At 52.1% G+C, this 57,671-nt stretch carries 55 protein-coding genes and 1 pseudogene (2 of these 56 cut by a window edge); 14 read left to right on the top strand and 42 right to left on the bottom strand.

Annotation, left to right across the window (positions count from 1 at the left end; translation table 11 throughout):
* The 6 genes from FKP33_RS12600 to FKP33_RS12625 form a co-directional block, all read right to left on the bottom strand.
* Window positions 1-133: the 5' portion of an ABC transporter permease gene (locus FKP33_RS12600; RefSeq protein ID WP_054797203.1), read on the bottom strand. The gene continues 998 nt to the left of window position 1, outside the view; 133 of the gene's 1,131 nt are visible here — the first part of the coding sequence; it begins with the start codon at window positions 131-133; its stop codon lies beyond the left edge, outside the window.
* Window positions 130-1,686, bottom strand: coding sequence for an ABC transporter ATP-binding protein (locus tag FKP33_RS12605; RefSeq protein WP_141335298.1), 1,557 nt, complete (start codon window positions 1,684-1,686; stop codon window positions 130-132). The genes FKP33_RS12600 and FKP33_RS12605 overlap by 4 nt, the downstream gene beginning before the upstream one ends.
* A 90-nt stretch (window positions 1,687-1,776) precedes the next feature.
* Window positions 1,777-2,922 (bottom strand): BMP family ABC transporter substrate-binding protein, encoded by a 1,146-nt coding sequence (locus FKP33_RS12610; RefSeq protein ID WP_141335299.1) that lies wholly within the window; start codon window positions 2,920-2,922, stop codon window positions 1,777-1,779.
* A gap of 422 nt (window positions 2,923-3,344) precedes the next feature.
* Window positions 3,345-3,947 (bottom strand): nucleotidyltransferase family protein, encoded by a 603-nt coding sequence (locus FKP33_RS12615; protein ID WP_141335300.1) that lies wholly within the window; start codon window positions 3,945-3,947, stop codon window positions 3,345-3,347.
* Window positions 3,886-5,061, bottom strand: a complete 1,176-nt coding sequence (locus FKP33_RS12620) for an XdhC family protein (RefSeq protein ID WP_141335302.1) — start codon at window positions 5,059-5,061, stop codon at window positions 3,886-3,888. Before FKP33_RS12620 ends, FKP33_RS12615 begins: the two co-directional genes overlap by 62 nt.
* A gap of 30 nt (window positions 5,062-5,091) precedes the next feature.
* Window positions 5,092-6,684 (bottom strand): PucR family transcriptional regulator, encoded by a 1,593-nt coding sequence (locus FKP33_RS12625; protein ID WP_141335304.1) that lies wholly within the window; start codon window positions 6,682-6,684, stop codon window positions 5,092-5,094.
* A 600-nt stretch (window positions 6,685-7,284) separates the two neighbouring features.
* Between FKP33_RS12625 and add the strand changes: the two genes are divergently transcribed.
* Window positions 7,285-8,334, top strand: coding sequence for an adenosine deaminase (add, locus tag FKP33_RS12630; protein ID WP_141335306.1), 1,050 nt, complete (start codon window positions 7,285-7,287; stop codon window positions 8,332-8,334).
* Window positions 8,335-8,522: 188 nt separating this feature from the next.
* The gene (locus FKP33_RS12635) at window positions 8,523-8,864 is read left to right on the top strand and encodes a hypothetical protein (RefSeq protein WP_127607889.1); all 342 of its coding nucleotides are present in this window, start codon (window positions 8,523-8,525) and stop codon (window positions 8,862-8,864) included.
* Window positions 8,865-8,973: 109 nt separating this feature from the next.
* Here the strand turns inward: FKP33_RS12635 and FKP33_RS12640 are convergent, their stop codons facing one another.
* Complete coding sequence (locus FKP33_RS12640) at window positions 8,974-10,440, bottom strand: aminotransferase-like domain-containing protein (protein WP_141335308.1); 1,467 nt, start codon at window positions 10,438-10,440, stop codon at window positions 8,974-8,976.
* A gap of 120 nt (window positions 10,441-10,560) precedes the next feature.
* Here FKP33_RS12640 and FKP33_RS12645 point away from each other — a divergent pair, with 120 nt between their 5' ends.
* Complete coding sequence (locus FKP33_RS12645) at window positions 10,561-11,466, top strand: DMT family transporter (protein ID WP_141335310.1); 906 nt, start codon at window positions 10,561-10,563, stop codon at window positions 11,464-11,466.
* A gap of 99 nt (window positions 11,467-11,565) precedes the next feature.
* Here FKP33_RS12645 and gnd read toward each other — a convergent pair whose 3' ends face one another.
* The 5 genes from gnd to FKP33_RS12670 form a co-directional block, all read right to left on the bottom strand.
* Window positions 11,566-12,471, bottom strand: coding sequence for a phosphogluconate dehydrogenase (NAD(+)-dependent, decarboxylating) (gnd, locus tag FKP33_RS12650; RefSeq protein WP_141335312.1), 906 nt, complete (start codon window positions 12,469-12,471; stop codon window positions 11,566-11,568).
* Between the two features lie 43 nt (window positions 12,472-12,514).
* On the bottom strand, window positions 12,515-14,029 hold the full coding sequence (gene zwf, locus FKP33_RS12655) for a glucose-6-phosphate dehydrogenase (protein WP_141335314.1): 1,515 nt from the start codon (window positions 14,027-14,029) through the stop codon (window positions 12,515-12,517).
* 147 nt (window positions 14,030-14,176) lie between these two features.
* Window positions 14,177-14,731, bottom strand: coding sequence for a 6-phospho-3-hexuloisomerase (gene hxlB / locus FKP33_RS12660; protein WP_127607885.1), 555 nt, complete (start codon window positions 14,729-14,731; stop codon window positions 14,177-14,179).
* A 3-nt stretch (window positions 14,732-14,734) separates the two neighbouring features.
* A complete protein-coding gene (gene hxlA / locus FKP33_RS12665; protein ID WP_127607884.1) occupies window positions 14,735-15,367 on the bottom strand; it encodes a 3-hexulose-6-phosphate synthase in 633 nt (210 codons plus the stop codon).
* An 82-nt stretch (window positions 15,368-15,449) separates the two neighbouring features.
* Window positions 15,450-16,010, bottom strand: a complete 561-nt coding sequence (locus FKP33_RS12670; protein WP_141335316.1) for a DJ-1/PfpI family protein — start codon at window positions 16,008-16,010, stop codon at window positions 15,450-15,452.
* Window positions 16,011-16,141: 131 nt separating this feature from the next.
* Between FKP33_RS12670 and FKP33_RS12675 the strand changes: the two genes are divergently transcribed.
* From FKP33_RS12675 to FKP33_RS12705, 9 genes and pseudogenes are all read left to right on the top strand, one after another.
* Complete coding sequence (locus FKP33_RS12675; RefSeq protein WP_141335318.1) at window positions 16,142-16,540, top strand: winged helix-turn-helix transcriptional regulator; 399 nt, start codon at window positions 16,142-16,144, stop codon at window positions 16,538-16,540.
* A gap of 49 nt (window positions 16,541-16,589) precedes the next feature.
* On the top strand, window positions 16,590-17,021 hold the full coding sequence (locus FKP33_RS12680) for an Rrf2 family transcriptional regulator (protein ID WP_127607882.1): 432 nt from the start codon (window positions 16,590-16,592) through the stop codon (window positions 17,019-17,021).
* A gap of 129 nt (window positions 17,022-17,150) precedes the next feature.
* A complete protein-coding gene (locus tag FKP33_RS12685; RefSeq protein ID WP_127607881.1) occupies window positions 17,151-18,014 on the top strand; it encodes an SDR family oxidoreductase in 864 nt (287 codons plus the stop codon).
* 226 nt (window positions 18,015-18,240) lie between these two features.
* Window positions 18,241-18,387 (top strand): hypothetical protein, encoded by a 147-nt coding sequence (locus FKP33_RS27170; RefSeq protein WP_181410135.1) that lies wholly within the window; start codon window positions 18,241-18,243, stop codon window positions 18,385-18,387.
* Window positions 18,365-18,592: pseudogene (locus FKP33_RS12690) on the top strand (spore germination protein); the annotation flags it as partial. The gene FKP33_RS27170 and the pseudogene FKP33_RS12690, both read left to right, overlap by 23 nt.
* A gap of 26 nt (window positions 18,593-18,618) precedes the next feature.
* Window positions 18,619-18,972, top strand: a complete 354-nt coding sequence (locus tag FKP33_RS27700; RefSeq protein ID WP_258313441.1) for a GerAB/ArcD/ProY family transporter — start codon at window positions 18,619-18,621, stop codon at window positions 18,970-18,972.
* Complete coding sequence (locus tag FKP33_RS27705) at window positions 18,884-19,291, top strand: spore germination protein (protein WP_258313442.1); 408 nt, start codon at window positions 18,884-18,886, stop codon at window positions 19,289-19,291. Before FKP33_RS27700 ends, FKP33_RS27705 begins: the two co-directional genes overlap by 89 nt.
* Before the next feature lie 35 nt (window positions 19,292-19,326).
* Window positions 19,327-20,259, top strand: coding sequence for a polysaccharide deacetylase family protein (locus tag FKP33_RS12700; protein ID WP_236596014.1), 933 nt, complete (start codon window positions 19,327-19,329; stop codon window positions 20,257-20,259).
* 89 nt (window positions 20,260-20,348) lie between these two features.
* Window positions 20,349-20,777 (top strand): cell wall hydrolase, encoded by a 429-nt coding sequence (locus tag FKP33_RS12705; RefSeq protein ID WP_141335323.1) that lies wholly within the window; start codon window positions 20,349-20,351, stop codon window positions 20,775-20,777.
* A 68-nt stretch (window positions 20,778-20,845) separates the two neighbouring features.
* Here the strand turns inward: FKP33_RS12705 and FKP33_RS12710 are convergent, their stop codons facing one another.
* Both FKP33_RS12710 and FKP33_RS12715 read right to left on the bottom strand, forming a co-directional pair.
* Entirely contained in the window at window positions 20,846-21,325 is a 480-nt protein-coding gene (locus FKP33_RS12710) for a YhcN/YlaJ family sporulation lipoprotein (RefSeq protein ID WP_164751813.1), read from the bottom strand.
* A gap of 17 nt (window positions 21,326-21,342) precedes the next feature.
* Window positions 21,343-22,146, bottom strand: a complete 804-nt coding sequence (locus FKP33_RS12715; RefSeq protein ID WP_127607923.1) for a divergent polysaccharide deacetylase family protein — start codon at window positions 22,144-22,146, stop codon at window positions 21,343-21,345.
* A 144-nt stretch (window positions 22,147-22,290) separates the two neighbouring features.
* On the opposite strand from FKP33_RS12715, the gene FKP33_RS12720 reads away from it, so the two are divergent.
* A complete protein-coding gene (locus FKP33_RS12720; protein ID WP_141335325.1) occupies window positions 22,291-23,037 on the top strand; it encodes a polysaccharide deacetylase family protein in 747 nt (248 codons plus the stop codon).
* Window positions 23,038-23,109: 72 nt separating this feature from the next.
* On the opposite strand, the gene FKP33_RS12725 is transcribed toward FKP33_RS12720, so the two are convergent.
* The 19 genes from FKP33_RS12725 to FKP33_RS12815 form a co-directional block, all read right to left on the bottom strand.
* Entirely contained in the window at window positions 23,110-23,778 is a 669-nt protein-coding gene (locus FKP33_RS12725; RefSeq protein ID WP_141335327.1) for an alpha/beta fold hydrolase, read from the bottom strand.
* 8 nt (window positions 23,779-23,786) lie between these two features.
* Window positions 23,787-23,984 (bottom strand): alpha/beta fold hydrolase, encoded by a 198-nt coding sequence (locus FKP33_RS12730; RefSeq protein WP_141335329.1) that lies wholly within the window; start codon window positions 23,982-23,984, stop codon window positions 23,787-23,789.
* Between the two features lie 102 nt (window positions 23,985-24,086).
* Window positions 24,087-25,085, bottom strand: a complete 999-nt coding sequence (locus FKP33_RS12735; RefSeq protein WP_141335331.1) for an ABC transporter permease — start codon at window positions 25,083-25,085, stop codon at window positions 24,087-24,089.
* Window positions 25,086-25,146: 61 nt separating this feature from the next.
* Window positions 25,147-26,622 carry a sugar ABC transporter ATP-binding protein gene (locus FKP33_RS12740; protein ID WP_141335334.1) on the bottom strand — a complete coding sequence of 492 codons (1,476 nt, stop codon included), beginning with the start codon at window positions 26,620-26,622 and terminating at the stop codon, window positions 25,147-25,149.
* A 205-nt stretch (window positions 26,623-26,827) separates the two neighbouring features.
* Window positions 26,828-28,945, bottom strand: a complete 2,118-nt coding sequence (locus tag FKP33_RS12745; RefSeq protein WP_141335335.1) for a (Fe-S)-binding protein — start codon at window positions 28,943-28,945, stop codon at window positions 26,828-26,830.
* A gap of 15 nt (window positions 28,946-28,960) precedes the next feature.
* Window positions 28,961-29,632: a GntR family transcriptional regulator gene (locus tag FKP33_RS12750; RefSeq protein ID WP_127607871.1), complete on the bottom strand. Its 672-nt coding sequence runs from the start codon at window positions 29,630-29,632 to the stop codon at window positions 28,961-28,963.
* Window positions 29,633-29,755: 123 nt separating this feature from the next.
* On the bottom strand, window positions 29,756-30,730 hold the full coding sequence (locus tag FKP33_RS12755; protein WP_127607870.1) for an electron transfer flavoprotein subunit alpha/FixB family protein: 975 nt from the start codon (window positions 30,728-30,730) through the stop codon (window positions 29,756-29,758).
* A gap of 15 nt (window positions 30,731-30,745) precedes the next feature.
* Window positions 30,746-31,504 (bottom strand): electron transfer flavoprotein subunit beta/FixA family protein, encoded by a 759-nt coding sequence (locus tag FKP33_RS12760; RefSeq protein ID WP_054797183.1) that lies wholly within the window; start codon window positions 31,502-31,504, stop codon window positions 30,746-30,748.
* A gap of 38 nt (window positions 31,505-31,542) precedes the next feature.
* Window positions 31,543-32,313 carry an enoyl-CoA hydratase/isomerase family protein gene (locus tag FKP33_RS12765; protein WP_181410136.1) on the bottom strand — a complete coding sequence of 257 codons (771 nt, stop codon included), beginning with the start codon at window positions 32,311-32,313 and terminating at the stop codon, window positions 31,543-31,545.
* A 7-nt stretch (window positions 32,314-32,320) separates the two neighbouring features.
* A complete protein-coding gene (locus FKP33_RS12770) occupies window positions 32,321-34,060 on the bottom strand; it encodes an FAD-binding protein (protein WP_127607867.1) in 1,740 nt (579 codons plus the stop codon).
* 42 nt (window positions 34,061-34,102) lie between these two features.
* Window positions 34,103-35,662, bottom strand: a complete 1,560-nt coding sequence (locus FKP33_RS12775) for an acyl CoA:acetate/3-ketoacid CoA transferase (RefSeq protein ID WP_141335339.1) — start codon at window positions 35,660-35,662, stop codon at window positions 34,103-34,105.
* 23 nt (window positions 35,663-35,685) lie between these two features.
* On the bottom strand, window positions 35,686-36,321 hold the full coding sequence (locus FKP33_RS12780) for a 4-carboxy-4-hydroxy-2-oxoadipate aldolase/oxaloacetate decarboxylase (RefSeq protein WP_127607865.1): 636 nt from the start codon (window positions 36,319-36,321) through the stop codon (window positions 35,686-35,688).
* Window positions 36,322-36,353: 32 nt separating this feature from the next.
* Window positions 36,354-37,499, bottom strand: a complete 1,146-nt coding sequence (locus FKP33_RS12785) for an acyl-CoA dehydrogenase family protein (protein WP_127607864.1) — start codon at window positions 37,497-37,499, stop codon at window positions 36,354-36,356.
* Between the two features lie 54 nt (window positions 37,500-37,553).
* Window positions 37,554-39,014 carry an aldehyde dehydrogenase family protein gene (locus FKP33_RS12790; RefSeq protein WP_141335341.1) on the bottom strand — a complete coding sequence of 487 codons (1,461 nt, stop codon included), beginning with the start codon at window positions 39,012-39,014 and terminating at the stop codon, window positions 37,554-37,556.
* A gap of 13 nt (window positions 39,015-39,027) precedes the next feature.
* Entirely contained in the window at window positions 39,028-40,197 is a 1,170-nt protein-coding gene (locus FKP33_RS12795; protein ID WP_127607862.1) for an iron-containing alcohol dehydrogenase, read from the bottom strand.
* Between the two features lie 114 nt (window positions 40,198-40,311).
* Window positions 40,312-41,019: an ABC transporter ATP-binding protein gene (locus FKP33_RS12800; RefSeq protein WP_127607861.1), complete on the bottom strand. Its 708-nt coding sequence runs from the start codon at window positions 41,017-41,019 to the stop codon at window positions 40,312-40,314.
* Window positions 41,006-42,868: a branched-chain amino acid ABC transporter ATP-binding protein/permease gene (locus FKP33_RS12805; RefSeq protein WP_141335343.1), complete on the bottom strand. Its 1,863-nt coding sequence runs from the start codon at window positions 42,866-42,868 to the stop codon at window positions 41,006-41,008. Before FKP33_RS12805 ends, FKP33_RS12800 begins: the two co-directional genes overlap by 14 nt.
* Before the next feature lie 36 nt (window positions 42,869-42,904).
* The gene (locus FKP33_RS12810) at window positions 42,905-43,795 is read right to left on the bottom strand and encodes a branched-chain amino acid ABC transporter permease (protein ID WP_127607859.1); all 891 of its coding nucleotides are present in this window, start codon (window positions 43,793-43,795) and stop codon (window positions 42,905-42,907) included.
* 77 nt (window positions 43,796-43,872) lie between these two features.
* Window positions 43,873-45,048, bottom strand: coding sequence for an ABC transporter substrate-binding protein (locus FKP33_RS12815; RefSeq protein ID WP_181410137.1), 1,176 nt, complete (start codon window positions 45,046-45,048; stop codon window positions 43,873-43,875).
* Window positions 45,049-45,452: 404 nt separating this feature from the next.
* On the opposite strand from FKP33_RS12815, the gene katA reads away from it, so the two are divergent.
* Window positions 45,453-46,910, top strand: a complete 1,458-nt coding sequence (gene katA, locus FKP33_RS12820; RefSeq protein ID WP_141335346.1) for a catalase KatA — start codon at window positions 45,453-45,455, stop codon at window positions 46,908-46,910.
* 65 nt (window positions 46,911-46,975) lie between these two features.
* Here the strand turns inward: katA and FKP33_RS12825 are convergent, their stop codons facing one another.
* The 9 genes from FKP33_RS12825 to FKP33_RS12865 form a co-directional block, all read right to left on the bottom strand.
* Complete coding sequence (locus FKP33_RS12825; RefSeq protein WP_141335348.1) at window positions 46,976-48,136, bottom strand: Gfo/Idh/MocA family protein; 1,161 nt, start codon at window positions 48,134-48,136, stop codon at window positions 46,976-46,978.
* A gap of 39 nt (window positions 48,137-48,175) precedes the next feature.
* Window positions 48,176-50,125: an oxidoreductase gene (locus FKP33_RS12830; protein ID WP_141335350.1), complete on the bottom strand. Its 1,950-nt coding sequence runs from the start codon at window positions 50,123-50,125 to the stop codon at window positions 48,176-48,178.
* Between the two features lie 59 nt (window positions 50,126-50,184).
* Window positions 50,185-51,162: an ABC transporter permease gene (locus FKP33_RS12835; RefSeq protein ID WP_054797166.1), complete on the bottom strand. Its 978-nt coding sequence runs from the start codon at window positions 51,160-51,162 to the stop codon at window positions 50,185-50,187.
* Window positions 51,163-51,189: 27 nt separating this feature from the next.
* Entirely contained in the window at window positions 51,190-52,689 is a 1,500-nt protein-coding gene (locus FKP33_RS12840) for a sugar ABC transporter ATP-binding protein (protein WP_141335352.1), read from the bottom strand.
* A gap of 68 nt (window positions 52,690-52,757) precedes the next feature.
* Window positions 52,758-53,888, bottom strand: coding sequence for a substrate-binding domain-containing protein (locus FKP33_RS12845; protein WP_127607852.1), 1,131 nt, complete (start codon window positions 53,886-53,888; stop codon window positions 52,758-52,760).
* A 115-nt stretch (window positions 53,889-54,003) separates the two neighbouring features.
* Window positions 54,004-55,500 carry a sugar ABC transporter ATP-binding protein gene (locus FKP33_RS12850; protein ID WP_164751810.1) on the bottom strand — a complete coding sequence of 499 codons (1,497 nt, stop codon included), beginning with the start codon at window positions 55,498-55,500 and terminating at the stop codon, window positions 54,004-54,006.
* A gap of 57 nt (window positions 55,501-55,557) precedes the next feature.
* Window positions 55,558-56,373, bottom strand: coding sequence for a helix-turn-helix domain-containing protein (locus tag FKP33_RS12855; RefSeq protein ID WP_141335354.1), 816 nt, complete (start codon window positions 56,371-56,373; stop codon window positions 55,558-55,560).
* Between the two features lie 177 nt (window positions 56,374-56,550).
* Window positions 56,551-57,249 carry an ECF transporter S component gene (locus tag FKP33_RS12860; RefSeq protein WP_141335356.1) on the bottom strand — a complete coding sequence of 233 codons (699 nt, stop codon included), beginning with the start codon at window positions 57,247-57,249 and terminating at the stop codon, window positions 56,551-56,553.
* A 1-nt stretch (window position 57,250) separates the two neighbouring features.
* On the bottom strand, window positions 57,251-57,671 hold the 3' portion of the coding sequence (locus FKP33_RS12865; RefSeq protein WP_258313443.1) for an ABC transporter ATP-binding protein. Its footprint extends 1,232 nt past the window's final position; the window shows 421 of its 1,653 coding nt (coding positions 1,233-1,653); its start codon lies beyond the right edge, outside the window; its stop codon occupies window positions 57,251-57,253.

A 57,671-nucleotide genomic window follows, 5' to 3' on the forward strand; every position in this document is an offset into this window, starting at 1 on the left:
ACACGATCGGCATCCACCATACGCCAGATGGAGCGGAGTTCAGCTCCAGGCGAAATTTAGGCTTGTCGGCGCCCCCGGCTTCCGCCGTCTGCGCCTTTGCTCCCCAAGCTCCGGCGGAGGGTTCGGTACTCATATGGCTTCACCTCGCGATTCCGGTAAGCCGGCCATGGCGGAGCCGATATCGCCCCGGTCCAACGTCCCGGCTCGAAATTCGGCTTGAATCGTGCCGTTAAACAGCACGAGCACACGATCCGACAGCTTGATTACTTCGTCCAAATCCTCGGATATGAGCAGGATGCCCGTTCCGCCTTCGGCGAGCTCCCGAAGCATGCGATGCACCCCGTTAGCAGCCCCGACATCGAGACCCTGCGTCGGATGCACGGCAACGAGCAGCTTCGGCTTCTGCTCCGCTTCGCGGGCGAGCACAAGCTTCTGCTGGTTGCCTCCGGACAGCTGGCGCACCGGCGCGTCCAGACCGGGCGTCTTGACGTCGAACTTCCGCACCAGCTCCTCGGCCCACCTGCGGTTTCCCCCTTTTCGCAAGAAGCCGAGACGCGAACGGGCCGGGGTACGATACGACTTGAATAATAAATTATCCGTGACGCCGAGCGATCCAGCTAAGCCGCTTTTCATCCGGTTCTCCGGAATATGGGCGACACCCAGCTCAATCAGCCTGCGCACGCTGGGCGTCTGCAGCTCCCGGCCGTCGTATACGACCGTACCCGACTGCCAGGGGCGCAGTCCCGTCAACGCTTCCGCCAGCTCCTTCTGCCCGTTGCCGGCAACCCCGGCGACGCCGACGATCTCGCCCTTGCCTACCTGCAGCGTAACGCCCTGCAGCGCCTGGCGACCATGATCCGCGTTCACCTGCAGCCGCTCCACGGCGAGAATCGCGCCAAGCGCCTCCCGCTGATCACGGATCGGCGACGGATCGGCATGATTCGCTGTTGCCGCCTCGATCGACCGCCCGACCATCAGCTGCGCCAGCTCCTGTTCCGACGTATCCGCCTTGGCGACAGATGCGATCATCTTTCCTTTGCGCATCATGGACATCACATCGGCAACCGCCATGACCTCCCTCAGCTTGTGGGTCGTAATCATGACCGTCTTGCCTTCCTGCTTCATCGACCTCAGCGTGCGGAACAGCTCTTCCGCTTCTCCCGGCGTCAACACGGAGGTCGGCTCGTCGAGGATGACGATGTCCGCCCCGCGGTATAACGTCTTCATAATTTCCACGCGCTGCTGCTCGCCGACGGACAGCTGCCAGACCGGCCGGTCCATCGGAACGCTCAGGCCGAATTTACGAGCCAGCTCTTCCAGCTCCCGCTGCTTGCTCCGCATCCAGCCTTTGCCTCGCCAAACGCTGCCGCGCTGGCCCAGTACAATATTCTCCGCTCCGGTCATCGCCGCCACCAGCCGAAAATGCTGGTGGACCATGCCGATCCCGAGCTTCATCGCGTCCTTCGGACCGCGAATGTGGACCGGCTTCCCGCCGATGCGAATCTCGCCTTCGTCCGCGCGGTACACGCCGGATAATATCGACATGATCGTGCTCTTGCCGGCCCCGTTCTCGCCGAGCAGCGCATGAATCTCGCCCCGCCGAACGGACAGGTCGACGCCGTCGCTTGCGGTTACCGGGCCGAACCGCTTTAGGATACCGGTCATTTCAAACGCATATTCCGTCATTCGAGTCAGCCTCTCTTCTTCACCCGGGGCCTTCGGCTAGCACAAATCCCTTCGCGGTTACGAAGGGATTTGCATCATGGGAAGCCCGTTTTATTTCGGGATCGTGCCTTCAACCCCTTTGACAAACCAGTTCGTGCTTAAAATATCCGCATCCGCCAGCGTCTTGCCTTCTTCCACCTTCACACTGCCCGCCGCATCGTAGATCGGCCCTTTGAATACGTCAAGCTCGCCGCTCATCACCTTGGCCTTGGCATCCTCGACCAGCTTCTTCACGTCGTCCGGCACGTTCTTGCCGAGCGGCGCCAAATCGACGATGCCGTCCTTCATGCTGCCCCAATATTGGCCGGGCTTCCATTTGCCCTCCATGACTTCCTTGACCACTTGCGTGTAGTAAGGGCCCCACTTCCATACCGGGGACGTGATGTACGCTTCCGGTGCGAACCGCGACATATCGGAATCGTTGCCGATGCCGAACGCCCCGCGCTCTTGAGCCGCCTGCAGGCTGGCCGGAGAGTCCTGATAAGCGGCGATGACGTCGGCGCCTTTGTCCAGCAAGCTGACGGCGGCTTGCCGCTCCGTCGCCGGATCGTACCAGGTGTTGCTCCACACGACGTTGACTTTCGCGTCCGGATTGACGCTTTGCGCACCCAGCGTGAACGCGTTGATGTTATAAATGACTTCCGGAATCGGGAACGCGCCGACGTAACCGATCACGTTCTTTTTCGTCATTTTACCGGCGGAGATGCCTGCCAAATAGCTGGCCTGATAATTGCGTCCGAAATAGGTGCCCATATTGTCGGCCGTTTTGTAGCCGGATGCGTGCATGAAGACAACCTTCGGAAACTTCTTGGCGACATTCAGCGTGTATTCCATGTAACCGAAGCTTGTTGTAAAAATGAGGTCGTGGTTTTGCGCCAGCTCCGTGATCACCCGCTCGGCATCGGCGCTTTCCGGTACGTTCTCGACGAAATCAGCCTTGATGCCCAGCTCCTTCTCCATCTGCAAACGCCCTTGGTCGTGCTCGTACGTCCAACCGCCGTCACCTGGAGGTCCGATGTAGACGAATGCGACGCGCGGTGCCTTTGTCTCTGTCGGCTTCGCCGCCGTATCCGCAGGCTTCGGATCAGTCGTCCCTGTCGCAGCCGGTTTCGCACTTTCTTGCGAACAACCGGCCACCCCCACAATCATGGCCAAAATCAACATCAATGCCGCCGTCCATACCTGAGTCAGTCTCATTGCGCTCTCCTCCGCATACATGATTTAGATCATTTCGTTTACTTGGGCACCATCGTTGTCTTTGAAGTAATTTCACTATAAGTCAGCGGCATATATACGTCAATTAATATGACATTATTTTGTTTTTTGTGCTAAAAAGATGAGCTGTTTTTGTGAAATAATCACCTTTATCGGTATATACATAACATATAGTTAACACTACACGGAGCTTTCTCGTATATTCGCCGTCCTATGTAGTCCTCCCTGCGCCCAAACCCGCTCAGCCGGACCCGTCTCGCGCAAATAGCGGAGCTTTCATTCGAAAATAACGGAACCACGATGCGCGATTCGCCTAAACCTCGCAGCTCGGTCCCTCCAGCATAACGATGCCCCTTACAGTTCCGCTATTTACTTCCACCTCTCCTTCCAGCCCCTTCACCGACTTATCCGCCGAGCACGTAACGTTCAATGAAAAGCTCCACTTCAAGCGGCGTGTCCAAATCCGTGAACCACGCCGCTTCCCCCTCCAGCAGTTTCCCCCGCAGCCGCGAGCCCGTCAGCAGCTTGCGCGCCCCCTCGTCCCCTGCCAAACGGCGCAGCGTGTCAAATACGGACGCTGCGAACAGCACCGGCGGCCGCGCCTCTCCCCGATCCGCCCAGGCTGCGAATTCAAGCGACGGATCGGCCCTGTATGCCGCCAACAGCCGGTCGATCATGTCCGCGCGCAGCAGCGGCTGATCCGCCAGCAGGACAACAACCGCATCATACGGACCGTTGTCGGCCGCAGCCGACAAGCCCGCTCGAATCGAGAGCGCCATTCCGAGCTCCGCCTCGGGCGCGGGAATGAGGAAGCAGCGTTCACCCGCGGCCTCCCCCTCTGCAAAAGGATACCAGTCCGGCCGCTCCCCTGAACGCGTAACAACGAAGATATCATCCAACCCGGATTGAGCCGCCTCCCGCAGCGCCATACCGCCAAGCGGACCCTTATCCCCGAGCGGGATGGACAGCTTGGGGACTCCCATTCGCCGGCTTTGACCGGCTGCCAAATACAGCCCCGCCGCCTTCAAGCGCACTTCCCCTTTCCCCGCGTATATCTGCCCGCCTGCGCACGGCAATCAACTCCGCCACGACGCTGACGGCGATCTCCTGCGGCCCGACCGCCCCGATGGCCAGCCCGATAGGCCAGTGCAGCCATGGCGGCGAGTTCATTCCTTCCAGCAACCGCCGGGTCCGCGCCTTCGAGCCGAGCACTCCGACGTAACGGGCAGCCCGCGGCCACAACGCCTGCAAGCATTGACGGTCGCGGCCCGGATGATGGCTCATCACCACAACGTAATCCGATTCGCTTACGCCGAGCCGCTCGACCGCCTCCACCGGCGAGCCGACGAACGTCCCACAGCCGGGAAAATGCCCCGGGCAGCAAAGCGATTCCCGCCAATCGGCCACGACGACGCGAAACCCGGACGCAGCAGCCAGCGCAGCGAGCGGCTCGGCATCCGCACCCGCGCCGAATATAAGCAAACGCGGCTTCGGTTCGCACAGCAAGCGGAAGCCATCGTCTTCCCAGCCTGTCGCCGCCTCCCCGGAACTTACCGCTTCCACTTCGTACTCCAGGCTCGCATCCAGCACTCCCGGCATTCCCCACATTTCCGGCCCCCTCGACTCTCCCGGCAGCCCCGGCATTCCCGATTCCTCGTGCCTGCCAAGCCCTTCCGGCGCGCCCGCCGCACCAGTGCCGCTCATGAATGCAGACCGGGCGGCCTTCGATTGCCGCCGCCGCACCAAGCAGCACGCTTCGCCGAGCCGCAATCGCGACAGCAGCTCGGTCAGCGCGTCGGCGAGCCTTCCTTCCACCGATTCCAGCAGCACCGTGATTTTTCCGCCGCAGCCGACCGTTTCTCCCCATGCCCAATCGTCGGCATCCCTCATGTCGTACTCAACCGTTTGCGGGGGACCGCCGGCCGCAATGTCCGGCACCCGTTCCATGACGTCGGCCTCCAGGCAGCCCGGACTGATCGCCCCGACACGGCGACCGTCGGCATAAAGCAGCATCGAAGCGCCCTCCTTGCGGTAGGCATGACCCTCCACTCCGATGACTGTGGCCAGTACAGCATTCCCGCGCGTTTCGTCCCATGCGTCCAGCACCTCGTGGAACTCCATACCACCACCCCCTTTCAACTTATAAGACCGTTACTCCGAATCCCGCTCATCAAGCATGCGCCGGAACATAAACGCCAGCTTCAGCCTCAGCAAATCGTTCATTTTTTTGAAATCGGCCCCGAGGATTTCACCGATCTTCTCCAGCCGGTAGGCCACCGTGTTGCGATGCACGAACAAATGCTTCGCCGCCTCGTTCACCTGGCCGTCATGCTCCAGGAACGCTTCCAGCGTCCGCAGCATTTCGTGTGCGTAATCCGGGTCTTTGGCCAACAGCTCCGCCAGCACCTCTTGCCCGTACGTACGCATCTCGTTCGTCGGCACGTGGCGGAATACATAGGCCAGCTCCACCGATTCGAAGCGCACGACCTTGTCGGCGACGCCAAGCCGCTCCGCCAGCTCGAACGCCTCCGAGCACTCCATGTAAGCTTGCCGGAGAACAGCAGGCTTCGTTTTCTTATTGCTTACGGACATTCGAATTTGCGGCAAAATCCCTTTGTCCAACATACAGCCGAGCGCGCGGTTCATGATGTCCGGCAGCTTGCCGGAGCCTGCCCATTCGTCGCCCCGAAAAATCGAGAATACCCCGTTCCCCACCACGAAATGCACAACCTCCAGCTCGCGAAAAGCCGGGTTGTACTCCAGCTCCTCCCGAACGGCCTTGATGACCTCCCGGTGCGCCCCGTCCACCCCTGACATCACCTTCGTCAGCACACATTGATAGGAACCGCCCAGCACGCGAATACCCAGATCCTCCATCTGCGCCGTAAGCATCCCGACCGGCACGTCTTGACTCAAATAGCGGGCAAACATCCCGCCCAAATCGCGATTCAGCGAACGCTCCAGCTCATCGCGATAAATGCAGCTCAAGTGATGCGCGAGAATTTCCGCCGTTTGCACGAACAGCCCCTCTTCTTCCTTCATAAGCGCCACCTCATGCCGGCCGAAGACCGCGTACCCGATACATTCCCGTTTGTACTCGACGGGAACGCGGTACATTTCGCCTCCTCCCGCCCGCAAGCGCCTGACCCCTTCGCGCCAAGGCCAACCTTCCAGCAGCTGCTTATCCCCGTACGACGTCGCATTGTAAATCAAATGGCCGCGCGAGCTCACCACGGCGAACGGCGTCTCTACAATCGCCTGCACTTGTTCAAAAAACATCGAATCCGACTGCGCGCCCAGCGCAAATTGCATCAGCTTCTTTTGCTTCTCCAGCAATCTTTGAAGCGATCGCGTATTTCGCTCCAGCTCCGCATGAAACAACCCGTTCATCTGATCGGAAAAAGTAAACTGATACGGCAGCTCGATCAGCGGAAATCCGAGCCGGTCCGCCTCCTCCACAATCGACTGGGGCACATTCGTCCAAAAACGGCCGAGCTTGATGCCCAGCCCCGCAGAGCCTCTCGCATGGAGCTTGCGCAGCAAATCGATCGCTTCTTCAGGCCGGTCCTTCATCACGTAAGCCGTCGTGAACAGCATCTCTCCGTCTTTGATCCATTCCGTAATATCCGGCGCATCCATCACATTGACCGATTTCACGATGCGTGCGGCCCCATCCCTCCCGGCGATCAAACGCCCTTCCGACAGCGGGTATACCGATAACGCCTGTTCGACCGTCATATTCATAGAACCCACCCTCCGCGCCAAAAAAAACGCAAAATATAACATTATATGTTATATTAAAATTTGTTTATGTAATAATATATAACACTAAATACAATTTTATGTAAACCGTCAAATCGATAAATTTTCATAAATTGGGCTGCCGAAGTTGCCTCCTTTACACCCGCCCCTAATCTCTGACCCTCCAATAAATCCAGTAAAACCTAGTATTTCAGCATTTCGCAATCCAATGATCCGAACCGTCCCCTAACGAGAGAACGCTGGAAACACCCGAAATTGAACGGCTGCGTTCAACAATTTGCAATTAATTATGTTATGTTTGTGTAATATATTAATTGAAAAACCCTTATTTTATGTTTTTGTTGTTATTATTATTGACATAAATCATGACCGTACGTATAGTAATAAGAAAAGCTTCTGGTCGGAGCACTTTCGAGGAAGATGCGTTCGTGTTTTGGCGGCAGCTTTTCTTGCGAAACCGTTTCTTGCGATACGGATCATCTCCAGCTTCCGTCCGTTAACTGAAGATCGTCGTTCCTATGCCGATAGACATTCCCGTTGAATGTCTATTTCCTTCTATAAATCGAAAGGAGAACAAGCGTTATGGATACCGTCATCACCAAGGAATTGATACGAAAGCTGCCGAAGGTCGACCTTCATCTGCACTTGGACGGCTGCGTCAAACCGGAAACGGCGCTCGAGCTGGCCAGTACGCTGGGCATTCCGCTGCCTGCCTCCGAGAAGGAGCTGCTGCTGCCTTATATGCAGGTGACCGACGATTGCGGAAGCTTGAAGGAATATTTAAGCAAGTTCGACTTTACGACGCCGTTTCTGCAAACGGGAGACGCCTTAAAGCGCGTCGCCCGCGAGGCGGTCGAGCAAGCCGCCGAGCACAGCTGCGGTTATATCGAGGTTCGCTTCGCGCCGCAGCTTCACCGGAAGAAGGGCTTATCCGTCGACGAAACGATGTACTGGGTGACCGAAGGGCTCAAACAGGGAGAAGCGCGCTGCGGCGTCAAAGCGCGCGCCATCGCGATCTGCATGCGCAACCATTCGCAGCAGGCCAATCGCGAGGTCGTGGAAGCCGCGGCCCGCTTCCTCGGCCAAGGCGTCGTCGCCGTCGACCTTGCGGGCGATGAAGCTTCGTTCCCGGCGGAGTTATTCCGCGATACGTTCGCGTTAGCCCGCAAACACGGCATTCCGATTACGATCCATGCCGGCGAAGCGGCGGGACCGGCCAACATTTATGAGGCCGTTACCCGGCTTGGCGCCGTTCGGATCGGGCACGGCGTGCGTCTGCAGGAAAACCCGGAAGTATTGGAGATTGTCAGAGAGCGGAACGTCCCATTGGAGCTTTGTCCGGTCAGCAACATCCAGACGAAGGCCGTATCCGGTTGGGAGGCGTATCCGATCAAGCAGTACTTCGAGCAGGGGTTGACGCTGACCGTCAATACGGATAATCCGACCGTATCCGGCACGACGATTACGCAAGAGTACCAAACGATCGCAGAGAAGTTTCATTTTACGCTGCACGAGCTGGCCGCGATCGTTATGAACGGCGTGGATGCGGCCTTCCTGGAGCCTCGCGAGAAACGGATCTTGAAGGCCGATTTCAAGCGCAAGCTGGGCGAGCTGCAGATTAACGTCCTCTAGGAAGTGCGCAAAGAAGCGCCTGCCGGAACACAAACCCGTCCAAGACGGAGTCGTGCCCCGATAGGCGCTTTTTGCGGCGATCCTGAACAGGCGTCACGCCTCCGCGCAAAGTTTGCCATTTGAGTCTAATACGCTTGTCTCCTGCATAGTCATGAAGTATAAATCGAGGCAAAAGCGAGGTAATCCCCATGGACTTTAATAAACTGGCGCGTTATTGCGAACTGAAGGATCAGCACAAAAAAATAGAAGACGAGCTCGAATCGATTCGCAGAGACATCCTCTCGATGTACCCGGAAAGCGCGGAGCTGCACGTCAACGACTACACGGTAAAAGTCATTTATCAAGAGAAAAAGCAATTCGTCGACCACCTGTTATTCGACGCGCTGCCGGATCCGCAGCTATGGAAGAACGTATCAAAACCGGATCAAGCGAAAATTTCCGCCTTGCTTAAAGCGAACATTATTACCGAGGAAATGATTGAAGGAACCTACAGCGTGATCCGGACACCGTACCTCTACGTCAACAAGTAACTGTCCCCCCAGACAAACAGACGCTGCGCCTCGGGCGCAGCGTCTGTTTGTCTTCTTCTCGCTTGAGCTTCAGCCAGCCGCCCCATGTCGGCTTGCCGGCACTTAACCGCTATGCTTTTCCGCCTGCTTTAGACCGTCCACCGCCACGATTGATGCTCCATGAGTCCATCGAACCTGCAAGAGCAATCAGCTTCCGCATCCCTTCCCTCAGCTGCGGCTCGTTCGCATAGGAGTAGCTGACGCGCGCCCAGGAGGTCAGCTCCCGCTTCGGATCGCAGATGATACCGGGGACAAAGGAAATCGACTGCCGCATGCTTGCGGCCAGCAGCTTCTCGGCCGATAGGCCGCCAGACAGGCGCACCCACAAATTCAATCCGCCCTGCGGGCTGATCCATTGCCAATCGGTAGCCGCAAGCTCCTCCTCCACGATCTCTTTACGGATTTGGAGAGCGATACGAAGCTTCTTGAGATGCTGCTGCAGCCGGTCCGATGTAAAATAATGCAAAAACATCTTCTGGTTCAACAGCGGAGAGCCGTTGTCCGATAACGACTTGGCGGTCAGCAGCGGCTTCATGAGCGGCGGTCTGCTCATAACAGCGGCAACCCGAAGCCCGGGGGAGACATATTTGCTAAACCCGCGGATGTAGATCACGCAGCCTTCCGTGTCATAAGTGAACAACGGCGGCGGCGGCTCCCGGTCGAAATAAATGTCGTAGCACGTATCGTCATCCACCAGCAAGCACCGGTATCGTTCCGCCAGCTCCACCAGTTTTTTGCGCTGTTCGACCGGAACCGTATAACCCGTCGGATTGTGGAACGTCGGGTTCATATAGAACAGACGAGGCTTATACCGGCGCATGCACCCCTCCACCTGCTCGAGATTATAACCGTCCGGGTGAATGTCCACAGGAATGATCTGCGCCCCCTGCTGGCGGAAAATATCATAGGCCACGCTATACGTCGGCCGCTCCAGCAATATCGTATCCATCGGTTTCACCAGGATACGGGCAATCAGATTAATCGCCTGCTGCGCTCCAGATGTAATGAGGATCTCATCCGGTGTCAGATGAAACAGGTGTCGCTTCGTGAAATACCGGCACAACGCCTCCCGCAGCTCCTCATCCCCCTGTACCGGGGAGTAGGTGGCCAGCACCTTCGGATACAGATCGAACACCCTCTTTACATAATCCGTCAAATACATATTCGGAAGGAGGTTCGGATCAATGATCGCCTCGGACAATTGGTAAGCGACCGGGATGCGATGAATTTCAGACAAATGATTCACCGTCTCATAAGCGGGCACCAGCGCGTCCACGGCCTCCGGCATCTGAGAACCACTTGGCTGTAAGAAGTAACCCGACTTGTCCTTGACATATACTTTTCCCTGCTCCACCAACAGCCGGTAAGCGCGAAATACGGTCAGCCGGTGAACCTGAAGCTCTTGGGCAAGCTGCCGGATGGACGGCAGCTTCTCATGCTCCTTCCAGTCGCCGCGCCGGATCCGGTTCTCGATGTGATCGTACACCTGCTCGAATAACCGGTACGATTGACCGGTTGAATAAGATTGTCTCGGCATCCATGCCACATCCTTTGGTTCAACTTCTCCTATTGTACCTCATTCCTGGCCCATCTGTTCTATTCCATTTCATCTGTTCTACGCTTCCTCCTGTACGATGGATCAAAAGGAGGAACCGCGATGATCCTGTTCGGTTATTTGTTCATGTGCGCCATCTTCGGCACAACGTTTCTAGTTATTAAGGCGGGAATCGATGCGGGAGCCGCTCCCTTCTTCTCGGCCGGCATCCGCTTCTTGGCTGCGGGCCTGATTCTGTTTCTGTATATGCTGGGGAAGCGCCGAACCCGGCTGTCGCTGCTGTGGCGTAAAGAAACGCTGCTTACCGGCACGGGCCTTACATTCGGCACGTTCTCAACGCTGTACTGGGCCGAGCAATATGTCGCATCCGGTCTGGCCGCCGTGCTCTCGGCGACAGGACCGATCATGATGCTGCTGCTCCAAGCGCTCCTGCACCGCCAGAAGCCAACCGCCGCATCCGCTGCCGGCTGTGCGATCGGCTTTGCCGGCGTCGTCCTGCTGCTGCTGCCCGGCTTATCGCTGGGGATGAGCATGCTGTGGGTGCTGGGCTGTGTACTGATTTTACTGGGCGAGCTGAGCTATTCGTCGGGAGCCTTGTACACCAAACAAGTGATCACCCGATTTCCCGATACGTCGCCGATCGCGCTCAATGCTGCACAGATGATGCACGGCGGCGCGTTGCTCCTGATCTTGTCCCTGCTCACGGAGCGGATCGATCTCGCGCCCTACGCCACGCTTTCCGGCGCAGGCTCACTCGTGTACTTGACCGTCATCGGCTCCATGGTCGGGCACAGCTTGTTCTATTGGCTCGTCTCCAGGACGAACCCGGTGTTCCCGTCAACGTGGCTGTATGTTTCACCGTTGATTGCCATGACGCTTGGCAGCCTGTTGTATAACGAAGCCTTATCCTGGCTTACCGCGGCAGGGGGCATCCTCATCATATTCGGCATCGTTCTGGTGAACGCCGACGGGCTGCAGAAATTGCATGCTGCTATGACGCGTACATGATTTTTCGGAGGTTTGAACTCATAAAAAAATCACGGGTTACGACATCGTAACCCGTGATTTTTTTATTCCGCTTTTCGATAAAATCCTTCAAAACGCGTCCTACACCGTAACGGTGCTTTTCTCCATGGCATGCCCGCCAAATTCGTTCCGCAGAGCGGCCACGACTTTGCCTGTGAACGTATCGTGATCCAGGGAACGGTAGCGCATCAGCAGAGACATGGCAATGACCGGCGTCGCTGTCTGAAGATCCATAGCTTCCTCCACCGTCCATTTGCCTTCGCCGGAGGAATGCATCACACCTTTGATCTCATCCAGCTTGGCATCTTTGGAAAAAGCGCGTTCCGTCAAATCCATCAGCCAGGAACGGATGACGGAGCCGTGATTCCAGACCCGGGCCACCTGCTCATAGTCGAAATCAAACCCGCTTTTCTCCAACACCTCGAAGCCTTCACCGATAGCGGCCATCATGCCGTATTCGATTCCGTTATGAACCATCTTCAGGTAGTGGCCGCTCCCGGCTTTACCCGCATACAAATAGCCTTGGTCCACGGCGGTGTCGCGGAAGATGGGCTCCACTACACGCCATGCTTCCGGGTCCCCGCCAACCATGTAGCAGGCCCCGTGCCGGGCGCCCTCCATACCTCCGGAAGTTCCGGCATCCATAAAGTGAATCCCTTTTTCTTTCAACTGATTGTATCGGCGAATCGATTCCTTGTAGTGCGAATTCCCCGCTTCGATGACAATATCGCCTTGGGACAGGAGCGGCGTTATTTGACCGATGACGGTATCCACCGCCGAATGGGGCACCATAATCCATACAATCCGCGGAACCGGCAAAGCTTGAACAAGCTCTTGCAGCCCGGATGCGCCCTGTGCCCCGTAGCTTTTCATTTCGGCCACCGCGTCCGTATTTAAATCAAAAGCAACCACTTCGTGCTTGTGATCCATTAAATTTTTGCCTAAATTTAAACCCATCTTACCTAAACCGACTAATCCGATTTTCATATGACGCTATCCTCCTGATGTCAAGATTCGGGTCGTTCTCCTGTTATGGCGCTGAAGCTGTGACGTGCAGCGTCATTTCCCTGACATCCACCGCTTCTTCATCCGGCCACCAGCGAAACCCTTGCTCCTCCAATAAACGGTGGGCCGCCGCCGGACCGTACGAACCCGATGGATACAAGTGTAGAGGCAGCTGGTTTTCGGCAAAAGCCTCGAGAACGGGCTGCACCCACTCCCAGGCCAGCTCCACTTCCTCCCAATGGGCGAAGAACGTCGCATCGCCTCTCAGCGCGTCGAATATTAAAAGCTCGTAAGCTTCCGGCATCTGACTGGCATCCATCGAGAAGTCCATCATGACAGGTTCCATCTGTCCGTTGTGCAGCAGATTTTTACTATTCAACTGCAGCGTTATCTTTTCATCCGGATTGATATGAATCGTCAACAGGTTCGGAACGGCCTGGTTGGCATTCCCGTACGGTTCCTTGAACCGGTCTTTAAATTCAACGGTGATGCGTGTCGACTTTTCCTTCATTCTTTTGCCGGTCCGAATGTAAATCGGAACCTCATTCCAAAAAAAGTCGTCAATCCAAAGCCGCGCGGCAACAAACGTATCGGTCATCGAGAAAGCGTCAACCCCAGGCTCTTCACGATAGGCGGCGACGGCTTGGCCTTGAATGTCTCCAGCGCCATATTGACCCCGGACGACATGGTTTGCCGCATCCTTTTTGGATAGGCGGCGCAACGATTTCAATAAATGAATCTTTTGCTGGCGAACATTTTTCTCCGTGATTCGGGCAGGCAGATGCATAGCCGTCATCATCAGCAGCTGCAGCATATGGTTCTGAAACATATCCCGGATCGCCCCGGCAGTTTCGTAGTAGCCGGCTCTCTCTTCGACGCCGACCGTTTCGCTCGCTGTAATTTGGATATTGGCAATATATTGATTGCTCCATAACGCTTTAAGCAGCGGATTGGCAGCCACCAGCGTTTCGAGATTTTGCACCATAGGCTTTCCAAGATAGTGATCGATCCGGAAAATTTCATCTTCTTCAAAAGATTGGCTTAGTTTATGATTTAATTCGCGGGCCGATTGTAAGTCGTGCCCGAAAGGTTTTTCAATAATAAGACGCTTCCAGCCTTTGGTCTCGCCTAAACCGCTCTCCTTGATACGGGAAGCAATTACGTCAAAAAATTCGGGGGCGACAGACAAGTAAAACATCCGATTTTCAGGAATGTTTAACTGCTCTTCCCGCTCTTGAACGAGCTTGAGCAGCCCCACGTATCCTTCCTTGTTCGTAACATCCAAAGCATAATAACGGATGCAGTCCAGAAATTCCTCCAGCCGCTCCTGCGCTTCAGGCTTGCGTCTGGAAAAGGTGCGTAAAGATTGCTCGACATAATGTTGAAATTCGGCATCCGTAAACGTTTTTCGTCCCAAGCCGATAACCGAAAAAGATTGGGGTAATTTTTGCTCCAAAAATAAGTTGTACAGCGCCGGGAATATTTTTCTTTTCGCCAAGTCCCCGGTCGATCCAAACAAAACAAAAGTAATTGGATCCATGATTCTTTCCCCCCTTTAATTCCGATTCCTGACGGATCTATATTAAGAAAAGCTCCTGATCGGAGCCTTTCGAGGAAAATGCTGATGTCTGATAAATAGTCCTCACCGAACAGCGAGGACTATTTTCAGTTGTGTACGAGTTTTCAGCTACTCCAAATTGGCATGTCGGCCAAACATCGTCCGGGAATCAAGTCCTTGCTTTTCCATCATCTTCAATATGACGGCGTCGCAAACGAGTAAGAGGGATTGTTCAAATAATGCCCCCATCGGCTGTATGGTTTGATAGGCGCTGCCCTCCTGCTCTTTCGGCGAGCCGGGCATTTTCACCGTAATATCCGATAGCTTGCCAAGCGTGGATTCCGGGGAAATGGTAATCACGGCGACCGATCCCCCCAGACTTTTGGCTTTCTCGGCTACCGGTATTAAAGTTCGCGTCTCTCCTGAACCGGATCCGATGATTAAGGTGTCGCCCTTCTCCAAATTAGGGGTTACGGTTTCGCCGACTACATAAGCTTCAATGCCCATTTGCATCATGCGCATGGCGAAAGCCCGTACCATCAGCCCGGATCTGCCCGCGCCGGCCACAAACACCTTCTTGGATTGAAGGATACGATCGACCAAATCTTCAACTTCCCGATCAGCGACGAAGTCGGCCGTACGATTTAATTCTTTTATGATTTCAGCTAAATAAGAAGTACTCATAAATTAACCTTGTTTGATCAATTTTTGCATTTCGGCTGCGACAGCTTGTTTATCTTCCGCACCGGTAATACCGCCGCCGACGATAACAAGATCCGGTTTTGCTTTAATGACTTCCGGCAGCGTTTCTAATTTAATGCCGCCTGCAACTGCCACTTTTGCATTTTTCACGACGCTTTTGATCGTGTTCAGATCCTCAAAGGAGTTTTTGCCGACTGCCTGAAGATCGTAACCGGTGTGGACGCAAATGTAATCTACGCCAAAGGCATCGAGTTCTTTCGCGCGTCCAGCGATATCTTTAACGCCGATCATGTCGACCAGAATTTTTTTGTTTTGTTTTTTAGCCTCTTCCACGGCACCTTTGATCGTCATATCTTCGGCAACACCGAGAATGGTGACGATATCGGCGCCGGCTTCGGATGCTTTCATAACTTCGTATCCGGCCGCGTCCATGACTTTCAGGTCAGCCAATACTTTCAAATTAGGGAATGCCTCTTTAATTTCCTTTACGGCTCTAAGGCCTTCGTTAATGACGACCGGCGTACCGATTTCTACGATATCTACATACGCCTCAACTTCTTTCACCAGTTTCTTTGCTCCGGGGATGTCTACGAGATCCAACGCTAATTGCAATTCCATGTTTAATTCGCTCCTCTTCATGAATGGTTTTGGTGTTTGTTTTTAATAGTTTGTTTATTTGGTATAATAGTGTATCTACAGCTTAATTTACTGCATGGACTTGCTTAACAAATTCTTTCATGAGCTGTGGAAGGTCGTTCCAAGCATGCCCCGAGACCAGGTTACGGTCGACGTGGCAGCGAGTCTCAACATATTTGGCGCCCGCCGCTTCAACCTCCGGACGGCAAGCATAGTAAGCAGTCATTTCGCGGCCCTTAATATGGTCTGCAATTACCGTTAAAGCTACACTGGCATGGCATAGGATCATTATGGGTTTATTTTTTTCGAAGAAATGGCCGGCAAGTCTGGCAAAATCCGGATGAAGGCGAATATGCTCCGGCGCACGTCCCCCCGGAATGATTAACGCATCAAATTGCTCAGGGTTAATATTTTCGAAAGAAGCATGTGACTCGATGTTATAGCCTTGTTTTTCCGTGAAGGTTTGCCATCCTTCAAAATCATGGACGACGGTATGCAGCACCTTCTGTTCTGTAGGGGAAGCGATCACCGCTTCAAAGCCTTCTTCCAGACAGCGGTAATAGGGATAGTATACTTCTAACGCTTCGACAGCATCCCCTGTCAAAATCAATACCTTCTTAGACACTCGTATCACCTCTCCTTGCAACGTAGTTGTTTACAAGCTAGATTGTATACGCTGTGAAGAAATTATAAAAGAATGCACTTTTTTGTGCGCTGGTTACAAAAAAGTAACTTATGAGAAGTTAGGAGAATAAAATGTCCGATCTGCGCGAGGAAATATTGGATAAAATCAAGAATGGGGATTTCAATTGCGAGAAAGAATTGACGCTGGCTATTATTGGAGGAAAGTGGAAGCTGGTGCTCCTTTGGCATCTGGGAAGAGAGGGAGCGCAGCGCTTCAGCGAGCTTCAGAGGTTATTGCCTAAAATTACGCATAAAATGTTAACGAGCCAGCTGAAGGAATTAATCGATGACGGCATTGTCCATCGCGAGGTATTTCCTGAAGTGCCTCCGAGAGTGGAATATTCCATGACGGAGCTTGGCATGACGCTGCTGCCCATTATAGAAATGATGTATGAATGGGGTAAAAAGAGGATATCAGATATAAGACAGGCTTCTGCGCAAAGATCAGCTGCAGAAGATATATCCCCTTGACTTCATTTTTTGTTGTAACTATAATGATTACACCCGAGAGGTGAACGACATGAAGCAAATTAGCAGCCGCTTTTCCATCGCTGTTCACATCTTGTCTCTTATAGCTATAAGTCCATCGCCATGTACATCGGATTTCATAGCGGCCAGCGTAAATACGAACCCGGTCGTGATCCGCAGAATTATCAGCAGCCTCAAAAAAGCCGGATTCGTGCATGTCAAGGCCGGTGCCGGCGGAGCTTACCTGCGCAAAGAGCTGGATGAAATAACGCTGCTGGACGTTTATCGGGCGGTTGAAGTCGTCGAGAAAGGTGAGCTTTTTAATTTCCATGGACACCCTAACCCTGCTTGTCCGGTTGGGGCTAACATCGAATCCGTTCTTCGAACGAACATGCTTGAAGCTCAGTCTGCCATGGAGCGTCAACTAGCTCAAGTAACGCTGAATCAACTGGTGACTGAACTAAGCAAGAAAACCGCTCTTTAATGAGCTGATTTGTTCATGTGGTCTGTAGCTGGTTCTATGTTCTTCTAATTTTTTTCGCATGCGTTGTAACAGAATCAGTTACAATGTTGCCATTCTCGAAAAATTGATCAGAAGAAGGGAAGAAATCTCATGTCCATTTTTGTTACCGGCGCTACAGGCGAACTCGGAGGCCTTGTCATCGAACATCTGCTCAAAAAAGTTCCTGCAGCTCAAATCACAGCCGTCGTCCGCAATGTGGAGAAAGCTTCTTCGCTCGCCGGGCTCGGAATTGAAGTTCGTTATGGCGATTACACGAAACCGGAATCCCTTCAACAAGCTTTCGCCGGCGCCTCCAAGCTGCTCTTTATTTCAAGCCCTGACTCCGACGATACGCTGCGCGTCGTTCAACATGCGAATGTCGTCAAAGCGGCGCGGGATGCCGGCGTTCGACATATTGCCTATACCGGATATGCCTTTGGGGAGGAATCGATCGTCCCTCTAGCCCAGGTCCATCTGGCTACGGAGCATGCGATCCGTACCACCGGCATTCCCTATACGTTCCTTCGCAACTCTCTGTACACCGAAGTATTTATAAATCCGGGACTTGGCGCATCCGTAGAGCATGGAGCCATTGTGACGAATACAGGTCGCGGAACCGTTAATTCCGTGACCCGCAGCGATCTGGCCTTGGCTGCAGCGACCGTTCTTGCAGGTGAAGGACATGAGAACAAGACGTATAATCTTGTTTCCAATCAAACCTGGAGCTTTGACGATTTGGCTCAAATCGTTTCTGAGGTTACCGGTAAAAAAATCGTTCACCAGTCCGTTTCCTTCGAAGAAGAAAAAAATATACTCTTGAACGCCGGCTTGCCTGAGCCTATTGCCGTACTTATGGCGGGTATTTATCATGCGGTTTCCGTGGGCGAGACATCTAAAACATCGGATGATCTGGTCAAGCTGATCGGAACCTTGACGCCTTTGAAGGATACGGTCAAACAAGCCTTGCAGAAATAAGAACTAGTGGAATATTCGAATAATCCCATCCATAGCAAGAGGGCCATTCCTGATAAGGAGTGGCCCTTCGGCTTTTCATTGAATAGAAATTTAACCTTCTATAGATGCTAATGGGTGAGGTGACCCACTTATCGACCGGAAACTTCTTCAAAACAAAATATTACATAGTGTACAGGAGCATTCCCTACATACGGGCAGTTTGCAGCAGCTGGATGGCATTAAAACCTTGATTCCCATCGAAGATATTGTGATTACGGACCAGGTGGAAGTGATCGAAGCCAAGTTACTTAAAGGGTATGCCGCTTTGCAGCTGAAAGCGACTGATCACCAATGCGCGCTTTTTAACCTCCTTTCCGTTATCGTTATCGACTGAACGCCTGGATAGGACGGTTTGGGCTTTGATCAACGGACAAGTAGCCGTTCTAAGCAACGGATCTCCTTATGCGATCACAGCACCGGCCACGCTGCTGGATTTTTTCGTATCGCCTGAAGATTATTATTTGCCTTGGGTGATTGCCTCTTTTTTCAACTCAAATTTTCCGTTCATCCCAAGATTCGGATTATTCAAACTGGCGTTGGAGAGTAAGACAGAAGGAGGAACAAGGTGAGTACGATTAACGAACGTTTTTTAATATCTCCTTTCTTCGTCTTATTTTTGATTTACACCAATTTAGTTGGTGTGGGGATTATAAATTTCCAAAGGGATATTATAGAAGGGGCCGGTTATGATGCATGGATTTCCGTTATCTTATGCGGATTAAGCATCCATATTATAGTTTGGATGATGTACCGTATTCTGGACAAAGCCAATCAGGATGTGATCGATATCAACCCCTATTGCGGTTTTATTCGTTACCTTGCTATACCTTTTGGTCGTCATTATTACATTTGCTTTCTTTTCAGAAGGTTACCTCCAGCATATCATTTGGCCAACATTAACTTTGCTGAAAATTGCTGAAATGCCTTTAATCGAAAGATTCGAATATATTGTGGTTTCCATCTGGTTTCTTGTCGTCCTGCCCAATATATGCATCAAATTATGGGCCGCCTGCCGGGCAGTGAAAAGAATCTCCCCTATCAAGCAGCACACAAGCCTGATCGTTTTTCTAATTCTGTTCTTCGTATTGTCCAACGTCTTGGACGAGCGCAGACTTATCAGGCAATTTGCCGATTTATACGACAATTTCAGTTTTTATTTTGTATACGCCTATATCCCGCTGCTCTTTTTGATTGTTCAGTTTAAGCCCCAAAAAGATACCGGTGAACAAAATCAATGAAATCATGGAGACAAAGGAAAGGAGTTATGAACGAAATGTTTCAGTTCAAACGTTGTTATGCCCTGGCGCTTTGCGCACTGCCTCTCATCACCGGATTCTCTGCGCCGCCTCTCGGTCTGGATGCCGTGATGACCCGAATTATCGAGGAAGCTCCGAAGAAGCGAATTCCTCCCGTTGACGCGAGGGTCGATCGCGTGTGGGGCGCCATACCGGGTTATAATGGCCTTGAGGTCGATACGGAACGAACCTACGAGCTCAATAAGAACAAGCCTGCCGGCAGCCCGATTCAATATGTATATAACGAAACCTCGCCGAGTGTGAATCTGGATAATTTGGGAGCGGAGCCGATCTATAGCGGCAACCCTCAAAAACCGATGGCCGCTTTTATGATCAATGTAGCCTGGGGCGAAGAATTCATTCCCAAAATTCTCGACACCTTGGACAAGCATAAAGTGAAAGCGACCTTTTTCTTTGACGGTTCCTGGCTGAAAAAAAATGTGGCCACCGCACAAAAGATAGGAAGCCGCGGCCATGAGCTGTCCAATCACGCGTATTCCCACAAAAATATGAGCCAATTAAGCAAAAGTCAGGCTCTCCTGGAAATTTCAAAAACCGAGCAGCTGCTTCAAACGCACTTGCAGGTTAAGAACCGCTGGTTCGCTCCCCCTTCCGGTGATTTCGATAAGCAAACCGTAGAAATCGCGTTAAGCTTGAAGCTGAACACCGTGTTATGGACTTTGGATACGGTGGACTGGCAAAATCCGAGTCCGCAATCCCTCATTCATAAGATTGGGACTAAAGCCGGGAACGGGTCATTGATTCTGATGCATCCCACCCGTTCATCCAGCCTGGCGCTTGACGGGATGATCCAGGCTTTGCAGCACAAAGGATTGCATATAGGGACCGTAAGCGACGTCCTGTCGCCAAAGCGAATTCCAGCTCGTGAACCCGGCTTGCTGACACCCTGATGGGTGAACGTCACATAAATTCCGCGTTTGAATAGTATGTATTGTCAAAAACCGTTACCCCCATATCTCCAAAATAAAGAGGTGAAATCATGGCGGTTGTTAAAGCCAGAGAACAGGATATTACACTCTTGGCCAGATTGCTTCGGGCTGAAGCGGAAGGCGAAGGCGAAAAGGGCATGCTGCTTGTCGGGAACGTAGGAATTAACCGGGTCCGGGCCAATTGCTCCGACTTTAAAGACATTCGTACGATTCCGCAAATGGTATTTCAGCCACACGCTTTCGAAGCGACATTGTATGGATATTTCTACCAAAAGGCACGTGATCGGGAAAAACGTCTGGCCAAAAGATCGGTCGATGGCGAGAGACATTGGCCGGCGAAATTCAGTTTGTGGTATTTCAGACCTCCCGGTGATTGTCCTCCGACTTGGTATAACCAGCCTTTGGTAGGACGGTATAAAAAACATTGCTTCTATGAACCCACCGCCGAAGAGTGCGAAAACATTTATAATACTTATTAAACAAGGACAAATAAAAGGAGCCGCGCCGGCTCCTTTTATTTGTTTCTTTTATATTTTACCTTTTTAATTTAACGGGCCGTTGGAAAAAGACGCTGGATCATCGCACTGAATTCTTCAACAAAACCGGCTACCGGTCTTCCTTGCCCTATATCTTGAACGTACCGGTTAACCCGGTCTACAAATTCGGGATTCGTGGACACATAAACGTGCTGGATATTCGGATCGGTTGAACGAACCTCATTGGCGATTTGTTCTTCCAGCTGTTGCGGGATTTCCGTTTGAGGCGTGTCCACGACCGCCGCTACATAAGCATTGCGTCTGGTAACCAGCACATTGGCTTGCTTGACGCCATTCAATCGGACAATCTTGTCAGCCGCATTTTTAGCGATTTCGACACGGTTTTCAGCATTCGTTAACGGTGCGTTTTGAGCTGGCTGCGGAGCCGCCTGCTGCCTTACCTGATTCGTTGTTTTATTCGTGCAGCCAGCGGCGAACACGGACAATGAGAGGGCCAGCAGAGCTATACCTTTACCTGTTTGGATGAACATTCGAAACTCGCTCCTTTTTAATTGGGATGGAATTGCAATGGATTTTCTTGAATGCCTTGGCCTTCGATCAGCTTGGAAATACCTACGAATTCGATATCACGCGCTTGAGCCTGCACTTGTTTAATAACTTCGGCCGTCCCCTTTCCCCCTGCTCCAACATGTCCGATTGCGACACACTTTTCGTGTTCCGTTAAATGCTGCTGCAATAATCGGAGCTGCTTCATCACATGTTTTTTATTTTTTATATCATCTAAAAAAATGTGGTTTTCTATGCAAGGAACACCGATCTGTCGAGCCACTTTCGAGACAATACTCCGATAATTGGTATGACTGTCCAGAAAGAATAGTCCTCTTTCATGGCAAACCGTCAACACGATGTTCATCACACGCTCGTCAACGGTCGCTTTCGATCCCATATGATTATTGATTCCAATCGCGTGCGGAACATCGTCGATGGCCGCATTTACCCGTTTACGGATTTCCTCATCGCTTAAATCGCAAGTAATTGCGCCTGGGCCGAGCCAGCTCCGATTCCCTTTCAACGGCTCCATCGGCAAATGAACAATAACATCGTGTCCCTTACGATGAGCCGCTTCCGCATCACTCTTGGTTGACGGTAGAAACGGCATAATCGCAACCGTAATCGGATAAGGCAAATTGAGCATTTCTTCCGTCCCCGTCATGTTGTTCCCCAAATCATCGATCACAATGACCGCCTTTGGGAGCCCCCCTTGCTCCAGCAGCTGTTCAGCGAACAGAATTTGAGGCAGCCCAAATATGGCGCTGGCGCAAATCGTCAGGATGATAAGTTGTTTGTTCATTTGCTTCACTTGGCCCACTTCCCTATTAGTTTGTCAGCATTCATTTTCTACATAAATAAAGAAAACAATGACAGGATAATAATGTGAACATAGGATGCCAACAAGATGGTTATTATAGGGATGTTACATTGAAGGAGGAATAAGATGCGCATCATCTGCCGTTCACTGGTTGCAACTGCTTTACTCTCCGCCACATTGCTGAACCATGGTCAGGCCGCGCCGCAAAACAAAAATCGGGAATATTATGAAGCCCGGGGGGATATTGTGTGGGAAGTACCCAGCGACGAAAAAATAATAGCTCTAACCTTTGACGATGGTCCCGATCCTGCGGATACCCCGGCAATTTTAGACCTTCTGAAACAATATGAGGCGAAAGCAACCTTCTTTGTAGTCGGAAAGCGCGTTGAAATGTACCCCGAGCTGGCAAAGAGGGAAATCGTCGAAGGCCATGAAATTGCGAACCATACCTACAGTCACAGTTATTTCAGAAAAAGGATGGGCGGGGAAAAAATTCAAAATGAAATACTAAAGGCCGAACAAGCCATCTTCACGACAACGGGGGAGAAACCGCATCTGTTCCGACCTCCTGGAGGCTATTACAGCGAAAATGTAGTGGATGCTTCGAAAAAAAACGGTTATCTGGTCGTCATGTGGTCATGGCATCAGGACACCGAGGACTGGAACAAGCCGGGCGTAAATAAAATCGTCAACAAAGTTTTGAAAAACGCGCGTAACGGCGACATTGTTCTATTCCACGATTATGTCGAAGGAAAAAGCCAAACGCTGGAAGCCTTGAAGCAAGTGCTTCCCGAATTGAAGGAACGCGGCTACCGATTCGTTACGGTATCCGAGCTGCTGACCTTTCGAAAATCTACAACCGTAGAAAAATAGCCTGTCGCGGCGAACGGTTTAAGGCTGTTGACCATGCTCAACAGCCTTAAAGTGATGTATGCAAGTATCTTTTTATGCTTGTTGATTAGGCTCTTCTTGAATCGTCCCAGGCTCAAATACAGGGATAGGAACGTGCGTCTCCTGGAGGTCGCGAAGGATGCGACGACCCGTTGTTGCAAACGGCTGCGCCTCGATCCACTGTCGAATCAGCCTGTTAGTCGGGCCTGCCCATTTGGTTGGCAGCTGGTGTTTCGCTTTAGGGATGAAATGCAGCGTGCTGTTCGGCAATTGCCGGTGGAGCATTTTCGCATATTTGTGAAAGCCGGAATCTTTCTTACCGTAGAGCAGCAGGGTCGGCAGGGGAATCTCCTTCAGCCGCTGCGTGCAGCTATAAGTCAATCCGCTTTTGTAATATTGCTTGTGATTGCGGATGTCTCCTCTTAGGGCAGCACTATAGAGCTTCTTAAAGTTTTCCGGTGAGCTCGCATTGCCCCAGGTGATGGCTGCGGTCAGAACTCGTTTGGCATGAAGGCCCGATGTATAAATCGCAGCCCAGAACCTGCTTCTCAGCATAAGATCGCTGACCTCCGACATAGCGCTTATAAGGATTCCCCCGTGGAACAGGCCCGGATAAGCTAGCATGGCCGCAAGCGCCACCGAGCCGCCGGTCGAATAGCCGCAAATGCAAGCCTTCTTCACCTCGAGCGTGTCCATTAACCCGCGAATATCGCCGGCTATCAACGGAATGGTCAGCGCTGCTTGGAATAGGGGCTCCTGCCATGACCACGAACATCGACGGTTATAATTTGATAAGTATCGGACAGCTGTTCCAACTGATCGTCGAAGTTGTTGCCCTCCAGCAAGGGAGGATGAACGAAAATGATCGGCAACCCCGATCCCTTAACACGGTAATACAACGTAGTTCCGTTGACTTCTGCATATGGCATGGGTCTCTTTTCGCCTTTCTTCTGCTAGCACTTAATAGGAATCAACCGTATTTTTCCCCAATCCGTTTATTGGCTATGCGCGCAGCCTGCGATCCCCCTTCGTTATTTGGAGTAACCGTCCTGCAAATATTTCCTTCGGTACACATCGAGTAACGCCGCGATAAGAATAACTAAGCCTTTCACCACTTGATCCCATGCCGGCGGTACATTCAACAAATTCACCGCGTTGGAAACAAGGGAAATCAGGAGAACGCCCAGCAGGGTGCCCACTATATGGCCTTGTCCGCCAAATAAACTGGTGCCGCCAATGACGACAGCCGCAATGACGGTCTGTTCCAGGCCCAATCCGGCGTTCGGACCCGCCGATTCCAGCCGGGCTGCAAGCAGAAGGCCTGCGATGGACGCCGTCGCTCCCGACAGCACATAGGCGCCCGTGATGACGCCCTTGGTCCGGACTCCTGCCAGTCTCGCTGCTAATTCATTCCCGCCGCTGGCACGGAGGGATCGTCCGTATATCGTGTGTGAAAGAAGGATATGGGCGATCATCGCCAACAACCCGACGATGAGAAGCAGTACGGGAATCCCCTCTATTTCCCCATTGGCCCAATAAATAATGCTGTCCGGAATTTTCGTTACTTTAGCTCCATCCGAATAAATAAGGACGATCCCGCGCGCAACTCCCATTGTGGCCAAAGTCACGATAAGCGGAGGGATTCCCACTCGGGTGACCATAATCCCGTTAACCAAGCCGAAAAGGATGCCGATCAGCAATGAAGCTGCAACTCCCACGAGGACAGGAGCTTGATGGTCGACAATCAGGTCAAGACCGATCATAGACGAAACCGCCAATACCGCTCCAACCGAAAGGTCGATTCCTCCCGTCATCATAACAAAGGTTAATCCCATAGCAAGCACAGCAAGAATCGTCGATTGAAGAAGCAGGTTGACCCAATTCGTCGCCGTAAAAAAGACGGGCGAAAGCATGGTGAGAACTGCACAAAAAATGAGGATCACGGCAAGCAGTCCCAGACTTCCCAAGTAACGAAAAAGGCTTCGTTTCGATACACGCATGTTGGCAAACGGAGAAATGATTTCTGGCATAGATCCTTGTTTCTGTCCCTGTTGCAAATCGTAACACCTCTTCACGCTATTATTGATGAAACTATTGCATCAGATTTAAAATCTTTTCTTCCGTCGCTTCATGACGAGGCAGCTCGCCCGCTACTTTTCCATGATGCATGACCAAGATGCGCGTACATAGACCCAGGAGCTCCTGCAGATCCGAAGAAATTAAGACAACCCCCTTGCCTTTCTTGACCAGTTCATGAATCAGTACATACAACTCGGCCTTCGAGCCCATATCCATACCGCGTGTCGGTTCATCCAACAGGTAGATCTCGCTGTCGGCTGCAAGCCATCTGCCCAACATGACCTTCTGCTGATTCCCGCCGCTTAAATACTTTACTTCCTGGTCAACATGATGAATTTTGATGTCCAGCTCCATCACTTTATCGATCGCCAGGTCCCGCTCATCGTCCTTGTACATAAAGTGACGGCGGGAAAGCCTGTTCCAGCTCGAAATGGATAAATTACTGGATACGCTCATGTCCATCAGCAGTCCTGACTCGATCCGGTTTTCGTGCACATAGCCAAAATGCTTCTTCACCGCTTGGTGAGGATTAGCTGCATCGAACTCTATATTTTTACAGTAAATTACGCCGAAATCTTTCTTGGTTTCTCCGAAGATGGTACTGGCCAATTCCGTTTGTCCGGATCCTGCCAGACCGGTCAAGCCTAATATTTCACCTTCGTGCAGCTTGAAACTTACATGATGGAACCAGGGTTCCTTCGATAAACGCTCAATCCGCAGCAATTCTTTACCCAATACTTCGTTAACGGGCGGAAATAAAGTGTGAAGCTCGCGTCCCAGCATGAGCCGGACCATATCCCGCTCCGATAGTCCGTTCACCTCACATGTAATCACATGCCGGCCGTCGCGCAACACGGTGATCCGGTCGCACAGATCAGCAATTTCCTTGAGCCGGTGGGTGATATATAGGATCGCAATCCCTTGTTCCTTTAAGCTCTTGATCAGCCGGAACAGATGCGAGCGTTCATGATCGTTCAAATAATCGCCGGGTTCATCCATAATCAATATTTTCGGTTTATGCGCGACTGCCTGGGCGATCGCTACAAGATACCGGTCTGCCGGGGAAAGATACCGGACAAGCGCAGCCGGATGAAGATGGCTCCCGAGCGATTTCAACAGCTCCCTGGATTTCTTTTTCATGTTCATGTAATTGGAGAAAATACCTAAGAAAGAAGGCTGCGCCCCGATAAATATGTTCTCGGCGATCGTCATATCCGGAATCAGACAAGGTTCCTGATACACAATAGAAATTCCCAGCTTCTTGGCGTGATAAGGCGACTTTATATGCACCTTCCGATTGTCCACATAGATTTCGCCAGAGGTTAGTTCATGTACGCCTGCGACTATGTTGACGAGCGTTGATTTACCGGCCCCATTCTCTCCGACAAGCGCATGGACTTCTCCGGCTCTCAATTCCAAATTGATCTCATGGAGCACCTGAACGCCATAGAACATTTTGCTAATATTTCTCAGTTTAAGAAGCGACATCCGTCCACCTCGATTGTTCCACCGAAACTTTAGTCTAAGTGTAAACGAGGCATACCGAAAAATAATACAACCGATCTTGCTGAATCATTATAGTTTATTGCTGACATGTTGATTGGAAGGCGGGTTCTCCGAATGGCGGCTGCTTCGTGTGAACGAATAAAAGGCCACCCTCTAAACGAAGATGACCTGATCAAATATCGCTGGTTTACAGAACGGATTCCGCTAAAATTTCAGCGATATCCTTCGTTTTGACTTGTTCGTCCACATTCTTCAGTTTAGCCCCATCGCTCATCATGGTAAGGCAGTAGGGACATGCGCTGCTGATCAGGGTAGGATGGACGGCGATGGCCTGTTCGACACGGGCGACGTTCACACGTTTGCCCGCCGTCTCCTCCATCCACATCATCCCTCCCCCGGCGCCGCAGCACATCCCGTTCTCCTTCGCCCGCTCCATCTCCACCAGCTCGACGCCGGGTATCGAGCGCAGAATGTTCCGCGGCTGGTCGTAAACGTCGTTGTAGCGCCCCAAATAACAAGAATCATGGTACGTAATCCGCTCTTTGATTTCGCGTTTAGGAATTAACTTCTTCTCTGTGACCAACTGATCGAGCAATTCCGTATGATGATACACTTCCGCCTCCAGGCCGAATTCCGGGTATTCGTTTTTCAACGTGTTGAAGGTGTGCGGGCAGGCGGTCACGATTTGTTGGACCTTGTACTTTTTAAACAGCTCGATGTTCTCTCTGCACAGCTCCTGGAACAAAAATTCATTGCCCAGTCTTCGCGCCGTATCCCCTGAATTTTTCTCCTCTTCTCCGAGCACGGCAAAATTGACGCCCGCTTCGTTCAACAGCTTCACAAGAGAACGCGTCACCTTGTTGTTTCTCGCATCATAGGAACCCATCGAGCCAATAAACAATAAATACTCAAACCCGGGGTTCTCTTTCACCGTCGGCACGTGCAGGTCCCCCGCTTCTTCTTTCCACTGAAAACGGTCCTTCTTGCTGAATCCCCATGGATTGCCTTGTCTCTCAATGTTTTGAAGCGCACGCTGTCCGCCCGCAGGAATGCTGCCCTGCATAAGAACAAGCTGCCGGCGCAAATCAATAATTTTATCGACATGCTCGTTGCCGACAGGACATTGGTCTTCGCAATTTCGGCAAGTGGTGCACTCCCAGATTTCTTCTTCGCTCATGACATCGCCGATTAACTGGACGTCTTCAATGTTCTTACCGGTTACGGCCCAGCCCGTTTTTTGCAGCTGCATGGTGGGTCCGATATTGGTTACGTCCTGCTCCGGGAATGTGCCGGGCCGATTCGCATGATCGAAAGCATGCGCTCCCTCATAGCCGAACACAAAGCCGGGCACCCACGGCGATTTGGACGTCAAGCTGTGGCCCTTCTCCATTAAATGATCCCGCATCTTGACGATCATATGCATAGGGGACAGCGACTTTCCGGTATTGGAAGCCGGACAAACGTTGGTGCATCTCCCGCATTCCACGCAGGCGTAAAAATCCAGCATTTGCGTTTGCGTGAAATCTTCTATTTTCGCAACGCCGAACGATTCGGCATTCTCATCTTCCAAATCAACCGTTTTCAATTTTCCGGGCGGCTCGCTTCGCTTCAGCCATAAATTGACCGGCGCCGCTATAATATGAAAATGCTTCGACTGCGGGACATAAACCGCAAATGCCAACAGGATCAATAGATGAATCCACCAACACGTAAAAAACAAGTTGACGGACGACTGCAAGGATAAGCCTCCGAATAGGAGGGCAATAGCGGATGAGACGGGCGCATGCCATGCGAAATCATGCTGCAGCATGATACGTTCAAAGGAAAGCGTAAACAAAACGGAGAGCATCAGAAAGAAGATGAAAAACAAAACAATACCAGGCTTCCACCCTTGTTTAAGACGTTTAACCTTCTCGATATACCTTCGGTATCCTGCGTAGCCGGCCGCCCCCAGGATGAGGAGAACGGTAATTTCCTGTACCAACGAGAACGCGGAATATCCCGGGATCGGCAGCGGCTTGCCCGCTAGTCCTTTATAAATCAAATCGATGGCGCCTGCCTGCAAAATGATGAACCCATAAAAAATAACGATATGCATCCATCCGCTTTTCCGATCCTTCAACAGCTTCTTCTGGCCGAAAACTTCGCCCAGAAAATTTATCAGGCGTTCTTTGGAATATAACGGAGCGGATGCAGGCTTACCCAAACGAATATAGAGGTAACGTGTGTAAAGAACCTTCATCAATAAATAAAGCGCGAGCCCCGTTACCCCTAAAAACACCAAAAACGGAATGGCAGCCCCCATAATAACCTCTCCTATTTATTGAGCATCATCTTCATGTTTGGCCGGACCCAGGAATTGATGTCTCACATAATTCAAATGGGTAATGAATGTAGCGCACGCTTCTTCTTTGTTTTTGTTCTTAAAGGCATCGAGGATCGGTTTATGCATGTAGGCAAGCTCCAGCAAATCGCTGAAATAAAACTGGTTGGTGAAATACCAGACGCGATTCATCTTATTGGTCACATCCTGCCAAACCTGATAGACGAAGGAATGATCGGCGATTTTATAAATAACGCTGTGAAAAGCAACATCGCTGATTCTCATTTTTTCAATATCGTCGGTTTGGCCGGCGGTCACCATCTCGTTATAGATGGCCTCCAGTTCAGCGATATCCGCGTCCGTAATACGTTCGATAGCCCTGCTGATGGCAAACGTTTCGAGCACTTCGCGGAAGCTGTACATTTCCTCCACGTCTTTCTTCGAGAAGTTCGAAACATACGTTCCTTTGTTGCCGTGCGTTACGACTAACTCATCCTTGCGCAGCAGCGCTAAAGCTTCACGCACCGTGCTTTGACTGACGCCGTACGTTCTTGCGAGCTCCAGCTCGACGATGCGGTCCCCGGACTTCAGCTCCGCCCTGATAATCGAGTCTTTAATCGCCTCGTAGACCTGCTCGGAAAGCGATTTGTATACAACGGTTTTTTTCATAGTGGTCACTTCCTTATATAAACCTTTTGTCCTCTAGCTGAATACGGATTCATAATAACAACAATATCCGGTTCCTTCAATAGGATACACACCGCCCGGGTTTCATTTCCGTGCTCCCGGTTCCTAAATGGCCAGTTTTTTTCTGAATTCCTCCGTTAGCAAAGGCACGATCTCGAACAAGTCGCCTACAACGCCGTAGTCCGCGATTTGGAAGATCGGAGCTTCCGGGTCCTTATTAATCGCAATAATCGTTTTGGCGTTCGATATGCCGGCAACGTGCTGGATCGCTCCGGAAATCCCGCATGCGATATACAGATCGGGAGTCACGACCTTGCCCGTCTGACCGATTTGCAGGCCGTAATCGCAATACCCTTCGTCGCAAGCGCCTCTGGAAGCCCCTACCGCTCCGCCGATCACGGCGGCCAGTTCCTGCAAAGGCTGAAATCCGTCCTTGCTCTTGATCCCCCGTCCCCCGGAAACGACGATTTTGGCTTCCGCCAAATCGATCGCGCCCGTCGATTTAAGCACAATGTCGCGGATCACGGTTCTCAGGTCTACGCTGCCCGCCTCGCACGGAATCACTTCCGGTGTCGCCCGCTCCCGTAATGGTTCGGCCTTGAAGTTGTTCGGCCGGATGGTCACAAACATCGTGTCCGAGGTGAACCGTTTCTTCTCGAAAGCTTTACCCGCATATATCGGCCGTACATAAACCGGCTCGTCGCCTTCGAACTCCACATGCGTGCAGTCCGTGACCAAGCCATAGCCGAAACGGGAAGCAATCCTCGGCGCGACATCCTTCATATTCGCCGTATGTCCCGCGATAATAACATCCGGATTCGTTTCTTGAATCGCTTGGACGAAGGCCTGATAGTAGATGTCCGAATGATACGCATCGAACAGGGCGTCCGGGAACAGCAGGACTTGATCGGCGCCATGCTCGCCCAAGGCTTCTACATGCGGGGACGCCTGGCTTCCGAACACCGCCGCGATCAAGGTGCCGCTGCCGGCCATTTTTTTGCCGATGGACACCCCCTCCAAAGATACTTGACGAAGTGCGGCGCCTTTCATTTCTGTAATAACGAGAACTTTTCGATTCATCGTACGTCCTCCCCCCTAAAAAATCGATGTTTTCTCAAACAGAATGTCGACAAGCTCACCTGCCGCATGCGGCAAATCGTTATTGTCGATAAACCGGCATGCCTGCCTTTTCGGAGGCAAGTACCGGTCCACCGTTACGGTCTTGGCCGTTCTGTCCAGTCCCGGCAATTGATCGGCCTGGATCGTCGTAATCGGTTTCTTCTTCGCCTTCATGATGTTAGGCAGAGAAGGATACCTCGGCTCGTTAAGCCCCTGCTGGCAGGTGACGAGCAGCGGCAGCTTTCCTTCGATTTTATATATATCGCCCTCCACATCCCGCTCCAATTCGGCCCGGCCCTGCTCGATGTTGAATTGAATAACCGAGGTGACGTGAGGGAGCTTCAGCTCCTCGGCCAGGCGAACGCCTACTTGTCCCGCTCCGTTATCGATCGATTGATTGCCCGTAAGAAGAAGATCGATGTCCTTATCCCGGAAATAGCAGGCAAGCGTTCGGGAGATGACATGCTCATCGCCCTCCACTCCGCTGATGATCACCCCTTGATCCGCGCCCATCGCCAACGCATGGCGCAGCGAAGACTCTGCCCGCTCGGGACCGATCGTCACAACGGCCACCTCTCCGCCGAACCGTTCGCGCAGCCTCACCGCTTCTTCCACCGCATATTCATCATAAGGATTCATAATCCAATTCGCCTGGTCTTCCACGACGTTCCCGTGATCCAGTTTTATTTTGTCTTCCGTATCAAACGTTTGCTTCAAGCAGACCCAGATTTTCAAGTCGATCCCCTCCCCGATTTGATGTGGTATTTACGCGATTAACGGTGCTTATACACCGGCTTTCGCTTATCCATAAAGGCTTGCACGCCTTCTCTAACGTCCTCGGTTTCATGAACCTGATAGAAAAGCTCGCGTCCGATCCGATTGAAATCGTGCTTGGAGAGACCGTACTGAATCACAGCTTGTTTCACCGCTTGTACGGCTGCCGCCGGCAGGGAGGTGAGCTCTGCCGCCAGCTCAAGAGCAGTTGAATATAACCGGGCCGGCGGCACGACTTCGGAAGCCATGCCTATGCGCTTCGCTTCCGCCGCGGAGATGACGCTGCCCGTCATCATCAGCTGCATCGCCTTGCCGGCGCCCGCGATGTCGATCGTTCGTTCCAATCCGCCATTTCCCGGAAACACGCCCCGAAACACTTCAGGAAAACCGATCTGGACGTTATCGGCAAAAATCCGAAAATCGAAAGCCGCCGCCAGCTCGGCGCCACCGCCGAGCGTCTTTCCCTGGATGCAGGCGATGGTCGGCTGCGGCGTATGCAGGATCGACTGCAGCATGGCATGACCTTCATCCCATACGATCCGGGCCGCTTTCGTCTCGATGCGCGCGGGAAACTCTTTCAAATCGGCGCCGCAGCAAAAATGCGGACCCTCCGTTTCAAACACAACAACACGGACACTCGAATCTTGGGCGATCAGGGAAAACGTATCTTTGAGTTCTTTTTTCACCTGATTGGATAACAGGTTCAGTTGCGGATTGGCCAGCGTAACCTTCGTAATGCCGTCAGCGACCGTTTCGGTTTTAACGAACATAGGATCATCACCCTTGCCTGCTGGCCCGGGTAGGCCAGACATAAAATTCCGTCGTCATTTGACCGTCCTTCTGCTGGACCCGGATGCTTTTGGTCCAGTCCTTGTCGTTCTTCTCGGGGAAGTCCTCCCTGTAATGACAGCTTCGGCTTTCCTTTCTTTCAAGCGCGGAAAGGACGATCAGCTTGGCGGAAACAAGCATATGATGGAGTTCTACGGCTTGAACGAAGCGGCTGTCATCGATCTCAAATTCGCCGTTGAACAGCTTCGTCTCCAGGCTGCACAGCACGTCCCAGGCTTCCGACAGCCGCTTCTCACTTCGGATGACCAGGCAATTTCTGTGCATGAGCGCCCTAACCGAATCAGCGGCCTCCTGGATACTCCTTGTTCCATCGGCGCTCTTTCGCAGCCAGTCCTGATAGCCGTCCAGCTTGGCGGCGGCTTGAGGGTACGGGTTCGGCTTCTCTGCCTGCCGCAGGGCATACTGCGCGGAAGCCGCGCCCGCCCTGTGTCCGAACACTTGGCCTTCCGCAAGCGAGTTGCCGCCCGGCCGGTCCGGTCCGCGCAGGCCGCCCGCCGTTTCTCCGGCGACATACAGTCCCGCGACCTCCGTCTCGCCATTCATGTTACGAATTTGCACGCCGCCGTTATTGCACTGGGAAATGAGTCCGATCTCGAATCGATCCCGGTCCAGCTCGATGCCTTTGCTTTTCAGCACGCGCTTCGTTTTCGGCATTTTCGCTTCAATCAATTCGTCGGTGCCCGGCCCTTTGCGATACCAGACGGCGCCTCTTGGCGTCGGATTGTTCTCCGATTCCCGTTGAATGGAGGTATCCAGATAGAAGGAAACGTTAGACACGGAGAACGGGAACACCTTTTCCTTGTAGACCTCTTCAACGGTTACTCCCTCCGGAAGAATGCCGTCAAACACAGGTTCCCCCTTGCCGTTCGTCAGCACCGGATTCGTTTTCCAGACCGGTCCGGACAGCAGTGTAATCGACGGGAATAAGGCAGCCGGCCCGATCTGCACAAACTCCATATTGATCAGCGGCAAACCGAGTTTATAAGCCATCGCGTAACCGTCGCCGGTCATGTCGGGCGTGCCTACCCCATATTTATAAATGCCGTGGGAACCGCCGCAGGCGAAAATGACAGCCGGTGTCCGGTACAGCACCATTTCATTCGTCTCCCGGTGCCACCCCAGAGCGCCGGTCACTTGGTTGTTCCCGTCTGTCAACACTTCGAAAATCATCATATCCTCATCCACAGGCAGCTCCAATTCCTGGATTCTTTTCGCCAAAATGTTAAGGATATGCCTTGCGGTGACGCCATTGACCCGGCACGTTCTGGGGTACGTGGCGAAATCGCTCATGCCTTGAACCAATTTGCCGTTGGGCTGTTTATCGAACTCCAGGCCTAAAGCGATTAAGTCATAGATCCGTTCCGGGGCTTCATGAGCCAATCCCCACACGAGGTCGGGATCGATAAACCCGACGCCCGATTCCATCGTATCGGCATAATGGATTTCCGGATGGTCCCGCTCATCCCCGTGGCCGATAGCCGCGGCAATCGAAAGCAATTCGGAGAAAGCCGTGGCCGTAGAACCGCTTTTTAACCACTTGGATTTGACCGCCATCCGCACATCGGCCCCTGCTTCTTTCGCGGAAAGCGCCGCGCGCGATGCCGCCCCGCCCCCTCCGACAACGAGTACATCCGTGTATATTTCTCTAGCGATCTTGCGTTTGGACATGGTATGGTCTCCTTTGTCAAGTTGCTTGCGAGCCTTCAGCGTCTAAACAAAAAGATGGGGGGACATGGGCTTGACGTCCGGATCAATGTCGACTTTGAAATCGATGTAAGGCAAAATCTCCTTCTCCACATCGATGCCCGGCGCGTATTCGGTCAGCACTAAACCGTTGTCCCCTAACCGGAATACGGCTCGTTCCGTAATATAGACAGGCTCCTGTCCCTTTTCTCTCGCGGCCTCCGCATTAAACGTCAAATGCTCGACCTGCCGGATCAGCTTCTTATGCCTGCCTTCCTTCACAATGGTCATCTTGCCGTCCTGAATGCCGATGTCCAGGCCTCCGCTGGTCAACGTCCCGCAAAACATGATTTTCTTCGTACGGTGCGTGATATCGATAAATCCGCCGGACCCGCGAAAAATCCCGTTAAACTTGCTCACGTTCACATTGCCTGAACCATCGATCTGGGCAAAACCCAGCAGCGTCGCCGACAAGCCTCCGTTATGGTAATAATCAAACACTTGCGGGGACGTGAAGAACGCCGTCGGATTCCGGTGCGCGCCGAACACTTCTTCGCCCATAGGGATCCCCCCTACCGCTCCGTGCTCCAAAGAAAACGTCACTTGATCGAGCCTGTGTTGTTCCAATAATAACTGCGGCAGCGCAACCGGTATGCCCACGCCCAGATTGATCACCGAGCCCGGAAGCAGCTCCTCCGCAGCTCGGCGCAAAATGATCTTCTTCATGTCAAGCGCCATGGGCTGCACCATGTCATCGGTCGGAGCCTTGACTTCTCCCGTCCAGCTCGGATTGTACGGCAGCAGACTCTGCTGTTGCTCCGGGTCGATCACGACGGCATCCACCAATATCCCCGGAATGGCTACGGAACGGGGAGAAATCGATCCTTTCGCGGTAAGCCGCTCGGCCTGCACGATCACATAGCCGCCGCTTGCCTTCGCCGCCATGGCCATTTCGAGTCCCGCCAACGTTACCGGCTCGCGCTCCAGAGAGACATTGCCATCTTCATCCGCAGTCGTGCCGCGGATAATCGCGACATCGATAGGCAGCGGACGGTAATACAGGTATTCCTCTGCACCCACCTGGATGACTTCATTGATATTGTCCGTCGTCGCTTCGTTCAGCTTGCCGCCCTCCATACGGGGATCGACATACGTCCGCAAGCCGACCTTGGTGAACATGCCGTCGTTGCCGCCGGCCATGCTCCGTATGAGCTGGAATAACGTTCCCATCGAGAAGCTGTACGCTTCAATTTGATTATTCCGGATCATATCCGTAATTCTCGGGCTTTCCTTGACATTGAAGCTTCCGCTAATCAAGCGCTTTAACATCCCGGGCCTGGCAAAATGATCGAGTCCCGTCGTGTTGTCTTTGTCCCAACCGACGCGAACGGGGGTGACAACTGATACATGCGCAGGACTCCCGCTCGTCTCGAACCGATTTCCCAAGGCAGCAATGACCGTCTCCGGACATAGAATCGAAATGAGGCCCCCGATCGCAATCGTCGAGCCGCTTGGAATTTTCGCCACGGCCTCTTCGGCCGTCATGACTTTGGAGCGGGCCGCTGTCCCCCTACTTGGTGCCGGCATGCGTCTTCCTCCTTCCCGTCGTTCTAATAGTCATATTTGCGGAGATCGAACAAATCAACGGTTAATTGCCCCTGCTCCAACTTCCCGATCACCATTTTTTCAAAATCCACCTTCTCCTGAGCCGCTTGCACGATCTCCTCCAGCCGGTGCGAAGGAACAACGGCCACACCGCTGGCATCGGCCAGGATGATGTCCCCCGGATTCACCGTGATGCCTCCGGCAACGATGGGGACGTTTAGTTTACCCGCATTTTTCTTTTCCGCTTTCTTGATGGAGACCGAGTGGGTGAAGACCGGAAAACCCAGATCTATAATCGGCCCGATATCCCGGACGCTGCCGTCGATGACCAGCCCCTGGATACCGCGTTTCATCGCGGCGATCGTTAGAATCTCGCCCCAGTAACCGGCTTCGTAATGCTGGTTCGTCACAGCGACCAGAACGTCTCCCGGTTTCGCCTGAGCTACCGCCAGATGCAGCATCAAGTTATCCTGCGGCTGACATTTGACCGTCAGCGCCGGCCCGCATATTTGGGTGCTGCGGTCAAGCGGTTTAATCGATGCGGACATCGCATGTTCATTCCCGGCCAGGCAATCCGATACAATGGCCGCATCAAACCGGGCCAATTGCTCTACTAATGTTGCCGTAGTGTGTTCCGGCATGTCTTTCTCCTCCCTCGCGGACAGACTGGAATTTACTTTCGTTGATCGAATTTTTTTCCAAGTACCGATGAAGCAAGCATGGTCTTATGAACCTGTATCGTTCCTCCGGCGATCGAGGCCGCACGCACGCAGCGGTAATACCATTCCAGCGGATATTCCTTGGAGAAACCGTACCCGCCATGAAGCTGGAGACAATCATCCGTAATCTTTTTCGCAGCTTCCGCGACGTAGACCTTGGCAATGCTTACCGACGTTTTATCGGCTTTACTGTCGAGGGCGTCAGCCGCTGCCTTGTAGAGCAGCGTCCTGGCCGCTTCCAGCTGCAAATACATATCGGCGATCATCCACTGCACGCCCTGGAAATCGCAAATCTCTTTGCCGAATTGCTTGCGTTCCTTCACATATTGGCAGGTGCGGTCGAAAGCGGCCTGCGTAATCCCGAGCGTTTGCGCGGCATAGCCTAAACGAACCCCGTTATAAACGCCCATCAGCGCCTTAAACGCATGCTCTTTCACCAATACATTCGCTTTAGGAACGATCGCGTCGTCAAAATAGAGCGCCGTCTGGAATTCGCCGCTCATATTTTCTTCGGCTACGCCTACGGAAAAGCCCGGCATTCCCCGTTCCACAAGAATCGCGCCGATATCCGACGGCTTGCCGGTATGGCCGAATCTGGCGTACACGACAAAGGCATCGGCAATATGCCCTTCGCTGACAAAGATCTTCGAGCCGTTCAACCTGTAGTTATCGCCGTCTTCCACGGCCGTTGTTTGGATATCGGTTGCCGCGCTCCCCGCATCCGGCTCGCTCATCCCCAGAGCGACATAATATTGACCTGCGACGATTTTCGGCAAATATTGGCGTTTCTGCTCCGGCGTCCCCAAGTGATTGATGAAGTTGGCGATCCCCGGACCTGTGTGATACACCATGCGGCCGCTCGTCGGACACACTCTGCACAGCTCCTCGATCATAAGGATGGCGCTGAACAGATCCAGATTCATGCCGCCGTATTCTTCAGGCAGCGTAACGCCGAGAAAGCCTTGCTCCGAGAGCATCTTCGCGTTATTCCAAAACTCCTCGCCCTCCAGCCAATGCTTGGCCGGCGTCAGCTTCCGCCCGGCAAAATCCCGCGCGACCGACTGCCACTCCAGCTGCTGTGCCGTTAATTCATAGCTCATAGGTCAACTCTCCCAACCCGTTGTAATAACCAATCGTTTCGTGAACGCCCGCCCTTATTTCGGGCTGGAATAAATGACTTTAAGTGCGGTAAAAAAATCTTTGCCCGTCGAGCCGATCGAGTACGACCCTACGGCTGAATCCTTCACTCCGCCGAATGGAACGTGCGACTCGCTGATCGTCCCGTTGTTGATATGAACCATGCCTACTTCAATTTCCACGGCCGCTTTCTCCGCGTACTGCATGTTGTGCGTAAAGCAGGATACGGCCAATCCGTATTCGCTGTTGTTTGCAACCTGAACGGCTTCTTCAAAGCTGTCTACCGCGATGACGACGAGGACAGGGCCAAAAATTTCTTCCTTGGCGATTCTCATCTCCGGCGTTACTTGGGTGAATACCGTAGGCTCGAAATAATAACCGCCTTCGGCTCCGGTCGGCTTCTTGCCGCCAACCGCCAGCGTAGCGCCTTCCTCCAGTCCGATGCGGACATAGTGCTCGACGGTTTCCAGTTGGTCTTGACTGACCAGCGGGCCCATATTGACGTTTCCGGACATTCCGTCGCCAATGACATAGGAGCCCAGCTTTTCCTTCAAGTAGCTTGTGACCTCGTTTTCTATCGATCTTTGGACGACCACGCGGCTGATCGATGTGCACCGCTGCCCGCTTGCGGCGAATGCGGCGGCCAAAATCTGGTCAAGCGCACCTTTCACATCCGGGTACTCATAAATAATACCGGCGTTCTTGCCGCCCATCTCCAGCTGCACCTCAATGAGGCGCTCCGCAGCCAGTTTGTAGATGCCGGAGCCGACCGCCGTAGATCCGGTGAAGGTCACCCCTTTGACGAGCGGATGCGAGACAAGCGTATGGCCTACGCTTCGGCCCGCACCGACAACCAGATTCAGCACACCCGCAGGAAGGCCCGCTTCTTCGAACAATTCCACAATTTTCGCCCCCATCGCTGCCGTCACCGTTGCCGGTTTAAAGACAACCGTATTTCCGGCAGCTAGTGCTGGAGCGATTTTACGCATCGGCGTGACAAGCGGGAAATTCCACGGAGAGATGGCGGCGATGACCCCCTTCGGCACGCGCACCGTTCTCACCTGAATGCCGGGGCGCTCGCTCGGAAGCGTTTCTCCGGTCAATCGAAGAGCTTCGCCGGCAGAGAACCGCACCTCGTTGATCGCTTTCGTGATTTCACCGTTCGCTTCGTGGATCGGCTTGCCCATCTCCCTGGTGAGCAGCTCGGCGATTTCCTGTCTTCTTCTCTCCAGCAGCTCGAGGAATTTATAAATCGTTTCGATTCGTTTCACTGCCGGAACTTTGGACCACGTTTGAAACGCTTCATGAGCCGATTCGATCGCTTGAATCGCGTCTTCCTGCGTAGCGCTGCTGACAACAGCGACAATTTCATTCGTATTGGCCGGATTTTCCCTCTGGACCGGTTCTCCCTTGGACGCCGCCCACCGGCCTCCGATATAGCTTTTCACTTGAATCGCGGTTTGCTGTGCATTTCCCATCTCTCCATGCCCCCTATCGAATTTCTTCGAGCATTTTGCGTAAATCCTTCACCGTACATTCCTTCGGATTCGCAGCCGTCATCCCGGAATCCATCGCTTCCTTCGCGATGATATCCAGCTCCTCATCGGTCGGATGCAGTTGAAGAGCAGCCAGTGTGGTCGGAATTTCCAGGTCGTGAATCAACTGCTCCACCGCGTGAATCGAGCGCTCTGCAGCCTCGCGCAAGCTTAATCCTTCCACCGGTTCGCCGAGCGCGATCGCGATATCGCGGAATTTTTCGTAGTTCGTACTGACGTTGTAGCGCATCACGGCAGGCAGCAGCAGCGAGTTTGCCATGCCGTGCGCGACCCCGAGCCGACCGCCGAGCGGATGGGAGATGGCATGGACGGCGGCGATTCTTCCCCAGATGAAGGCCGCTCCGGCGATGGTGGAAGCCAGCATCATCTGGGAGGCGGCTTGAAGATCGGCTCTGCGTGCGACGAAGGGGCGCAAATTTTGGCCGATTAATCGAATGGCGTGCAGGCCGAGCGCTTCCGTAATCGGCTGCGCCTGATTGGATGTGTACGATTCGATGGCATGGCTTAAGGCATCCATCCCCGTTACCGCCGCAACGCCTCTTGGAACCGTCGTCAGCAATTGGGGATCCAGGATAGCTGCCTTGGCATGCAAGGTATGGCTTAAAATGCCCATTTTATATTGACGCTTCTTATCCTTTAATACGGTAGCATGGGTGACCTCGGAGCCGGTCCCCGCCGTCGTTGGAATCGCAATCAGGTCGGGTCCCTTGTGCGGAATCTTATCCTTCCCCTCGTATTGGCTAAGGTCGCCGGGATTCGCTACGGCAACGGAAACGCCCTTGGCCGTATCGATCGAGCTGCCTCCGCCCAGGCCGATAAGCGCGTCGCATCCGTTTTCGATAAACAAGCTTTTCACATGCTGGACGATCTCGATGGTCGGGTCCGGCTCCACATCGGTGAAGGTGAAGAAATCAATCCCGGCTTCTTTCAGCATATTTTCCAGTCGAATCAAATTGCCGGACTGCACAATTCCTTTATCCGTGCATATCAAAACCTTGCTGTAGTTGTACCTGCGGATCAGATGAGGGAGGTCATTTAATTTATTAACGCCGTAGTAAATTTGAGTGTGTAAACCAAATTCAAAGGAGTCCAGAACAAGATTCATGACGTCACGCCCTTATCGTGTTTTTATCAATTATCGATTATCGATAATATAATAATTTGATGTTACCAAAATTACCCACAATCTGTAAAGATAATTTTTGAAAGGTAAGCTCTCTTATTTGGCTGCGCCCAAATAGGCGTGATGGATCCCGTTAAGCAGATTCGACGCTTCGTCGCTTGCGACGATTTTACCGGCTTCCGCTACATACCCGCGATGGGCAATGGCCAGGCTTTGTCTTGCGTTTTGTTCGACCAACAGCACCGTTGTCCCGTTCCGGTTAATTTTCTGAATCGTATGAAACATGTTCTGAACGATTAACGGAGCCAGCCCAAGCGAAGGCTCGTCAAGCATGAGCAGCTTCGGTTTGGCCATCAGACCTCTTCCGATTGCGCACATTTGCTGCTGCCCTCCGGATAGAGACCAGCCAAGCTGATCCAGCAACGGAATCAGTTCGGGGAATATGTCCAAAATCTCCTGGAGTTCCTGTTTCACCTGAGTCATGGAAATTTTTCTGCTGGTTGCCCCCAGAATCAAGTTTTCCTTCACGGTCAGTCCGGGAAAAATCTTCCTGCCTTCCGGTACGTGAATAATGCCGCGCCGGACAATTTCTTCCGGGGAAAGCTGGTCAACCGGCTGGCCCATGAATTCAATTGTTCCCGCTTTCGGACGGAGCAGCCCGGAGATGGTTTTCAAGGTTGTCGATTTGCCTGCTCCGTTCATACCGAGCAGAGCCACGATTTCTCCCTCTCTAACCTCCAGAGACATGTTTCTCAAAGCGACAATTTTACCGTATCTGGTTTCGATTCCGTTAAGCCTCAGCACGAACAAATTCCTCCCCGAGATAGGCTTTAATGACTTCCGCATCATCCAATACTTGCTCGAGTGAGCCTTCGCTAATTTTTTTGCCGAAATTCAGTACGGTAATCGAATCGGCAACCTGCGTCACCAAATTCATGTCATGCTCGATCAGCAGCATCGTAATGCCCAGCTCATTCATTCGTTTCAGCAGCTTGACAAGCTCCTGCGTCTCTTCCGGATTCATACCTGCGGCCGGCTCATCCAACAATAGCAATTCCGGTTCGGTTGCCAGCGCTCTGGCGATTTCCACCAATCTCTGTTGACCGTATGCCAAATTTTTTACCTTTTCCGCGTAATTCTCAAACCCTACAAACGCGAGCGCTTCTTCCGCCCGTTCTCTAATTTTTTTCTCTTCATCCCGGAAAGACCTGATATTGAAAAATATGCTCCCCAAATTCGATTTCGTCCGGATATGCTGGCCGATCATCACGTTCTCGATCACGGTGAGCTCGGGAAATAACCGGATGTTCTGGAACGTTCTCGCGATGCCTTGCTTGACAATCAGGTGCGGCCGCAAATTGGCGATCGGATTGCCGCGGTAGCTGACCGTTCCCTCTGTTGCCGCGTATAGTCCGCTCAGAACGTTAATAACAGTCGTTTTGCCCGATCCGTTCGGTCCGATGAGCACGTGGATGTCACCTTTCCGGATGTGAAAATCGACGCCGTCAACCGCTTTAACTCCGCCAAAATGCTTCTTTAATCCGTTCACCTCGAAAATAACAGGCTGCCGGGACTTTATCGCTGGAGCGTCCTGCCGTTCCAGATACGACAGTCTTTTTCCTTCTACAAACTTTATCGTTCCCGAAGCCGCATTGCCGCTGCCCTTCTTCTTCATGACCATCTGATACAGACTGCTGACGATGCCCCAAATCCCGTTGGGCACGAAGATCAGCACCGCAATAATCAAGCCGCCGTAAATCGCCAGGTAATAATCTTTAAAGGATCGAAGCCATTCCGGCAGCCAGGTCAATAAGACGGTGCCTACCAGGGTGCCGATGATGGAATCCGCTCCTCCGGTAATCAGCATCGCGAAGAAGGTAACCGACTGCTCAAAGCTGAATACATCCGGGCTGATGTACTGATAAGCGGAGGCATACAGGAGACCGCCTACGCCGCCTAAGGCCGAACATACGGAGAACGCCATCATTTTCGTCCGATACAAGTCAATGCCGATGGCCGAGGCCGCCAGTTCGTCTTCCCGCAAGGCGAACAAAGCCCGTCCGAGTCTTGATCTTCTCATCCGGTACACGAACAACATGCAGACGAGTAAAACCGTCAGACAGACCCAATAATAAGCCTTCAGATCGTCAATGCCGAAGGGACGAGGGATGCCGCCCACGCCGTCGGCGCCGCCAAAAACAATTTTCCAGTTATGCATGACCAGCTGGACGATAATTTGAAAGCCGATGGTCACCAGCGCCAAATAGTGAGTGACGACACGCAGAGAGATGGCACCGAGGAGCAGCCCGGAGACAACGGGTACGAGAAGGGCCAACAGCACTCCCACCCAATAAGGCAATCCGAACAGCACGGTGGCCGACGCAAGCGAATAGGCGCCGAGGCCGAAAAACGCGGCTTGGGCAAGCGAGATTTGCCCCCCGTAGCCCATACCTGCCGTGAGGCCGAGGGTAGCCAAACAAAATACGGTCGTTTTAATAACCTCGGTCATATAGTAGTTGCCGAGCCGCCCGCCCGGCAGCAGATACGGAAGACAAAACGCAATAACGATCAGCAGAAGACCGGCGGCGATAAGCAGGGAATTATTCGTTTTGCCGCTTCTTACATTCGCTTCACTAAGCTTTATGGTTTGCATTTCAACACTCCCCAGAAATTTGGATTCGTCAGGGCATCAGGCTTTCGTTCCGACTTTTTCTCCAAAAATCCCATACGGTCTAAAGATCAGGAAAATAATTAAAAATAAAAACGCAAAGCCGTCTTTATAAGGTCCTGAAATATAAGCAGCCGCAAAGGTTTCGATAACCCCGATCATCAAGCCTCCGAAGATGGCTCCCTTCACATCGCCCAAACCGCCTACGATCGAAGCCGCAAACGCTTTAAGCCCGATAATCGCTCCCATCGTATGGTTAATCATAAAAACCGGCGCAACCAAAATACCGGCCGTTCCGCCTAATGCCGCGCTATAAATAAAGGTCAGCGCTTGCATCGAGGTGACTTTGATTCCCATCAATTTGGCAGTGGTCGGGTCCTGGGCAGTCGCCTGCATCATTTTGCCGAGGCGCGTCTTCTCAAATAACAAGTACTGCAGCACGAGGAGGAGGACGGCGCAGCAAAGAATCGCCAAGTACTGCACCGAAATGACGATTTCCCCGACTTTAATCGTTTCCTTGCTAAAAAGCGGAGACAGCTTCTGCGGGTAGGGGCCGTAAATGATTAAGAAAATATTTTGAATAATCATCGACGCCCCAAGCGTACTGATCATCACCGGCAAAAAAGCTTTGTTCCGTTTCACAAAAGGCCGGTACACGCTGAGCTGAAACAAATATCCGATTCCCCCGATGATGACAATCCCGATCAAAAGCCCGGCCCACACCGGGAGGCCGCCGCCAACCACAAGCGTAAATGCTACGAAAGCCCCCATCATCGTAAAGTCGCCTTGTGCAAAATTAACCACATTCACCGATACGTAAGTCAACACAAATCCCAGTGCTACCAGCGCGTATATGCTGCCGATCGCCAGTCCGCTGACCAGGAGCTGCAGGGGCATATTGAACTGTTCCATATTGTTCCCCTTCCTCTTCTATGGGTCGAATCCGGCCAAGCCTGCGCCGCCGCCGAATTCAACCCATGGCCCTTGTGTTATTTTTGTGTTACAAAATTGCCGTTTTCGACCTTCACGATGGAGTATTGATGCAAGCCGTCGCCATTTTCGTCAAAGTTATATTCGCCTTCCACCCCTTTGAAGCCCTTGAGAGCCAATATCCCTTGCCGCATTTGCTCCGGATCCGTTCCTTTATCTTTGATGATCTTGGCTAAAATATGTAGGGAATCATACACCCATCCCGTATACAGATCCGGAAGCTCATTATATTTCTTCTGGAATTTATCAACGAATTGCTTGGCTTCCTCGCTCTGATCCAGAGCAAAGTCGTTAGCCCCGTAAATTCCGTTCAATTTATCCCCGGCCAATTTCACGGTTGTCGTTTGGGCTGCCGATGATGAGCCTACCAAATCGGTATTGATCCCAAGCTGCCTCATTTGGATGACCAGCTGTGCGACGTCCGCGGATGCCGTCATCATCGTATTGATCGCTTCAGCGCCGGATTTGCGGATGCTTTCAAGGGTCGGCGTGAAGTCTTTGGTACCTGCCGTAATCCCCTCAACCGTTGTAGGCGTAATTCCCTTTTTCTTATATTCGCTGATCAGCATGTCTTTGCCGGCTGTGCCGAATGCATCCGTATCGTAGATGATCGCGATTTTTTGATGACCTTTTTTATCTGCGGTGAAGTCTGCGATCGTTTGGGCCGAATATCCGTCATGCGGTCGGATCCGGAAAAACCATGGATTTTTCAACTCTGTGGTCAACCCGACATTGGTTCCGCCGATCAAGACCGGAATGCCGGTTTTCTTGGCGATATCGCTGATCGACTTCGCATTCGTGCTCGTAATCGGACCGAGTACGGCTATGACGTCCGGATTCGATACAATTTTCTGAAAGGACGATACCGTCCCGTCGTTCGTACCGCGATCATCCTCAATGACCAGTTCAATCGTCTTGCCGTTAATTCCGCCGTTTGCGTTAATTTCGTCCAAGGCAATTTGCGCCCCTCTTTTCTTAAACTCGCCGGTAAGCGCGGACTTCCCCGTCAGGTCGGCTACCATCCCGATTTTAATAACGCCCCCCGTACCGCCTGAGCCGCTGCCTCCGGAGCCTTTGCTGCCTTGACCGTCACCGCTGTTCGTTCCACAAGCTGACAATACGATCATCATGGAGGCTATACATAGAAGCAGTGTTGTCCGAATCGACTTTTTCAATGTGTGCACCCCTTCATCAATCAACTTTTTTGGATGACCCGGTTCCGACATCTGGATCTTTATCATTCACTTCATAACCGCTACCTCCTCCCAAAATTAAGCGCTTTCAAATAACTAATATAGATTATCGATTAACGATAATATAAATATAGTGCGACCTCCTATTAATTGTCAATTGATTTTTTATGACTCGTCTAATGGTCCATATCATGGTATAATTAGAATTATTTTCAAATGGATTCCAAGTCATACATTGCCGAAAAACACTGACAAACCGCGAATTTTGTCTAACTTTCTATCGTTATTTATAATAATTATAAATAAGTATTGATTTTTTGTTGAGAATAGTTATCATAGTATATAGAGTACGAAATATTAAAAATTTCTGATGAGGTGACGCTATTTTGAGTACAAATAAGAAAAATCTAACTACTAGTTGGGGAGCTCCAGTTGGGGATAACCAAAACTCAATGACAGCCGGTTCGCGTGGTCCGACATTAATTCAAGATGTTCACCTTCTAGAAAAATTAGCGCATTTTAACAGAGAACGTGTTCCGGAGCGTGTTGTTCATGCCAAGGGCGCCGGAGCGCACGGTTACTTCGAAGTAACCAACGATGTATCGGAATATACCAAAGCTAACTTTTTATCAGAGGTAGGAAAACGTACTCCCCTATTCATCCGATTCTCGACGGTTGCCGGCGAACTCGGTTCGGCCGATACGGTTCGCGACCCGCGTGGATTCGCCGTCAAGTTCTACACCGAAGAAGGAAACTATGACCTGGTCGGCAACAACACACCTGTTTTCTTTATCCGCGATGCGATTAAATTCCCGGACTTTATTCATACTCAAAAACGTCATCCGCAAACACATCTGAAAAACCCGAACGCCGTATGGGATTTCTGGTCTTTATCCCCTGAATCCTTGCACCAGGTAACGATTCTGATGTCCGATCGCGGTATTCCGGCGACGTTCCGGCATATGCACGGTTTCGGCAGCCATACTTTCAAGTGGGTCAATGCCCAAGGCCAAGCCGTATGGGTGAAATATCACTTTAAAACAGAGCAAGGCATTAAAAACCTCGATCCTAACCTTGCTGCGCAGCTTGCAGGCGAAAATCCGGATTACCATATCGAGGATTTGTTCAATGCCATTGATAAGGGCGATTTCCCGGCATGGACGCTGTATGTTCAAATCATGCCGTTGGAAGATGCGAATACGTACCGTTTCGATCCATTCGATGTAACGAAAGTATGGTCCCAGAAAGACTATCCGTTAATTGAAGTAGGCCGTATGGTATTGGATCGCAACCCGGAAAACTATTTTGCCGAAGTTGAGCAAGCAACGTTCTCTCCTGGGTCGTTTGTCCCTGGAATCGAAGCTTCACCGGATAAAATGCTGCAAGGCCGTCTGTTCGCCTACTCGGACGCTCATCGCTATCGTGTAGGAGCTAACCACAATACGCTGCCGATCAATCGTCCGGTAGCGGAAGTGAACAACCATCAGCGCGACGGCCAAATGCGTGCCGATAACAATGGCGGGGCTTCCGTATATTACGAGCCAAACAGCTACGGCGGACCTACAGAATCGCCTGAGAATAAGCCTGCCGCCTTCACCGTATCCGGCGAAGCCGATAGCGTCGGTTATGACCATCATGACCATTACACGCAGCCTGGCGACTTATACCGTCTCTTAAGCGAAGAAGAACGTGCGCGTCTGGTTGATAACATTGTCGGCGCTATGAAGCCTGTCGAAAAAGACGAAATCAAGCTTCGTCAAATCGGGCACTGGTATAAAGCAGATCCGGAGTTCGGACAACGTATCGCAGAAGGACTCGGATTATCTGTACCGCAAGGCGTTTAATGAACGGCTAACGAATCATGGATGCGACGAAGCCCTGAACTTTATTGGTTCAGGGCTTTGTTTCGTCAGGTTTTGACCTTGACCCATGCTTGAGTCTGATTGCTTTCCAGAATAGCATCGATCAGGCACATCGCCGTATGCCCGTCGGCAAACGTGGCGAAATTGGCGCTGTCTTTGAGCGGGTCTTTGCCTTCGGCAATAAAGCGATAGAAATGGGCCATCATATTTTTCATTCCATCCGGCCACCCTTCGTTATGTCCGCCAGGATGCTTGATGTAGGCTTTGGCCTCCGGCAGTAACAAGGGAGGGTCCGCCAGAAGATGCTCATTGGCGCGGTCGCGGTGTCCGATCCAAAGCTTCTCCGGTTCTTCCTGATTCCAGTAAGCCGCCGACAGGCTGCCATCAATTTCAAAAGAAAGCCTGTTTTTACGGCCCGCACTGACTTGGGAAACGGTAAACGCCCCTCTTGCGCCGCCGTTGAAACGAACCAGTACTGTAGCATAATCCTCCGTAGCAACAGGCACTTCATCGTACTCCGCTTCCTGCTGTGACGGGGAGCCAAAAGTGACAACCCCTTGCTTCGAGCGCTTTCTTACAGGGATGACCGTCGCTAAATCGGCAAACACTTCTGTAATCCGCTGACCGATGACATGCTGTACAATATCGCACCAGTGTGATCCGATATCCGCTACCGCCCGCGAGTTCCCCCCTACTCCAGGCTCAAGGCGCCAGTTGTAGTCGGTATCATAGAGCAGCCAGTCTTGCAGGTAGCTTCCATGCACAAGATGAACCGTCCCTAATTGGCCTTGAGCGATCATCGCCCGTAATTGCTGGACGAGCGGATACTGCCGGTAGTTGAAGTTTACGCCATGCACGATATGGTTCTCACGGGCTAACCGGACAAGCTCTGCCGTCTCATCGCGGGTCATGCCCAGCGGTTTTTCAGATATGACGTGCTTCCCGGCCAGGATGATATCTTTGCTGATCTGATAATGCAGATGGTTGGGCGTACAATTGTGTACGACCTGGATTTCCGGGTCTGCCAACATGTCGCGGTAATCGCTGTATGCCGTAGGTATATGGAATTCAGCCGCTCTTTTTTCAGCCTTCTCCTTACTGGTCTCCGCCACGGCCGCTACATCCACAAACCCCAAGCGCCGCACGGCCTCGATATGCTCAGGCCCGATAAACCCGGTTCCTATAAATCCAGCTTTAATTTTCTGCACCTTGGAATACCCCTTTATGTTATCGTTCTGTCCGATCGCCTAGAGTTTGCGGCCAATTTCTTCTCCGTCCCATACCGCCTGCTCGATCATGCGGGGAGCCGCACTGTCGCCAACGCGGTATACTTCCTTGCATTTTCCTTTGAGTGCATGATACAAAGCTTCATTGGAATGGTTATAGGTCACATAAATAAAGGTGTCATAACCGCTAAGCCGCTGCTCTTTGCCCGAATATACATGCTGAATGACGGCATCCCGCCCATGGATGTACACGGCTTCCACATGAGGCGTCATTTCGATATCCAGTTTGGAAATGCGTTGATAGAGCAGCGCCCTGTTGCTCGGTTCCAGATTCTCTCCTACGAACAATAAGGGGGTGACGATATGGACGTGTTTCCCTTGGGAAGCCAGAAGCTCCGCCATGCCCGCGCCCTTATAATGCCCGCCCCGGTCGATAAGCAGAACCCTGTCGCCGATGGCCGCTTTCCCTTGAAGCACGTCGTATACGTTATAAACATTGTCCTGGTCTATGCCCGGAATATTTAATTTGCCGGAATAAGAACCGGTAGCAATGACGACCGCATCAGGCTGGAGCGAGCGCACGCTTGCTTCCGTAGCTTCCGTGTTATACAGCACTTCTACGCCAAGCCGGTTCACCCGTTTAATGAGATGCGAAGGAACTTCAAGCAGCTGATCTCTGTAGGGCAGCTTGCTTGCCAGCAGCACCTGGCCGCCCAGCTGGCCGCTTTTCTCGATAAGCGTGACTTGATGGCCGCGCAGAGCGGCGATTTCGCTTACCTTCAAACCGGCCACGCCGCCACCGATGACGACTACCCGTTTCTTCACGGCAGCCAGCGTTAAAGTCCCGATGCCAAGCGTCTTCTCCCGGCCTGCCGCAGGGTTATGAATACAGCGTATAGCCTTTTCCTGCATCACTTGAAAAATACAACCGTCGTTGCAGTGGATACAGGCGCGCACATCATCCGCATCTCCCCGCATCGCTTTATTCGGAAGCTCAGGGTCGGCAATCAGCGGCCTGGCCATCCCGATCAGGTCGGCTTGACCGTCGGCTAAAATTTTCTCCGCCTGAACCGGATCGTTAATGCGGCCGAAAGCGATAACCGGCAGCTTGATCGTATCCTTCAGGGAAGCGCTCATATGCACGGCAAAGCCTTTCGGAACCGCAGCGGGCGGAATTTCCATATAAAAGCTGGAAAAGGTTCCCGCATCCGTATTGATGTACGTGACCTGGCCCGTTTCTTCGAACGCTTTAGCCAGCTTCAGACCGAAGTCAAGCCCGTATCCCCATGACGTATATTCATCCAGACAAAGACGTATGCCGAGCGGATAGTCATCGCCTACTGCGTCTCTAATCGCTTGAATGACTTCCAGCGGAAACCGCAATCTATTTTCAAACGAACCCCCGTATTGGTCTGTACGCCGGTTGAAAAACTCCGACACAAACGAACGCAGGAGACCGTCATGGGCGACTTTAATTTCTACCCCGTCGAAGCCGGCCATCTTAAAATGCAAAGCGGTTTTGGCAAAGCCTTCAATCACCTCTTGAATATCTTCAATTTCCATTTCTTTCGTATTAAATGGACTCGAAGGCTCCGGCATTTGCGTAGGGGCAAACAAGAGCTGCGGAGGATTTTGCAAGGTCGTGTGTCCGCCATGGTTGATTTGGCCGAAAATTTTACTGCCGTGCTGATGAACCAATTCGGCATATTGGCTTAACCCGGGCACGATTTGAGGATCCCAGCCGTGAATAAATTTTTGCGACATTTTACCGGATAACGTACAGGCAATGCCGTACATGATGATGAGTCCCGCTCCGCCTTTGGCGCGCTCGGCAAAATAGAGCGCATCCCTTTCCGTCGGCATCCCGTCCTCGCTGCTAAGCGCATTAAAATGCGGAAGAAAAACAATTCTATTTTTTACCGTTACATTCCCGATTGAAAATGGTGTGAACAAATGGCTAAAGCCGCTCATCGCTTTCCCTCCATCTACGCATGTTAAGCTTCATGTTAAGCTTCATGTTAAGCTTCATGTTAAGCTTCTTCCCTGCGAACCCAAATATCCAAAATAACGGCGATTCCAATAATAATCCCCTTAATAATTAACTGGTAAGCATAAGTCATGCCGAGCAGCGTTAAACCGTTGCTGAGAATGCCGATAATAAGCGCTCCCCCGAGCGTGCCGATCACGGTGCCTTTGCCTCCGCTGAACTTGGTTCCCCCTAATACGACTGCGGCGATGGCATCCAATTCCCACCCTGTACCGGAATCGGGCAAGCCTGCGGACAAACGGCCGGCCAGCACGAGTCCGCTGAAGGCTGACAATAAACCGCTGATGACAAACACCATGATCTTGACCCGGCTGACGTTGACTCCGGATAATGAAGCCGCGATAGCGCTGCCGCCCGTCGCATAAATATGTCTGCCGAAGACCGTTTTATTTAATACAAAATGCGTGATAAACAGCAGGACAGCGAGATAAATCAGCACAATCGGGATCGGCCCGATGTTCATCGTCGTCAAATCGACGAAAAGCGGCGAGCTGATCGTAACAGGCGCCGAGCCGGGGCTTGACGCCAACGACAGCCCCCTTAATATCGACATGCAAACCAGGGTGGCCAGAAAGGCGGTGACCCTTACTTTTACGACCATGATCCCGTTAAATAAACCGATCAAAGCACCTAAAGCGAGCGTTAAAAAGATAACAACAACCGGATCGAGGCCGGATTTGATATTGATGGCCGCGACCATGCCGGTGATGCCGATAATCGAGCCGACGGAAAGATCTATTTCCCCGGCAATGATGACGTACGTCATGCCGAAAGCGACGATCGCAATCATGGACATTTGCCGGATAATATTCATAAAATTGCTGAAGGTTAAGAAATACGGCGAAAGATAGCTGAAAATGGCAATCAGTATCACGAGCGCTATAAAAATGATTGCCGTTGATTTGCCCAGTAGTTTTCCCAGCTTGAGCGCGGGGCTTTGTTCCGTTGCCAGACCAGCCATTTTTTGTCCTCCCAGTTCCATTGCGAATTATTGCCCCCCGGTAGCGTGATACAAGATGCTCTTGTTATTGATCTCAGCGTCTTCGAGCGTTGTTTTGACTTGCCCGTCATAAAGGACGATCGTCCGGTCCGTGATCGACACGAGCTCCGGCAGTTCCGATGATACAACGATGATCGCCATGCCTTGATCGGCTAATGAACGAAACAATTTATACAATTCGGTTTTGGCCACAATATCAATGCCTTGCGTCGGTTCATCCAGCAGCAGAATTTGGGGATTCAGATTCAGGCATCTCGAGATGACGACCTTTTGCTGATTGCCGCCGCTGAGCTTGCCGACCTTTTTCTCCGGATCTCCCGGCGCTATTTTTAAATCCGTGATGTTCCGGCGGGCCACGGTATGTTCCGTTTTGGACTTAATGACGCCGCTGGGGAAAAAAGCGGGAAGATTGGTTAAGGTTACATTTTCCCTGATCGACATGCCCGGTATGATCCCTTCATTTCTTCGATCTTCCGGAACCATAATAATGCCAAGCCGGATAGCGTCCTGAATCGATTTGATCCTGCGCACGGTTCCATTCATGGTTATCGTTCCCGATGAGACCGGGTCCAGCCCGCAGATCGCGCGTAATATTTCCGTCCTGCCGCTGCCCAATAACCCGGCAATGCCCAGAATCTCCCCTTTATAAAGCTTAAAGCTGACATTTTTAAACCTGGTGCCGGTGAGACGGTCTACTTGTAAGATCGGAGCGGCCGTTTGCTTGCCCGTTTGCTTCCTCGCAATGACCGATTCATGAAACCCTTCGTTATCGCCGATCATCATGTTGATGATTTGTTTGATGTCCGCTTCTTTCGTATCCACCGTATCGATCTTCTTGCCGTCCCGAAGTACGGTAATCCGGTCGCAAATTTTGAAAATCTCGTCCATTCGGTGGGATACATATATAATGGCAGTTCCTCTGGCCTTTAATTTCTGAATGATTTCAAAAAGCTTTTCCTGCTCGTCATGGGTTAAGGCCGAAGTCGGTTCATCCATAACGATAATTTTCGCGTCGCTTGAAATCGCTCGGGCGATCTCGATAACCTGGCGTTCACCCATGCTTAAATTTTTCACGATCTGATTGGGGCTTATAGATAAGCCCAGGCTTTGGAGAAGCGCTTGCGCTTCTTTTTCCATCAGGGAGTTGTCGAGCAGCATCCCCTTTTTCTTTTCCTTCGCCAGGAACAAATTTTCAGCTACATTGAGATTGGGCAGCACGCTCAGCTCTTGGAAGATCATGCCGACGCCCAGCTCTTGGGATTTTTTTCTGGAGTTGATTTGAACGGGCTGCCCGTCGATTACAATTTTCCCCTGTTCCGGACGGTAAACGCCGGCAAGAATTTTCATTAAAGTCGTTTTGCCCGCCCCGTTCTCACCTAATAAAGCATGAACTTCCCCTTTTCTCAGGGTAAAGTTTACGTTGTCTACAGCTTTAACTCCCGGGAAAACTTTGGTGATTCCGGCCATTTCCAGTACATGCTCAGCCACAGTAAACCTCCCCTATAGACGAACCCGGACCGGATCGTATCCAGCCCGGGACCCTAGTTTGCTACGAATTAATTGGGCCAGTCTTTATTGAATACTTTCTTATACATCTCCTTCACGTTCTCCGCAGAGGTAGGCAAGGTGGCTACCGTCACATATTTAGGAACTTGCCCGCCGGCTACGGCCTTTAACAGCGCCAACGCTTTGTATTTTCCTTCGGCATACAAGTCCTGGGACGAGGTGAAGATCACAATTTTATTCCCATCCGCCATTCCTTTGGCAAGGTGATCGTTCAAATCATGGGTAACGACGAAAACATCCTTGCGTCCGGAAGTCCGAACCGCCGCTTCCATCCCTAAAGCCGGCGTCTCATAGACGCCGAAGGCTCCGACAACGTCCGGATGCGCCGTCAAAATGTTTTCAAACTCTTGTTGGGCCTGATCGGCCGTGTCTGCCTGACCTCTTGCCACGATTTTATAGCCGTCTTCCCGGACAGCGTCTTCGAAGCCCCTGACTCTTTGCTCGCAAGTCAAAATATAAGCCCTTAGCCCGATCGTCGCTAAAGATTTGCTTTCAATCCCTTTGGCCTTCAGCTCTTTGACCAATGCTTTGCCTGCCGCAAAACCGCCGCCGTAACCATCCGGGTCTACCAGGCTCACGAAATCGCCTTGGTTAGGAGGCCCGCCGCCAAGCACGACGGGAATTTTCGCGTCGTTTAATTTTTTAACAGCCGGGCCAAAAGCAGCCGTATCAACCCCAATGGCCACAACCCCGTTCACCTTCTGAAGGATGAGTGATTCGACGTCGCTCATTTGTTTATTGAGATTCCTTTGCGCATCCGTCAAAATGTACTTTCCGCCATAGGACTCGACGGTTTCTTTAATCGCCTGGCCAATCACTTTCTCCGATGCGATGTCGCCAAAATGAACGGAATAACCGATCACAGGCTTCATCTCTTTGATTTTCGCCGCTTCCTCCGGCGTCAGCTCCAGCGTATCGACGCCGGCCGGTTTCCCCAGCGCCTCCTCCTCCTTCAGCGGAGGCAGCTTGGCCAGCCCCTCCTCCTTGCCGCTGCCTGCGGTCTGGGCGCCGGCTTGCCCGCCATTTGAATCGGGTGGAGCGGCATTTTGCCCACAGCCTGCTGTAACAACGGTAACCAGCAGGATCAGGACCATGAGGAAATTGGTTTTTGTTTTGAACAAGGATAAACCCTCCCTTTCTATTCGAGCTTCATTTTAATCCTTTATTGTAAGCGCTCACATGCCTATCATACTGGATATTGAATCCGCTTACACTTAACAAAATTGTGGCTTGAAGTTATGTTTCTTGCGAATCATGCGATCCTCCCGTAGCATAATGCAGTATTTTTTTTTCACTTGCCTCGCTGTGATGCAGCTCCGCAGCAATCCGCCCTTGATACATGACCAGAATTCGCGTGCACAACCCCATTAATACCGCAAAATCGGACGAAAAGACGATCACGCCTTTGCCGGCGGCTGCCAGATCGTGAATTTTCGCGTAAATTTCAACTTTACTTCCAATGTCTACGCCCCGTGTCGGTTCATCCAGCAAGTAAAGATCGCTTTGAGGAACCAGCCATTTCCCGAGCATCACCTTTTGCTGGCTGCCTCTGCTTAAATATTTCACCTTTTGATTCAGATGCTGAATTTTGATGTCCATTTCGATAACGGCATCCAAAGCCGCGTCATTTTCTTTATTCGCGTTTAGAATATGGTACCGCATGATTTTGTCCAGTCCGGGCATCGTTAAATTGCGATTCACGCCCATCTCCAAAAACAGGCCCTCCTCAATGCGATCCTGATTGACGAATCCGAAGCGAAAATCGGAGGCGTCCCGTCCTTTCTTGTACGGAAGCTCCCGGTTGCGCCAAAATATGCTGCCGCGGTCCCGCTTCTCTTTGCCGAATAGCGCTTTGGCCAGCTCCGAGGTTCCCGATCCAATCAAGCCGGCAACGCCTAAAATTTCGCCTTCCCGCAATGAAAAATCGATGTCATAAAAAAATGGCTTTTTCGTCAGGCCTTGTACCCTGACCAACGTTTCCCCCGCTTCGTCCAAAATCGGAGGAAAATATTGATGCAGCTCTCTTCCCAGCATCATTTTGATCGCTTCTTCTTCGCTCATTCCCGCTACGTCCATCGTGGCGACATGTCTTCCGTCGCGGAGAAAGGTGACCCGGTCGCAGATTTGCATCACCTCTTTGATGCGGTGCGTAATATAGACGATGGCCACCCCTTCCCGTTTCAGCTTGCGGATCACGTCGAACAAACGCCCGCTCTCGAACTCGGATAAACAGGAAGACGGCTCATCCATGATAAGAATTTTAGATTTGAACGACAGCGCTTTAGCGATGGCAACGACGAATTGTTGGCTGTACGATAAATTTCTCACGGGCGTATTGGGGTGAAGGGGAACTCCCAACGTTTTGAGCAATCGTTTGCTCTCTTCCTTCATATAGCGGAATCTCGGAATCATGCCGGCAATCCGCGGTTCGACACCGAGAAATATATTATCGACGACGCTCATATCCTGAACGAGCATCGGTTCCTGATGAAGAATGGCGATTCCAAGCTTTTGCGCTTCCAGAATAGACCGAATTTGAACCGGTTGTCCGCCGAGCAGGATAGCCCCTTCGTCTGGCTCATACATGCCGGTTAATATTTTCATCAAGGTCGATTTGCCTGCGCCGTTCGGACCGATAAGCGCATGCACCTCGCCTGCTTGTAAAGAAAAATTGACTTTATCCAAGGCTTTATTGTTTAAGAACGATTTGCTGATACCCTGCAGCTCAAGCATCCGAAAGCCCTCCAGCATCCTGTCTATTTACTTGCATCGGCAGCCCGCGTGATGGAGCTACCGCCTCGCATCGCTTCGATATTTGCCCGGGGTGACTCCCGCCATCTTTTTGAAAATTTGATTAAAGTAGTTGGAATTAGGGTAGCCGACCCGAAATGAAATGTCGCTGACCGACAATTCCGTACTCCGCAGCAGACGCTTGGCCTCTTCGATCCGGCAATGAATCAAATATTGGATAGGCGCCATGCCGACGTCATTCTTAAAGGTGTGGACCAGGTGATACGGACTGACATATACCAGCTCAGCCAAATCATTAAGCGTTAATTCCTGTTCGAAATGACTCTGGATATATTCTTTTACGGTTTGAGTGATCGACGTGTATTCGGGGACTTTCATCGCTTCAAGCATTCGGATCAGCACGATTGTAATCGTTTTCATTAAACTGTTTACGATTTCCCTGGACCCTGCCGAAGGATGCTCATACTCGTGAACAATGGCTTCGAAATAATTGCCCATCGCGCGAAGGTTATTGCGAAGAGGTACGACCGGACATTGGCCGGCATCCAGCAGCTGTCCTTTGTTTTTTCCGGACACATGAATCGAGAATGTACAATAAATGATCATTAACGGATGATCTGCTGAAGAACGAAGCTGAAAAGGCACAAGCGGATGGCAGATGACGATATCCCCTTCTCTGACGGAGTAGGTCACATTCTCGATAACGCTCTCTCCCCGCCCCCCCTTGATAAATACGAGAGAAGTGACATCGGCACAGGGCTCCGATATTTGGGGCCACGGGTCATTACCGTCCATTCTCTTGGCAGAGAGAAATTCAAGTGCTTCCACCAGCATGCTCTGTCCTGATTGTGACATAGTCTCCTCCAACCCTCGTTAACACAACCGTTAAACCAACCATTTTCCCAGCCTATTATAGACCGTCCCGTCAAGCAATTCTATGAAGGATGTTGCGGAATCCACTTTGGTATCTTGCGGATTATCCAGGGTGCGGAAGAAAGGCCACAGACGCATCGTCCGCGGCCGTATATGACTTCATGACCAGCCCTGGCTATCCAGCAAGCCGTACTTCAACCTGTACCGTTCCAAAATTTTAATCCACCCCGGACCCAAGACGGCCAGAAAAAACACATTGCTGAGCGCGTGGGCCAAATCGAAGTAAAAGCTGGAGGCATAGACGGCCAGAGCCGAGGCCCAGGTCAAATCTTGCCCCATGCCCGCCAGCAGCCAAATATTCATGATCCACCCGAACAAGATGCCCCAGACGAACCCGAAGGCGATCAGCATGTACCGGTTTTTCAGCCAGCCCCGCTGATACAGCATACCGGCCGTCCAGCCGATCATGCCCCAGCTGAACATTTGCCAAGGCGTCCAGGGACCTTGTCCCAGAAACATATTGGAGACCAGCGCGGCCACCGCCCCGACCATGAAGCCCGTCTCGGAACCGAACACGAGAGCGGAGACGATGATCACGAACGATGTGGGCTGCACGCTCGGCAAAGCGGCGAAAGGAACGCGCCCGACGGCGGCAATTGCGGAAAGTACGGCCACCAGCACGATTTCCCTTGCCTGAAGGGACCGACTCTCATAGCGAAGGAAGAACGGCACAATCGATGCGCACACCAACAATAAGGCGATGGGCAAATACTGCTCATCGTTCGCCCACGCCATATAGGCGAGCGAGCCGAAAAACAAGAGGATGACGACAGCCGAAGCGAAACGGACGCGCGCCATGTCAAACCTCCCTCAGCAGCTGGCACATCGCCGTCGTATAGTACAAGTTATCGCGAAAAAACAACGATGGCGCTTCATCGGCCGCGAGCATCCCGTCAAACATCATCGCACACCGGGTCGCGTATTCCGCGGCAAATTCCACGTCGTGCGTAACCATGACCACGGTTTTGCCCAGCTGCTGCAGCTCCCGGAGCCGCTCTCCCCAGCGGCGCTTGGCCGCGGGATCGAGCCCTTTGGTCGGCTCGTCGAGCAGCAGGAGATCGGGGCCTGACAGCAGCACCGCGGCGAGCGCCGCAAGCTGACGTTCCCCTTCGCTTAGATCGTAGGGGTGCCGCTCCAGCACGCGTCCCAGTCCCAGCCTGTTGACGATGTCCGCGGTGTCTTCGGCTGAGCCGGTCCCCCTGTGTACCGCACGGGCCGCC

This window comes from Paenibacillus sp. tmac-D7 (assembly GCF_006519665.1).
Classification (GTDB): domain Bacteria; phylum Bacillota; class Bacilli; order Paenibacillales; family NBRC-103111; genus Paenibacillus_G; species Paenibacillus_G validus.

Excerpts from the sequence above, each read along its gene's own strand:
- FKP33_RS12605 (WP_141335298.1), bottom strand. The coding sequence starts at position 1,686 with ATGACGGAATATGCGTTTGAAATGACCGGTATCCTAAAGCGGTTCGGC.
- FKP33_RS12610 (WP_141335299.1), bottom strand. The coding sequence starts at position 2,922 with ATGAGACTGACTCAGGTATGGACGGCGGCATTGATGTTGATTTTGGCC.
- FKP33_RS12620 (WP_141335302.1), bottom strand. The coding sequence starts at position 5,061 with ATGGAGTTCCACGAGGTGCTGGACGCATGGGACGAAACGCGCGGGAAT.
- FKP33_RS12625 (WP_141335304.1), bottom strand. The coding sequence starts at position 6,684 with ATGAATATGACGGTCGAACAGGCGTTATCGGTATACCCGCTGTCGGAA.
- add (WP_141335306.1), top strand. The coding sequence starts at position 7,285 with ATGGATACCGTCATCACCAAGGAATTGATACGAAAGCTGCCGAAGGTC.
- FKP33_RS12635 (WP_127607889.1), top strand. The coding sequence starts at position 8,523 with ATGGACTTTAATAAACTGGCGCGTTATTGCGAACTGAAGGATCAGCAC.
- FKP33_RS12640 (WP_141335308.1), bottom strand. The coding sequence starts at position 10,440 with ATGCCGAGACAATCTTATTCAACCGGTCAATCGTACCGGTTATTCGAG.
- FKP33_RS12645 (WP_141335310.1), top strand. The coding sequence starts at position 10,561 with ATGATCCTGTTCGGTTATTTGTTCATGTGCGCCATCTTCGGCACAACG.
- gnd (WP_141335312.1), bottom strand. The coding sequence starts at position 12,471 with ATGAAAATCGGATTAGTCGGTTTAGGTAAGATGGGTTTAAATTTAGGC.
- zwf (WP_141335314.1), bottom strand. The coding sequence starts at position 14,029 with ATGGATCCAATTACTTTTGTTTTGTTTGGATCGACCGGGGACTTGGCG.
- hxlB (WP_127607885.1), bottom strand. The coding sequence starts at position 14,731 with ATGAGTACTTCTTATTTAGCTGAAATCATAAAAGAATTAAATCGTACG.
- hxlA (WP_127607884.1), bottom strand. The coding sequence starts at position 15,367 with ATGGAATTGCAATTAGCGTTGGATCTCGTAGACATCCCCGGAGCAAAG.
- FKP33_RS12675 (WP_141335318.1), top strand. The coding sequence starts at position 16,142 with ATGTCCGATCTGCGCGAGGAAATATTGGATAAAATCAAGAATGGGGAT.
- FKP33_RS12680 (WP_127607882.1), top strand. The coding sequence starts at position 16,590 with ATGAAGCAAATTAGCAGCCGCTTTTCCATCGCTGTTCACATCTTGTCT.
- FKP33_RS12685 (WP_127607881.1), top strand. The coding sequence starts at position 17,151 with ATGTCCATTTTTGTTACCGGCGCTACAGGCGAACTCGGAGGCCTTGTC.
- FKP33_RS12700 (WP_236596014.1), top strand. The coding sequence starts at position 19,327 with ATGTTTCAGTTCAAACGTTGTTATGCCCTGGCGCTTTGCGCACTGCCT.
- FKP33_RS12705 (WP_141335323.1), top strand. The coding sequence starts at position 20,349 with ATGGCGGTTGTTAAAGCCAGAGAACAGGATATTACACTCTTGGCCAGA.
- FKP33_RS12710 (WP_164751813.1), bottom strand. The coding sequence starts at position 21,325 with ATGTTCATCCAAACAGGTAAAGGTATAGCTCTGCTGGCCCTCTCATTG.
- FKP33_RS12715 (WP_127607923.1), bottom strand. The coding sequence starts at position 22,146 with ATGAACAAACAACTTATCATCCTGACGATTTGCGCCAGCGCCATATTT.
- FKP33_RS12720 (WP_141335325.1), top strand. The coding sequence starts at position 22,291 with ATGCGCATCATCTGCCGTTCACTGGTTGCAACTGCTTTACTCTCCGCC.
- FKP33_RS12730 (WP_141335329.1), bottom strand. The coding sequence starts at position 23,984 with ATGCCATATGCAGAAGTCAACGGAACTACGTTGTATTACCGTGTTAAG.
- FKP33_RS12735 (WP_141335331.1), bottom strand. The coding sequence starts at position 25,085 with ATGCCAGAAATCATTTCTCCGTTTGCCAACATGCGTGTATCGAAACGA.
- FKP33_RS12740 (WP_141335334.1), bottom strand. The coding sequence starts at position 26,622 with ATGTCGCTTCTTAAACTGAGAAATATTAGCAAAATGTTCTATGGCGTT.
- FKP33_RS12745 (WP_141335335.1), bottom strand. The coding sequence starts at position 28,945 with ATGGGGGCTGCCATTCCGTTTTTGGTGTTTTTAGGGGTAACGGGGCTC.
- FKP33_RS12750 (WP_127607871.1), bottom strand. The coding sequence starts at position 29,632 with ATGAAAAAAACCGTTGTATACAAATCGCTTTCCGAGCAGGTCTACGAG.
- FKP33_RS12755 (WP_127607870.1), bottom strand. The coding sequence starts at position 30,730 with ATGAATCGAAAAGTTCTCGTTATTACAGAAATGAAAGGCGCCGCACTT.
- FKP33_RS12765 (WP_181410136.1), bottom strand. The coding sequence starts at position 32,313 with ATGTTCGTTAAAACCGAAACGGTCGCTGACGGCATTACGAAGGTTACG.
- FKP33_RS12770 (WP_127607867.1), bottom strand. The coding sequence starts at position 34,060 with ATGTCCAAACGCAAGATCGCTAGAGAAATATACACGGATGTACTCGTT.
- FKP33_RS12775 (WP_141335339.1), bottom strand. The coding sequence starts at position 35,662 with ATGCCGGCACCAAGTAGGGGGACAGCGGCCCGCTCCAAAGTCATGACG.
- FKP33_RS12780 (WP_127607865.1), bottom strand. The coding sequence starts at position 36,321 with ATGCCGGAACACACTACGGCAACATTAGTAGAGCAATTGGCCCGGTTT.
- FKP33_RS12785 (WP_127607864.1), bottom strand. The coding sequence starts at position 37,499 with ATGAGCTATGAATTAACGGCACAGCAGCTGGAGTGGCAGTCGGTCGCG.
- FKP33_RS12790 (WP_141335341.1), bottom strand. The coding sequence starts at position 39,014 with ATGGGAAATGCACAGCAAACCGCGATTCAAGTGAAAAGCTATATCGGA.
- FKP33_RS12795 (WP_127607862.1), bottom strand. The coding sequence starts at position 40,197 with ATGAATCTTGTTCTGGACTCCTTTGAATTTGGTTTACACACTCAAATT.
- FKP33_RS12805 (WP_141335343.1), bottom strand. The coding sequence starts at position 42,868 with ATGCAAACCATAAAGCTTAGTGAAGCGAATGTAAGAAGCGGCAAAACG.
- FKP33_RS12810 (WP_127607859.1), bottom strand. The coding sequence starts at position 43,795 with ATGGAACAGTTCAATATGCCCCTGCAGCTCCTGGTCAGCGGACTGGCG.
- FKP33_RS12830 (WP_141335350.1), bottom strand. The coding sequence starts at position 50,125 with ATGAGCGGCTTTAGCCATTTGTTCACACCATTTTCAATCGGGAATGTA.
- FKP33_RS12835 (WP_054797166.1), bottom strand. The coding sequence starts at position 51,162 with ATGGCTGGTCTGGCAACGGAACAAAGCCCCGCGCTCAAGCTGGGAAAA.
- FKP33_RS12850 (WP_164751810.1), bottom strand. The coding sequence starts at position 55,500 with ATGCTTGAGCTGCAGGGTATCAGCAAATCGTTCTTAAACAATAAAGCC.
- FKP33_RS12855 (WP_141335354.1), bottom strand. The coding sequence starts at position 56,373 with ATGTCACAATCAGGACAGAGCATGCTGGTGGAAGCACTTGAATTTCTC.
- FKP33_RS12860 (WP_141335356.1), bottom strand. The coding sequence starts at position 57,249 with ATGGCGCGCGTCCGTTTCGCTTCGGCTGTCGTCATCCTCTTGTTTTTC.